The sequence below is a fragment of the Micromonospora sp. NPDC005206 genome, assembly GCF_040608175.1.
Taxonomy (GTDB): Bacteria; Actinomycetota; Actinomycetes; order Mycobacteriales; family Micromonosporaceae; genus Micromonospora.
Genome location: NZ_JBEXHU010000012.1, coordinates 1 through 57,671, shown reverse-complemented (window position 1 = coordinate 57,671; position 57,671 = coordinate 1). Strand labels below are relative to the sequence as shown.

45 protein-coding genes are annotated in these 57,671 nt (G+C 70.8%); 30 read left to right on the top strand and 15 right to left on the bottom strand.

Features of this window, described 5'->3' with window-relative positions; all coding sequences use genetic code 11:
• Positions 1–25 precede the first annotated feature (25 nt).
• The 4 genes from ABZU69_RS19315 to ABZU69_RS19300 are packed head-to-tail and all read left to right on the top strand — an operon-like array spanning position 26 to position 6,136.
• On the top strand, positions 26–1,498 hold the full coding sequence (locus ABZU69_RS19315) for an FAD-linked oxidase C-terminal domain-containing protein (RefSeq protein WP_354965705.1): 1,473 nt from the start codon (positions 26–28) through the stop codon (positions 1,496–1,498).
• Positions 1,498–2,784, top strand: a complete 1,287-nt coding sequence (locus ABZU69_RS19310) for an FAD-binding protein (RefSeq protein ID WP_354965704.1) — start codon at positions 1,498–1,500, stop codon at positions 2,782–2,784. Before ABZU69_RS19315 ends, ABZU69_RS19310 begins: the two co-directional genes overlap by 1 nt.
• Entirely contained in the window at positions 2,784–4,223 is a 1,440-nt protein-coding gene (locus tag ABZU69_RS19305; protein WP_354965703.1) for a heterodisulfide reductase-related iron-sulfur binding cluster, read from the top strand. Before ABZU69_RS19310 ends, ABZU69_RS19305 begins: the two co-directional genes overlap by 1 nt.
• 44 nt (positions 4,224–4,267) lie before the next feature.
• Positions 4,268–6,136: an L-lactate permease gene (locus tag ABZU69_RS19300; protein ID WP_354965702.1), complete on the top strand. Its 1,869-nt coding sequence runs from the start codon at positions 4,268–4,270 to the stop codon at positions 6,134–6,136.
• A 56-nt stretch (positions 6,137–6,192) separates the two neighbouring features.
• On the opposite strand, the gene ABZU69_RS19295 is transcribed toward ABZU69_RS19300, so the two are convergent.
• Entirely contained in the window at positions 6,193–11,652 is a 5,460-nt protein-coding gene (locus ABZU69_RS19295) for a carboxyl transferase domain-containing protein (RefSeq protein ID WP_354965701.1), read from the bottom strand.
• Positions 11,653–12,021: 369 nt separating this feature from the next.
• Between ABZU69_RS19295 and ABZU69_RS19290 the strand changes: the two genes are divergently transcribed.
• The 3 genes from ABZU69_RS19290 (at position 12,022) to ABZU69_RS19280 (ending at position 13,568) form a co-directional block, all read left to right on the top strand.
• Positions 12,022–12,762 carry a class I SAM-dependent methyltransferase gene (locus ABZU69_RS19290; protein WP_354965700.1) on the top strand — a complete coding sequence of 247 codons (741 nt, stop codon included), beginning with the start codon at positions 12,022–12,024 and terminating at the stop codon, positions 12,760–12,762.
• A gap of 230 nt (positions 12,763–12,992) precedes the next feature.
• Positions 12,993–13,115 carry a ribosomal protein bL36 gene (locus tag ABZU69_RS19285; protein ID WP_089020301.1) on the top strand — a complete coding sequence of 41 codons (123 nt, stop codon included), beginning with the start codon at positions 12,993–12,995 and terminating at the stop codon, positions 13,113–13,115.
• Between the two features lie 15 nt (positions 13,116–13,130).
• Positions 13,131–13,568 (top strand): nitroreductase/quinone reductase family protein, encoded by a 438-nt coding sequence (locus ABZU69_RS19280; RefSeq protein ID WP_354965699.1) that lies wholly within the window; start codon positions 13,131–13,133, stop codon positions 13,566–13,568.
• 62 nt (positions 13,569–13,630) lie between these two features.
• Here ABZU69_RS19280 and ABZU69_RS19275 read toward each other — a convergent pair whose 3' ends face one another.
• From ABZU69_RS19275 to ABZU69_RS19265, 3 genes are all read right to left on the bottom strand, one after another.
• Positions 13,631–15,460 (bottom strand): long-chain fatty acid--CoA ligase, encoded by a 1,830-nt coding sequence (locus ABZU69_RS19275; protein WP_354965698.1) that lies wholly within the window; start codon positions 15,458–15,460, stop codon positions 13,631–13,633.
• A 180-nt stretch (positions 15,461–15,640) separates the two neighbouring features.
• The gene (locus ABZU69_RS19270; protein ID WP_354965697.1) at positions 15,641–15,943 is read right to left on the bottom strand and encodes a GNAT family N-acetyltransferase; all 303 of its coding nucleotides are present in this window, start codon (positions 15,941–15,943) and stop codon (positions 15,641–15,643) included.
• Positions 15,944–15,995: 52 nt separating this feature from the next.
• Positions 15,996–16,790, bottom strand: coding sequence for a Stf0 family sulfotransferase (locus tag ABZU69_RS19265; protein ID WP_354965696.1), 795 nt, complete (start codon positions 16,788–16,790; stop codon positions 15,996–15,998).
• A 198-nt stretch (positions 16,791–16,988) separates the two neighbouring features.
• Here ABZU69_RS19265 and ABZU69_RS19260 point away from each other — a divergent pair, with 198 nt between their 5' ends.
• From ABZU69_RS19260 to ABZU69_RS19245, 4 genes are all read left to right on the top strand, one after another.
• Positions 16,989–17,126, top strand: coding sequence for a hypothetical protein (locus ABZU69_RS19260; RefSeq protein ID WP_354965695.1), 138 nt, complete (start codon positions 16,989–16,991; stop codon positions 17,124–17,126).
• Positions 17,127–17,163: 37 nt separating this feature from the next.
• Complete coding sequence (locus ABZU69_RS19255) at positions 17,164–18,207, top strand: acyl-CoA desaturase (RefSeq protein ID WP_354965694.1); 1,044 nt, start codon at positions 17,164–17,166, stop codon at positions 18,205–18,207.
• A 287-nt stretch (positions 18,208–18,494) separates the two neighbouring features.
• Positions 18,495–19,214 carry an RNA polymerase sigma factor SigF gene (locus tag ABZU69_RS19250; RefSeq protein WP_354965905.1) on the top strand — a complete coding sequence of 240 codons (720 nt, stop codon included), beginning with the start codon at positions 18,495–18,497 and terminating at the stop codon, positions 19,212–19,214.
• Positions 19,215–19,299: 85 nt separating this feature from the next.
• A complete protein-coding gene (locus ABZU69_RS19245) occupies positions 19,300–19,893 on the top strand; it encodes a TetR/AcrR family transcriptional regulator (RefSeq protein WP_354965693.1) in 594 nt (197 codons plus the stop codon).
• On the opposite strand, the gene ABZU69_RS19240 is transcribed toward ABZU69_RS19245, so the two are convergent.
• Positions 19,890–20,753: a YegS/Rv2252/BmrU family lipid kinase gene (locus ABZU69_RS19240; protein WP_354965692.1), complete on the bottom strand. Its 864-nt coding sequence runs from the start codon at positions 20,751–20,753 to the stop codon at positions 19,890–19,892. The genes ABZU69_RS19245 and ABZU69_RS19240 overlap by 4 nt on opposite strands.
• A gap of 1 nt (position 20,754) precedes the next feature.
• A complete protein-coding gene (locus tag ABZU69_RS19235; protein WP_354965691.1) occupies positions 20,755–22,320 on the bottom strand; it encodes an FAD-binding oxidoreductase in 1,566 nt (521 codons plus the stop codon).
• Between the two features lie 45 nt (positions 22,321–22,365).
• Here ABZU69_RS19235 and ABZU69_RS19230 point away from each other — a divergent pair, with 45 nt between their 5' ends.
• The 7 genes from ABZU69_RS19230 (at position 22,366) to ABZU69_RS19200 (ending at position 29,988) form a co-directional block, all read left to right on the top strand.
• The gene (locus ABZU69_RS19230; protein ID WP_354965690.1) at positions 22,366–23,892 is read left to right on the top strand and encodes a glycerol-3-phosphate dehydrogenase/oxidase; all 1,527 of its coding nucleotides are present in this window, start codon (positions 22,366–22,368) and stop codon (positions 23,890–23,892) included.
• 174 nt (positions 23,893–24,066) lie between these two features.
• The gene (locus ABZU69_RS19225; protein ID WP_354965689.1) at positions 24,067–24,942 is read left to right on the top strand and encodes an alpha/beta hydrolase; all 876 of its coding nucleotides are present in this window, start codon (positions 24,067–24,069) and stop codon (positions 24,940–24,942) included.
• A gap of 83 nt (positions 24,943–25,025) precedes the next feature.
• Positions 25,026–25,997, top strand: coding sequence for a pyridoxal-phosphate dependent enzyme (locus tag ABZU69_RS19220; RefSeq protein WP_354965688.1), 972 nt, complete (start codon positions 25,026–25,028; stop codon positions 25,995–25,997).
• Between the two features lie 127 nt (positions 25,998–26,124).
• Positions 26,125–27,060, top strand: a complete 936-nt coding sequence (locus ABZU69_RS19215) for a hypothetical protein (RefSeq protein ID WP_354965687.1) — start codon at positions 26,125–26,127, stop codon at positions 27,058–27,060.
• Positions 27,061–27,166: 106 nt separating this feature from the next.
• Positions 27,167–27,775 carry a hypothetical protein gene (locus tag ABZU69_RS19210; RefSeq protein ID WP_354965686.1) on the top strand — a complete coding sequence of 203 codons (609 nt, stop codon included), beginning with the start codon at positions 27,167–27,169 and terminating at the stop codon, positions 27,773–27,775.
• A 77-nt stretch (positions 27,776–27,852) separates the two neighbouring features.
• Complete coding sequence (gene pdxY / locus ABZU69_RS19205; protein ID WP_354965685.1) at positions 27,853–28,704, top strand: pyridoxal kinase PdxY; 852 nt, start codon at positions 27,853–27,855, stop codon at positions 28,702–28,704.
• A gap of 99 nt (positions 28,705–28,803) precedes the next feature.
• Positions 28,804–29,988, top strand: coding sequence for a low temperature requirement protein A (locus ABZU69_RS19200; protein ID WP_354965684.1), 1,185 nt, complete (start codon positions 28,804–28,806; stop codon positions 29,986–29,988).
• A gap of 28 nt (positions 29,989–30,016) precedes the next feature.
• On the opposite strand, the gene ABZU69_RS19195 is transcribed toward ABZU69_RS19200, so the two are convergent.
• Together ABZU69_RS19195 and ABZU69_RS19190 are read right to left on the bottom strand one after the other, a co-directional pair.
• The gene (locus ABZU69_RS19195) at positions 30,017–31,201 is read right to left on the bottom strand and encodes a low temperature requirement protein A (protein WP_354965683.1); all 1,185 of its coding nucleotides are present in this window, start codon (positions 31,199–31,201) and stop codon (positions 30,017–30,019) included.
• A 214-nt stretch (positions 31,202–31,415) separates the two neighbouring features.
• The gene (locus tag ABZU69_RS19190) at positions 31,416–32,036 is read right to left on the bottom strand and encodes a hypothetical protein (RefSeq protein ID WP_354965682.1); all 621 of its coding nucleotides are present in this window, start codon (positions 32,034–32,036) and stop codon (positions 31,416–31,418) included.
• 152 nt (positions 32,037–32,188) lie between these two features.
• Here ABZU69_RS19190 and ABZU69_RS19185 point away from each other — a divergent pair, with 152 nt between their 5' ends.
• The gene (locus ABZU69_RS19185; protein WP_354965681.1) at positions 32,189–32,908 is read left to right on the top strand and encodes an isocitrate lyase/phosphoenolpyruvate mutase family protein; all 720 of its coding nucleotides are present in this window, start codon (positions 32,189–32,191) and stop codon (positions 32,906–32,908) included.
• 33 nt (positions 32,909–32,941) lie between these two features.
• On the opposite strand, the gene ABZU69_RS19180 is transcribed toward ABZU69_RS19185, so the two are convergent.
• Positions 32,942–33,982, bottom strand: coding sequence for a LacI family DNA-binding transcriptional regulator (locus ABZU69_RS19180; protein WP_354965680.1), 1,041 nt, complete (start codon positions 33,980–33,982; stop codon positions 32,942–32,944).
• 406 nt (positions 33,983–34,388) lie between these two features.
• Here ABZU69_RS19180 and ABZU69_RS19175 point away from each other — a divergent pair, with 406 nt between their 5' ends.
• From ABZU69_RS19175 to ABZU69_RS19135, 9 genes are all read left to right on the top strand, one after another.
• Positions 34,389–35,252 (top strand): sugar ABC transporter permease, encoded by an 864-nt coding sequence (locus ABZU69_RS19175; RefSeq protein WP_354965679.1) that lies wholly within the window; start codon positions 34,389–34,391, stop codon positions 35,250–35,252.
• Positions 35,249–36,070: a carbohydrate ABC transporter permease gene (locus ABZU69_RS19170; protein WP_354965678.1), complete on the top strand. Its 822-nt coding sequence runs from the start codon at positions 35,249–35,251 to the stop codon at positions 36,068–36,070. The genes ABZU69_RS19175 and ABZU69_RS19170 overlap by 4 nt, the downstream gene beginning before the upstream one ends.
• Positions 36,067–38,808, top strand: coding sequence for a family 78 glycoside hydrolase catalytic domain (locus tag ABZU69_RS19165; RefSeq protein WP_354965677.1), 2,742 nt, complete (start codon positions 36,067–36,069; stop codon positions 38,806–38,808). The genes ABZU69_RS19170 and ABZU69_RS19165 overlap by 4 nt, the downstream gene beginning before the upstream one ends.
• Before the next feature lie 28 nt (positions 38,809–38,836).
• The gene (locus tag ABZU69_RS19160) at positions 38,837–40,093 is read left to right on the top strand and encodes an extracellular solute-binding protein (protein ID WP_354965676.1); all 1,257 of its coding nucleotides are present in this window, start codon (positions 38,837–38,839) and stop codon (positions 40,091–40,093) included.
• A 106-nt stretch (positions 40,094–40,199) separates the two neighbouring features.
• Positions 40,200–43,427, top strand: coding sequence for a family 78 glycoside hydrolase catalytic domain (locus tag ABZU69_RS19155; protein WP_354965675.1), 3,228 nt, complete (start codon positions 40,200–40,202; stop codon positions 43,425–43,427).
• 75 nt (positions 43,428–43,502) lie between these two features.
• Positions 43,503–44,777, top strand: a complete 1,275-nt coding sequence (locus tag ABZU69_RS19150) for a family 1 glycosylhydrolase (protein ID WP_354965674.1) — start codon at positions 43,503–43,505, stop codon at positions 44,775–44,777.
• Positions 44,778–44,848: 71 nt separating this feature from the next.
• Positions 44,849–45,373 carry a PadR family transcriptional regulator gene (locus ABZU69_RS19145; protein WP_354965673.1) on the top strand — a complete coding sequence of 175 codons (525 nt, stop codon included), beginning with the start codon at positions 44,849–44,851 and terminating at the stop codon, positions 45,371–45,373.
• Complete coding sequence (locus ABZU69_RS19140; RefSeq protein WP_354965672.1) at positions 45,370–46,050, top strand: ABC transporter ATP-binding protein; 681 nt, start codon at positions 45,370–45,372, stop codon at positions 46,048–46,050. Before ABZU69_RS19145 ends, ABZU69_RS19140 begins: the two co-directional genes overlap by 4 nt.
• Positions 46,047–48,200, top strand: coding sequence for an FtsX-like permease family protein (locus ABZU69_RS19135; protein WP_354965671.1), 2,154 nt, complete (start codon positions 46,047–46,049; stop codon positions 48,198–48,200). The genes ABZU69_RS19140 and ABZU69_RS19135 overlap by 4 nt, the downstream gene beginning before the upstream one ends.
• A gap of 90 nt (positions 48,201–48,290) precedes the next feature.
• On the opposite strand, the gene ABZU69_RS19130 is transcribed toward ABZU69_RS19135, so the two are convergent.
• Positions 48,291–48,830: a DinB family protein gene (locus tag ABZU69_RS19130; RefSeq protein WP_354965670.1), complete on the bottom strand. Its 540-nt coding sequence runs from the start codon at positions 48,828–48,830 to the stop codon at positions 48,291–48,293.
• A gap of 42 nt (positions 48,831–48,872) precedes the next feature.
• Positions 48,873–49,892 carry a WYL domain-containing protein gene (locus ABZU69_RS19125; RefSeq protein WP_354965669.1) on the bottom strand — a complete coding sequence of 340 codons (1,020 nt, stop codon included), beginning with the start codon at positions 49,890–49,892 and terminating at the stop codon, positions 48,873–48,875.
• 63 nt (positions 49,893–49,955) lie between these two features.
• Between ABZU69_RS19125 and ABZU69_RS19120 the strand changes: the two genes are divergently transcribed.
• Positions 49,956–51,056 carry a winged helix DNA-binding domain-containing protein gene (locus tag ABZU69_RS19120; protein ID WP_354965668.1) on the top strand — a complete coding sequence of 367 codons (1,101 nt, stop codon included), beginning with the start codon at positions 49,956–49,958 and terminating at the stop codon, positions 51,054–51,056.
• 56 nt (positions 51,057–51,112) lie between these two features.
• On the opposite strand, the gene ABZU69_RS19115 is transcribed toward ABZU69_RS19120, so the two are convergent.
• The 4 genes from ABZU69_RS19115 to ABZU69_RS19100 all read right to left on the bottom strand — a co-directional run bounded on the left by ABZU69_RS19115 (position 51,113) and on the right by ABZU69_RS19100 (position 57,141).
• A complete protein-coding gene (locus tag ABZU69_RS19115; RefSeq protein ID WP_354965667.1) occupies positions 51,113–53,983 on the bottom strand; it encodes a glycosyl hydrolase in 2,871 nt (956 codons plus the stop codon).
• Between the two features lie 165 nt (positions 53,984–54,148).
• Complete coding sequence (locus ABZU69_RS19110) at positions 54,149–54,649, bottom strand: hypothetical protein (protein ID WP_354965666.1); 501 nt, start codon at positions 54,647–54,649, stop codon at positions 54,149–54,151.
• Positions 54,650–54,736: 87 nt separating this feature from the next.
• The gene (locus ABZU69_RS19105; protein WP_354965665.1) at positions 54,737–55,501 is read right to left on the bottom strand and encodes a DUF1223 domain-containing protein; all 765 of its coding nucleotides are present in this window, start codon (positions 55,499–55,501) and stop codon (positions 54,737–54,739) included.
• Positions 55,498–57,141 carry an MFS transporter gene (locus ABZU69_RS19100; RefSeq protein WP_354965664.1) on the bottom strand — a complete coding sequence of 548 codons (1,644 nt, stop codon included), beginning with the start codon at positions 57,139–57,141 and terminating at the stop codon, positions 55,498–55,500. The genes ABZU69_RS19105 and ABZU69_RS19100 overlap by 4 nt, the downstream gene beginning before the upstream one ends.
• A gap of 105 nt (positions 57,142–57,246) precedes the next feature.
• Here ABZU69_RS19100 and ABZU69_RS19095 point away from each other — a divergent pair, with 105 nt between their 5' ends.
• Entirely contained in the window at positions 57,247–57,579 is a 333-nt protein-coding gene (locus ABZU69_RS19095; RefSeq protein WP_354965663.1) for a hypothetical protein, read from the top strand.
• Positions 57,580–57,671 lie beyond the last annotated feature (92 nt).

Here is a 57,671-nt window from a genome sequence, read left to right as displayed (position 1 = left end):
CCGACCCGACGAGCGGAGGTGGGCGATGAGCACAGCCGGAACGGACCTCGAAACTCTCACCGCCGCGCTGCGAGCCGCCATCGGCGCGGACCGGGTGATCAGCGACCGACAACAGCTGCGCACCTACGAGTGCGACGGGCTGGCCCAGTACAAGGTGGTCCCGGCCCTCGTCGCCCTCCCCGCCGACGCCGCACAGTGCGCCGCCGTGGTCCGCGCCTGCGTCGCCGCCGACACCCCGTTCGTGGCCCGTGGCTCGGGCACCGGGCTCTCCGGGGGCGCGCTGCCGCACGCCGACGGCGTCCTGATCGTCACCTCGCAGATGCGGGAGATCCTGGAGATCGCCCCGTCCGACGAGCGGGCGGTGGTGCAGCCCGGCGTGATCAACCTGGCGGTCACCCGGGCTGCCGCCCCGCACGGCTGGTACTACGCGCCCGACCCGTCCAGCCAGCAGATCTGCTCCATTGGCGGGAACGTGGCGGAGAACTCCGGCGGCGCCCACTGCCTCAAGTACGGCTTCACCACCAACCACGTCACCGGCGTCGAGCTGGTCACCCCCGACGGCGACCGGGTACGCCTCGGCGGCCGCGCGCCCGACGCCCCCGGCTACGACCTGCTCGGAGCGTTCGTCGGCTCCGAGGGCACCCTCGGCATCGCCACCGAGGTGACCGTGCGGCTGACCCGGTTGCCCGAGTCGGTGCGCACCCTGCTGGCCGCCTTCGAGAGCACCGACCAGGCGGGCGCGGCGACCTCGGCGATCATCGCGGCGGGGGTGGTGCCGGCGGCGGTGGAGATGATGGACGCGCTCGCCATCTCCGCTGCCGAGGCGGCCGTGCACTGTGGCTACCCGGCCGGCGCCGGCGCGGTGCTCATCGTCGAGCTGGACGGGCCCGACCCGGAGGTGGCCGCCCAGTTCGACCAGGTCGTACGGCTCTGCCGGGACAACCGGGCGTTCGAGATCCGGATCGCCGCCGACGACGCCGAGCGGGCGCTGTTCTGGAAGGGTCGCAAGTCCGCGTTTGCCGCCGTCGGACGGATCAGCCCCGACTACATCGTCCAGGACGGGGTCATTCCGCGCACCGCCCTGCCCGCGGTGCTGCGCCGCATCGGTGAACTCTCCGCCGAACGTGGCATCCGGGTCGCCAACGTCTTTCACGCCGGTGACGGCAACCTGCACCCGCTCGTCCTGTTCGACGCGGGCGTCGACGGGCAGACCGAACGCGCCGAGGAGGTCTCCGGCGCGATCCTCGACCTCTGCGTGAGCCACGGCGGTTCGATCACCGGAGAGCACGGCGTCGGCATGGACAAGGCGAAGTACATGCCGCGCATGTTCACCGACGACGACCTGGACACCATGCAGTTGCTGCGCTGCGCGTTCGACCCGGCCGGTCTGGCGAATCCGGGCAAGGTCTTTCCGACACCCCGGCTCTGCGGCGAGATCCCCGGTCGACGCCAGGGGGTCCACCCCGCGCAGGAGGCCGGTCTGGCGGAGGCGTTCTGATGCCCGCCGACGTGATCCTCGACCGGCTCCGCGCCGCCGCCCGGGAGGCCGCGACCGACGGCCCGCGGCCCGACGGCTCCGAGTCGGTCCGGCCGGCCGGCGACCACGACGTGATCGCCGGGATGCCCGCGCGCTACGTCGCCACACCCCGCGACACCGCCGGGGCGGCGACCCTGCTGCGGGCGGCCGCCGCCCTCGACCTCGCGGTGACGGTCCGCGGCGCGGCCACGAAGCAGGCGTGGGGAAGCCCGCCCCGGCGACTCGACCTGATCCTCGACACCACGGCGCTGGCCGGGGTGGTCGAGCACGCCGCCGGTGACCTGATCACCGTGGTCCGGGCCGGCACCCGCCTCGACGAGCTGGCCGCCACCCTGGCCGGCGACCGCCAGCAACTCGCCCTCGACGCGCCGCTGCCCGGCGGCACCGTCGGCGGCGCGGTCGCCACCAACACCAGCGGACCTCGCCGGATGCTCTACGGCACCGTGCGCGACCTGATCATCGGGGTCACCCTGGTCCGCGCCGACGGTGTGGTCGCGCACGCCGGAGGCAAGGTGGTCAAGAACGTCGCCGGCTACGACCTGGCCAAGCTGGTCACCGGCGCGTACGGCACGCTCGGGCTGATCACCGAGTGCGCGTTCCGACTGCACCCGCTGCCGTCCGCGGTCGCGTACGTCACCCGCCGGACCGACGACCCGGCCGAGGCGGGACGGCTCGCCGGCACCGTACGCGCCGCGCAGCTCGTGCCCACCGCGCTGGAGGTGGACGCGCCGGCCGGTGGGGGAGCGGCGGTGACGGTGCTGCTGGAGGGCACCGCTGCCGGGGTGGCCGCCCGCGTGGAGGCGACCCGACGGCTCCTCGGCGGCGACGCCACCGCTTCCGACGAGCCTCCGGACGGTTGGGGCCGGTACCCGTGGCGGGACGGCGACATCGGGCTGAAGCTGACCGCCGCGCTCTCCGGCGTACCGCGGCTGCTGGCCGACGCCCGGGCGGCGGCCGACAGGTGTGGTCTGCCGCTCGCGCTGCGTGGCTCGGCCGGCGTCGGGGTGCTCTACGCCGGGCTGCCCGGCACGGCCGACCCGGAGCGGGTCGCCGGCCTGATCGACGCGCTGCGGACGGCGAGCGCCGCCGTCGCCGGACACGTCGTGGTGCTCACCGCGCCCCCGCCCGTTCGGGACCGCGTGGACCTGTGGGGGCCCGTCGACGGTCTGGCACTGATGCGCCGGGTCAAGGAGCGCTTCGACCCCGATGCCCGGCTCGCGCCCGGCCGATTCGTGGGAGGCATCTGATGTCCATTCCCCGGCAGCCCGACCGTCGGGATCCGGCGGGCGCGGCCCGGTCCGCGGAGACCGCGCCGCTCAGCTCGCCGGGCGGAACCCGCCCGGCAAGTGGGCCCCGCGACGTGCTCGGCCTGGCCGCCCAACCGCTCGGCGAAGGCGCGTTCGACGCGCACCATCCGCCCGCCGCCGAGCTGGTCTCAGACTGTGTGCACTGTGGCTTCTGCCTGCCCACCTGCCCCACCTACGTGCTGTGGGGCGAGGAGATGGACTCGCCGCGCGGGCGGATCTACCTGATGAAGGAGGGCCTGGAGGGCGAGCCGCTGTCCGACTCGATGGTCACCCACTTCGACCAGTGTCTCGGCTGCATGTCCTGCGTGACCGCCTGCCCGTCCGGCGTCCGCTACGACCGCCTCATCGAAGACACCCGGCAGCAGGTCGAACGCCGGCACCACCGCGGTCCCCGGGAGCGGGCGCTGCGGGCGGCGATCTTCGCGCTCTTCCCGTACCCGCGGCGGCTGCGGCTGTTACGCGGCCCGCTGCGCGCGTACCAGGCCAGCGGAGTGCGCCGTCTGGTCCAGCGGACCGGACTGCTGCCCCGGCTGGCGCCCACCCTGGCGGCGCTGGAGTCCCTCGCCCCCCGGCTCCGCCGGCCGCAACGCCCACCGAAGCGGGTTCCCGCGGTCGGCCCCCGGCGGGCCGTGGTCGGCATGCTCACCGGCTGCGTACAGGGTGCGTTCTTCCCCGAGGTCAATGCCGCCACCGCCCGGGTGCTCGCCGCCGAGGGCTGTGACGTGGTCATCCTGCCCGACCGGCAGGGTTGCTGCGGTGCGCTGAGCGTGCACAACGGGCGCGAGGCGGAGGCGCAGCGCTTCGCCCGCCGGATGCTCGACACGTTCGCCGCCGCCGGCATCGACTTCTTCGTGGTCAACGCGGCGGGCTGCGGCTCCACCCTCAAGGAGTACGGCGACCTGCTCCGGGACGATCCCGGCTACGCGGCGCTCGCCGCCGACTTCGCCGGCAAGGTGCGTGACCTGTCCGAGCTTCTCGACGAGCTGGGTCCGGTCGCCACCCGGCACCCGCTGCCGGTGACCGTCGCCTACCACGACGCCTGCCACCTGGCCCACGCCCAGGGCGTCCGCGCCCAGCCCCGCCGGCTGCTGCGCGACATTCCCGGGTTGGAGCTGCGGGAGATCGCCGACCCGGAGATCTGCTGCGGGTCGGCGGGGATCTGGAACGTGCTCCACCCCGGGCCGGCCGCCGAACTCGGCGACCGCAAGGCCCGCACCGTACTGGCCACCGGGGCGCGGCTGCTCGTCACCGCCAACCCCGGCTGCCTCATGCAGGTCGCCGCCGCGGTGACCCGCGCCGGCGGCGACATCGCGCTGGCCCATACCGCCCAGGTCCTCGACGCCTCCCTCCGCGCCCGCCCGGTGGAGGAGCTGCTGTAGGGCCCCAACTCACCCGCCACCGTCTCCGAGCGTCGAGGTGACCCATGTTCGACCAGTTCACAGTCGTCACCGATCCCGTCAGCGACTCCGTCGCGCTCTCGGCAATCTTCGCCGTCCTGCCTCTGCTCACCCTCTTCGTGCTGCTCGGCGTGCTGAAGGTGCGGGCCTGGCTGGCCGGGCTGATCTCGCTCGCGGTCGCGCTGGTGGTGGCGGTCGCCATCTACGCCATGCCCGTCGGGCAGGCCGTGCTCTCGGCCACCGAGGGCGCCGCCTTCGGCTTCTTCCCGATCCTGTGGATCGTCCTCAACGCGATCTGGGTCTACAACCTCACCGTCGAGAGCGGACACTTCGACGTGTTGCGCCGCTCGTTCGAACGGGTCAGTCCGGACATGCGGATCCAGGCGATCATCATCGCGTTCTGCTTCGGCGCGCTGCTGGAGGCGTTGGCCGGCTTCGGCACGCCGGTCGCCATCACCGTGGTGATGCTGATGGCGCTCGGCTTCCGCCCGATCCACGCGGCCTCGGTGGCGCTGCTGGCCAACACCGCGCCGGTGGCGTTCGGCGCGCTCGCCACCCCGGTCGTCACCCTGGCCACCGTCACCAGTGGCGTCAACGACGACTCGCGGCTCACCGTGGACACCCTCGGCGCGATGGTCGGCCGGCAGACGCCGATCCTCGCGGTGGTCGTACCGCTGCTGCTGGTGGTCCTGGTGGACGGACGGCGCGGTATCCGGCAGACCTGGCCCGCCGCGTTGGTCGCCGGCGTGACCTTCGGCCTGGCGCAGTTCGTCGCCGCGAACTACATCTCCGTGCCGCTGACCGACATCGTCGCGGCGTTGGTCTCGGCCGCCGCCGTCGTGCTGCTGATCCGCGTCTGGCGCCCGGTAACCCCGGCCGACCTGGGCCGCGAGCCGGAGGTGGCGAGCGTGCCGGCCGCCCGCGAGCCCGCCGAGGCCGAGCTTGCCGACCCGGGCGCCGTCCGCGCCACCGCCGGCCGCCGCTCCGGTACGACCACCGCAGCCGTGCCGTCGCTCGACGGCCCGGGCGGCGAGTCCCCGCCGGGGGACCCGTTCGTCTCGGACGACGCGCCGGGGGAGGATCGGGATCGGACGGCGGCCGATGCCGGGGCGGGCCACACCCGAGCGGCCGCTCCCCGGCCCGCCGACACCCCCGCCGAGGTGGCCCGCGCGTACGCGCCCTACCTGATCATCATCGCGATCTTCTCCATCGCCAACCTCGGGGCGGTGAAGGACGCCCTGGCGAAGGAGCCGTGGACGGTGAAGTTCGCCTGGCCGGGCCTGGACATCCTCGGCGGGAACGGCAATCCGCTGTCGTCGGTTACGTACACCCTCAACTGGCTGCCCGCCGCCGGCACACTGATGATCCTCGCCGGGGTGCTCACCGCGTTGGTGCTGCGGGTCTCCGCCGGCCAGGCGCTGCGAGCCTACGGGCGCACCTACGTCGAGCTGCGGTACGCGATCGTCACCGTCATGGCGGTGCTCGCCCTGGCGTACGTGATGAACCAGTCCGGGCAGACCAACACGCTCGGCGCGTTCCTGGCCGCCGCCGGTGGGGCGTTCGTCTTCCTCTCGGCGATCCTCGGCTGGATCGGCGTGGCGGTCACCGGCTCGGACACCTCGGCCAACGCGTTGTTCGGGGCGTTGCAGGTGGAGACGGCAGCGCGGGCCGGGCTGGACCCGGTGCTGCTGGCGGCCGCCAACTCCTCCGGCGGGGTGCTGGGCAAGATGATCAGCCCTCAGAACCTGGCCATTGCCGCCGCCGCGGTCGGCATGGCGGGCCGGGAGGGGGAGATCTTCCGCAAGGTGTTCGGCTGGAGTCTGCTCCTGCTGTTGTTCATGTGTGTGCTGGTCGCGCTCCAGGGCTCGCCGGTCCTCGGCTGGATGGTGCCCTGACCCCCGCCCGGCAGGTGGGGCCGTCCCCCCGCGAGGGGACGGCCCGCACCGGCCGGCTAGCGCAGACGGGACTCGATCGCGTCGATGATGCGCGGACGCAGTTCGGCGGCGCGGACCACCGCGTCCACCGAGCCCACCTCGACGGCGCGCTGGATGTTGTGCACGCGGTCGAACTCGGTGGCCACCTCGCCGAGCTTCTCCGCGCGCACCGAGGAGCGCAGCTCGTCGAGCTCCGCGGTCAACGCGGCGCGCTCGGTGCCGGCCGCGGCCGCGACCCGGGCCTCCAGGGCCCGTACGCGAGGGTCGGCCGCCGTGCGGGCGTTGACGTCCCCGGCGAACACCACGGCGGCGGCGGGAGCGCCACCGAGCACCGAGGCGAACGAGCCTTCCAGCGCGAGCACCGTCATGTTCGGGTTCAGCGCCTTCGAGAACACCACGAACGCGCCGCCGTGGTACCGCGAGATCACGCAGAAGACGATGGGCCCCCGGAAGTTGACGATCGCCCGGCCGATCTCGGCCCCGTACTCCAGTTGCAGCTTGCGCATCGACTCCGGTGAGCCGTCGAAGCCCGACAGGTTCGCCAGCACCACCAGCGGCCGATTGCCGCTGGCCGCGTTGATCGCCCGCGCGGCCTTCTTCGACGACCGCGGGAACAGCGTGCCCGCGGTGTAGGTGTCCGGGCCGTCGGTGGGCGGGAAGCCGCGCCGCGGCACCGATCGTGACTCGATGCCGAGCAGGCACACCGGGATGCCCCCGAGGTGCACGTCCTGCACCACCGCGGTCTCCGCGTCGGCCATGCCCGCCCAGCGTTCCAGCACCGGGTGGTCCTGGTCGGAGAGCGCCCGCATCACCGTTCGGATGTCGAACGGCTTCTTACGGTCCGGGTTGGACTCGGCGGAGAAGATCTCGCCGACAGTGCTGAACGCGCTGCCCGCCACGTCGTGCGGGAAGGCGGAGATGTCGCGGTCCACCGGGTCGATGGTGGTCGCCCGCCGGGGCGCGTCCTCGCCGGGCGCGACGTACGTGTGGTCGTAGTGCGACATCAACACGTCCCGCGCGGCGGTCAGGTTCGGCGCCCAGTACTGCGCCTGCCCGTTCGGCCCCATCACCCGGTCGTAGCCACCGATGCCGAAGTTGTCCTCGGCGGACACGCCACCGGAGAAGTCGAGCGACTGCTTGCCGGTGAGCACCATCGCCGACTCCGGTGTCATCACCAGGACGCCCTTGGTGTGCATGAGCATCGTCGCCTCGGCGTTCCAGTACGGCTGCGCGCCGACGTTGATGCCCGCGACGACAATGTTGATCTCACCGCCGGCCTGGGTGAACTCGACGATCCGCTTGAGCGCCGCGGCCACCCAGTCCATGTTCTCCGTACCCGAGGTCATGGAGATCCGGGCCCCGGCGGACAGCGCCCACCACTCCAGCGGCACCCCCATCCGCTCCGCCAGGTCCAGCGCGGCGATCACCCGCCGGCACTCCGGCTCCGACAGGGCGCCCAGCGACTTCGTCGGGTCGCCGAGCAGCACGACCCGGGTGACACCCTGCGGATGCCGCACGGTCGGCGTGGTGACCACCCCGGCGACGATCGCGGCGCCGTTGCGCCCCTTCGGCCGGTCCACCGGCACCAGCGCGTGGTCGTCGTCGAGGTCGTGCTCGACGAAGTCACCGAGCCGGCCGGTCAGCTCGTACGGGTACACCGTGTTGCGGCTGCTCGCGCGCAGCACCTTCAACCGGTACTCGTCGAGCGGCTCGACCGGCTCCACCGGCGGCGCGCCGATGGCCAGCTCCGCGCCGCCCGCCGTGTCGAAGGAGATCCGCACGGCGATCTTGGTCAGCTCGCCGGTACGCCGGTCGCGCTGCCGCGCGATGAACAAGATCTCCTCCAGCCCGGCGCCCGCAGTCGTCGGGCGCACGCGCCCGGCGATCATCTCCATCTCCTCGCGGGTCAGCTCGCTCGGCGGCCAGACGTAGATCACGATCCGGTTGGTGTTGAAGCGTGTCTTCGACGGTCGCCGCGACTGGGCGCGGCGGATCGAGTCGAGGCACGCCGCGACCGCGTCCTCGGTCGTCGGCAACGCGACCAGCCGGCCGTCGTGCTCGCGCAGCTCGGTCAGGTCACGCACCTGCGCGAACGCGACGAGGCGCTCGTCCGCCCGGTTCTCCCGCGCCACGGCCTGGAAGAGGTAGACCTCCTCGTCCGACGACGGCAGCCGGGTCAGGTCGAACTGGTGCAGCCGCTCCAGCTGCATCCGCTGCGCGATGTACGGGTGCAGGCCGCGGATCAGCCGGTCCTCGGTCATCCCTGGGCCGGACGGGCGGAAGGTGAAGTGGTGGTGCATCACCGCTCCGCCGCGACCCGCGACGGTGGCGGTGAGCCGACGGACCTGGGGCGGCAGCGGGTGCGCGGTGATGACCTCGAGCAGCGCCTCCGCCATCGCGTCGAAGTCCTCCGGCTGGTTCTCCCAGCCGAGGTAGATGTCGGCGTCGACGCCGTCCTCGCCACGTGCCAGCTCGGCGAGCCCGCGCAGCGCGCTGCCGAGCGCGTCGAAGCTGACCGCGGCGGAGACCACGCTCGAGTCCGCGCGCTCGGCGACCACGAACGCGCAGCCCGCGACGTCGCTGCTGCGCACGCTGGTGAGCGCCTTGTTGCCGTAGTACCGGCGGGTCAGCACCTCCAGCATCACCGCGTTGTCGAGGTGATCACGGACGAGCCGCTGGCCGAGCAGCCGTACCAGGGGTTCGGTGCTGCGTACCATCTCCGCGATGCGCTCGGTGCGGTCGGCCGCGTCCGGGTGCGCGTCCAGGTGCCTCAGGTGCCCACGGACCTCGGCGTAGACGCGGGCGCGGTTTCGGCGCAGCAGCGGCTGGGCGAACCAGGCGAACACCACGCCACGGGCGAGGTCGGCGACCGCGGGGAAGCGGACCTGAGTCGCCGCCACCAGCCGCTCCAGCGCGAGACCGGCGGGCTCGCGCAGCGTCTCGTCCGGCGGGGTCTCCCGCAGCCAGGAGCGCAGCAGCGCCGCGACGACCGCGGCGTCGGCGGTCGCGCGTTGCTGGGCGAGGAAGATCCGGAACACGGCGGCTTCGAGCTGGGGCGAGCGCTCCAGGTCGGTGACGCCGTAGTGCCCGAGCGCCTTCGCGAGCTTGCCCTGGAAGGAATCGGGCAGAGCGGCCCGCTCGACGTCGAGGCTCTGCAGGTAGGTGTGCAAGTACTCGCGGGCGCTGCGGACGTGGGCGCCGCCGTCCTCACCCGTCGGCCGGTTGCGGCTCAGCTCGGTGAGGTCGGCGAACACGTCGACAAGGTCGAGTTCCTCGGCCAGTGGCCGGTGGCCCGCCTCGGTGGCCTCCCGCCGCGCGGTGAGGTAGTCGTCGAGCACGCGACGGTCGTCGTGCGGGTCGACGTCGAAGCCGAGCAGCAGGCCCCGCAGGTCCTCCTGGCCGCGCCGGCTACGCAGGTACGCCGGAACATCCTCGGCGGTGGCGGGAAGGTCCAGCTCGACGGAGCCGGCGGCCGGGTCGTCCGTGGTCTCGTCGGCGTCGTCGGCGAGGGGCTCCAGCCGCAGCAGGGGCGCGCCGGCCTCCACCTGGCTGCCCACGGAGACCGCGCACTCCTTCAGGCGCGCCTTGAACGGCGCCCGCAGCACCGTCTCCATCTTCATGGCTTCCAGCACCAGCACCGGCGCGCCCGCCTCGACCTCGGCGCCCACCTCCAGCGGCGTGGCGACGACCAGCGCGGGCATGGGGGACCGGACGACGCCGCCCTCGTCGCGGCTGACCCGGTGCGTCACGCCGTCCACCTCGACCAGGTGGGTCGGCCCGTGCGTGCCGGTCAGCAGGCGGTACCGGGCGCCGTTGACGACGATCTGGCCGGTGTGCCGGTCGAACCGGTCGAGTTCGACGTCGGCGGTGCGCACCGCGGCGCCCACCTCGATGCCGACGCGGAACCGGTGCGCGCCGACCCGCGCCACGCGCATGCGGTAGGTGACCCCGCGCAGCTTGAGGTCCAGCGGCCGGCCGCTCTGGTGCTGCACCTGGGGGCGCCCACCGGACGCCGTCGACAGCAGGCGCTGCCGCTCGACGCTCTCCTCCTCCTCGTACGCCTCGATGGCGGCGGCCGCCAACGCGACTCCGGAGTGCCGGTGCGCGACGAGTCGGCCCTCGCCGCGGACACGGTCGATCCAGCCGGTGTCCGCGCTGGCGTCGATCACCTCGGGCTGGTCGAGCAGGTCGAGCACGAAGCTCTTGTTCGTCGCGCCGCCCTCGATGATCACCGTGGTGTTCGCCATCGCCCGGCGCAGCTTGCCGAGCGCCTCGGCACGGTCGCGGCCGTACGCGATGATCTTCGCGATCATCGAGTCGAAGTCGGCCGGGATGGTGTCACCCTCGCTGACGCCGGTGTCCACCCGGATGCCCGGGCCGCTGGGCAGGTCCAGCCGGGCGATGCGGCCCGGCGACGGCGCGAAGTCGCGGTCCGGGTCCTCGGCGTTGAGCCGGGCCTCGATGGCGTGCCCGCGCTCCACCGGTGGCTCGCCGTCGAGCCGGCCGCCGGAGGCGACGTGCAGCTGCGCCTTGACCAGGTCGAACCCGGTGGTCAGCTCGGTGATCGGGTGCTCGACCTGAAGCCGGGTGTTGACCTCGAGGAACGCGAACAGTTGATCGCCGGGGTGGTACAGGAACTCGACGGTGGCCGCGCCGCAATAGCCGACCGCCAGGGCCAGCCGCTCGGCCGACGCCTTGAGCTCGGCGGCCTGCGCCGGGCTGAGCACCGGCGACGCCGACTCCTCGATGACCTTCTGGTTGCGTCGCTGGACCGAGCAGTCGCGGACCCCGAGCGCCCAGGCGGTGCCCTGCCCGTCGGCGATCACCTGGACCTCGACGTGCCGGGCCCCGGTGACCAGGCGCTCCAGGAACACGATGCCGCTGCCGAACGCCCGCGCCGCTTCCTGGCTGGTGCGCTCGTACGCGTCGTCGAGCTCCGCCTCGCTGGTGATCACCCGGATTCCGCGCCCGCCGCCTCCCGCGGTCGCCTTCAGCATCAACGGGTAACCGATCTCGGCCGCCGCCGCCCGGGCGGCGGCCAGCGTCTCGACGGCGCCGCGGCTCCACGGCGCGACCGGCACGCCGACCTCCTCGGCGATCAGCTTCGAGCCGATCTTGTCACCGAGCTGGCGCATGGCTTCCGCGCTCGGCCCGACGAACGTGACGCCGATCTTCTCGCACAGCTCGGCGAACGCCGGGTCCTCGGCGACGAAGCCCCAGCCGACCCACGCCGCGTCGGCGCCGGTCTCGGTCAGGGCGCGCTCCAGCACCGCGAGATTGAGGTACGGGCGGGTGAACGCCGGACCGAGGTCGTAGGCGATGTCCGCCTCGCGCACGAAGGTGGCGGTACGGTCGACGTCGGTGTACAGGGCGACCGTCTCGATCCGGACGCCGGTCTCCGCGGCCAGCTCTCGGACCGCGTGGATGAGGCGCATGGCTGCCTCACCACGGTTGACGATGGCGACACGGTTGAACACCCGACTGACCCCTTTGGTAGACCATGATCTGCTCGCGGAGAGACGACGGCCCCCGCAGTGATCACCCTTCCGTCTGACGGCTGGCAGCGCCATGACGCAATCACCGAACCACTCGCCCCTCATTTGTAGGAAACCACCAAAAGTTTTTGGCTGCCACGCGGCATCAGGGCGGAGACCCTCGGCGGTGATGACATTCACGCCGCATCGTGTCCACGCGGTGACTGAGAGTAGGGAGAATGCTCCGGGCCGGGATGCGTGCGTCAGGTCGGCCTGGTCGACGGAGCTGCGGTTTGATCGGCCGGAACACGGGCACGTGCTGCGGGCGCCCGCCCGCTACCGGGCTCGCCACCGCGATTGAGGAGGCACGGTTTGCCGTTCGACGCGAGCGAGTACGGCCGGCACGTGCCGGCCGACGTCTACGACGACGCCTTCGCGCACCTGGATCCGACGGCGGCGGTCGAGCGGCTCGTGGAACTCGCGGACGGTGGTCCGGTCTGCGAGTTCGGGGTGGGCACCGGCCGGCTGGCACTGCCACTGCAGGAACGCGGTCTGACCGTCGCCGGTGTGGAAGGGTCCCCGGCGATGGCCGCTCGACTGCGGGAGAAGCCGGGTGGGGAACGGATCGAGGTGGCCATCGGCGACTTCGCCGCGACCCGGGCGCCGGGTGAGTTCGCTCTGGTGCTCCTGGCGTTCAACACGATCTTCGCGCTGCCGGACCAGGCCGCGCAGGTCGCGTGCTTCCGCAACGCCGCCGCGCACTTGCGTCCCGGCGGTCGCTTCGTCGTCGAGGCATGGGTGCCGGACCTGGCCGCGTTCCGGGCCGGCGCGGCACTGCGGCCGGTCCGGGTCGCGCAGGACACCGTCATGCTGGAGGCCGCTCTGCTGCACCCGGCGGAGCAGCGGATGACCACCACCAAGATCCGGCTCACCGGGACCGGGGTCGACCTGCTTCCCGCGAACCACCGTTACGCCTGGCCCGCCGAACTCGACCTGATGGCCGAACTGTCGGGCATGGCCCGGGAACACCGGTGGGAGGACTGGGCGGGCTGGCCCTTCACCGACGGCAGTCGCGACCACGTGTCGGTCTACCGACGGCCGGTGACGCCATGAGCCGTACCCGCCTCCACCACCGGTGCTGGCGGCCGCCGACGTGCCGGAGGCGAACCGGCACCGACGCGACGAATGAGCGACGACCCGTCGGGTACGCGAGCGGAGCGATGGCAGAACGACCGTGGCGGACCGAAGCCGTGAAGGGGCGAGTGTCGCATCTCGGGTGAATCGCCCCGCTGGTACCGGATCGTCGGCCGGAACCCGGATACGACCAGAGGAGGGTGACTGCGATGAAGGTCAGGAACTCACTGCGCGGGTTGAAGAACAAGATGAACTCGATCGTGGTACGCCGTCGAGGCAGGACTTTCGTGATCAACAAGGCGGACCGGCGTCAGAAGGCCCGGCAGGGCTGAGGGCGGGTCCCTGACGTGTCCTGGCTGGCCGGGATGCCTCGCGCGCTCCAGCAGCGCCTGATCAACCCGATCGTCCGGCGCGCGTGGAACTGGAAACTCCCGATCCCCGGCGATGCCCTGCTGGAGACGACCGGACGGCGTACGGGCCGGCCGCGGTACACCCCGGTGTGTGATGGCCTGGACGGTGACATCTTCTGGCTGGTCTCGCAGCGGGGACGCCGTGCTGACTGGGTGCGAAACGTCGAGGCCGATCCCCGCGTCCGGGTGAAGGTCGGCGGCGGACCACGCGCACGCTGGCGGGCCGGGACGGCGCGGATGCTCGAGGACGATGACCCTCGTGAGCGCCAGCGGATGTTCGGGAGGAGCAGCTTCGTGCGCCGGCTCTGCGTGCGCACCTCGAAGGCGATGAACGCGAGCCCGCTGACGGTACGCATTGATCTGGACTCACCCTGATCCTCGCCGGCGCGGCGGGCCGGAGAGCCCGCCGCCCCGGCGCTTCGGGGCGGGTCGCGGGGTCAGTGGCCGTGGTAGAGGGCGTCGACATCGGCGGCGAAGTGTGACTCGACCACCGCGCGCTTGATCTTGAGGGTGGGGGTGAGTTCGCCGTCGTCTTCGGTGAGGTCGCGGGGCAGGATGCGGAACGTTTTGATCCTCTCGGCCCGGGACACCGTCCCGTTGGCCTCATCGACGGCCACCTGGATCTCCCTGCACAGCTCGGGGCTGTCTCGTAGCTCCGCTACCGACGCGCCGGAATGGCCGTGGCCGGCTGCCCACCGCCTCCACTCATGTTGGTCGATGGTGATCAGCGCCGTGACGTACGGCCGGTCATCACCGATCAGGACGCACTGACTGACCAGGGGATGGGCGCGGATGCGTTCCTCGACCGGGGCGGGGGCGAGATTCGTTCCCGCCGCCGTCACGATGATCTCTTTCGTACGGCCGGTGATGCGCAGGTAGCCGTCGTCGTCGAGGCTGCCCTGGTCCCCGGTTCGCAGCCACCCGTCCGCGGTGAAGGTGGCCCGGGTCGCGTCGGGATTGTTCCAGTAGCCGGGGAACACCATCTCGCCGCGCGTGATGACCTCCGCGTCGTCGGCGATGCGGATCTCCACGCCGGGTATCGGGCGACCGACCGTGCCGATCCGCACCGAGGACGGCAGGTTCAGCGTCAACGCCGGTGACGTCTCGGTCAGCCCGTACCCTTCGAGCGCTGTCAGGCCGGCGCCGCGGAAGAAGTGCCCGAGTCGCTCCCCGAGCGGGGCGCCGCCGACGATCGCGGTGCGGCAGCGGCCGCCCAGCGCGGCACGCAGTTTCCGATAAACGATCACGTCGAACACCGTGCGCGCCAGCCGTAGCAGTCCTCCGGGGCCCCCTGGCGTGTCCATGGCGTGGCTGTAGCGCACCGCGACGGCGTCCGCGATGCTGAACAGCCATTCCTGGCGTGCGTCAGCGGCTTTCTGCCGCGTCTGGGTGTGCATCTTCTCGAACACCCTCGGCACGGCGAGGATGAAGGTGGGGCGGTGCTGCTGTAGTTGCGCGAGTACGCCGGTCATCTCGGAGCTGTGCACCAGGGTGGCGCGGGTCAGCACCATGCCGACCTGGATCAGGCGGGCGAACGCGTGCGCCAACGGCAGGAACAGCACCGTCGACGCTCCCGGATGCAGCAGCTCCGGCAGCACCGCGGTGGCGTTGCCGATGTCGCAGTAGATGTTGCGGTGCGTCAGCACGCAGCCCTTCGGCCGACCGGTCGTGCCGCTGGTGTAGACGATCGTCGCCATGTCGCTGCCCGTGACCGCCGTACGGCGGACGTCGACCTGGGCGTCGTCGACGGTTCCACCCTGACCGGCCAGCGCGATCAGGTCACCGGCGTCGATCCGCCACACCTGACGCACGGCGGGCAGGTTGTCGCGCAGGCCGGCGAGAATGGCGGCGTGCCTGTTGGCCTCGACCACACACCCCACCGCGCCGGAGTCGGACAGAATCCATTCCATCTGCTCCGGGCTGGACGTGTCGTAGATCGGGACGGTGACGGCCCCGATGGACCACAGCGCGTAATCGACGAGCGTCCACTCGTAGCGGGTGCGACTCATCAACCCCACCCGGTCACCGTGCCCGATCCCGGCGTCGATGAACCCGCGGGCGAGAGCAAGCACGTCACCGCGGAACTGCGCGCACGTCACGGGCACGTCGCCGTGTGCCGATGGCTCCGCCGGCCAGGCCGGGGAGACCGGGGCCGGGCGCAGGAACTGCACCGCGTGGGGATCCTGACGCGCGTTGTCCCACACCATGTCCGCCAGGCCCGGCGAGGCGGCCCCCGTGACCATCGGCGCTACCGACATCTCCCGCACGTTCGCCGCACCCCCTCCACCACCGGCGCCCGCCTGGCAACCGAAGCGGCTACGCGGTCATGATGACGGCACCGGCGGTCACCCCGACGGTGAACGGCGAAACAGTCCCGCCCGTGACGTGACGACGCCCCGGGCACGACCTACCGCCCGGACTGGTCGACCGGTCAGGCTGGTGAACCGCTATTTGACCTTCCGAGTCGATCGGGCCACGATGCCCTCGTACTCGGGGTGCTTGACCAGCCATTCGCTGAGGAACGGGCAGAGCGGAACGACGGTCCGGCCCTTGGCCCGCGCGTCGTCCATCACCGCACGCGCCAGGGTCGACCCGACGCCCCTGCCCTCGAACTCCGGATCGACCTCGGTGTGGGTGTAGACGATGATGGTGCCGGTCAGCTGGTAGGTGACCACGCCGGCGACCACGCCCGCCTCGTCGCGCGCCTCGAATCGCTCCCGCGTCGGCGCGTCTGTCACGGTGAACTGCACCGGCCCATCCAACCACGCTGGTCAGCTGACCTGCCGGCGCGGAGTGCTACTCCTAACCATGATCGGGGAGGTCCTGGTGTCCGCCAACACCCGACTCGGCCCGGTACCGGTGGATCCACTCACGGTTGAGGTCGTCGGCCTGACGCTGGTGTCGCGGCACGACAGCGCGACCGGCCGGCATGTCCAGGCCGAGGAAATGCAGGATCCCGCGCGTGACGGCGACCATGTCCTCATCGAGGTCCTCGTAGCGGACGACGTGGGGCCGCACGCCGGTCGCGGAGAACCACGCCTGCCATTCGGCGTTGTGATCGTCGATCGTCTGAATGAGGCCGTCGATTCCTTCCCTATCGAAAGTCGGCTCCTTTCCGGTGCGGTCGCCACCACTGCTCTCGCTGTTGCCGTCGATATACCAGGCCTGGGTCTGCTCGGCCCGCAGCCAGGACACCGCCTGCGCCAGCACGTCGTCACGCCGCAGATACACGAACCGGGTACGCCCGAATGCCCGCTCCAGCAACGCGACATCCTGGCCGGCGAGGTCGGGGTGGACCATGCCGAGCTTGTCGACCACCTCGTCGAGCGTGCCCCACATCAGCTTCGCGCCGAACACACCGTTGTCGGTACGTCCGGCGTCACGTGCCGCACGTACGTAGGCGGCGTAGTCGAAGCCGCCGTCAGCGGTGCGGGGAAGCAGCCAGCGCTCAGCCCACAACGCCTCGTCCGGAGCGCGAAAGTATGCCTGCGGGTGGCCGGCGACGCCCGTGGACTCCAGTAACCCCAGGAGCAGCGAACTGCCGGTGCGCGGGGTACCGCAGATGAAGTAGGAATCAACTCGATCGGCAGCGGTCATCGACACAGCGTGAGGTAACCGCGTCGTCGGCTGGCGCACAAGGGATTTTCCGACCTGTTGCTTCCACCTCGTCACGGCCCTCTCCGGCGCAATCCGCCCAATCCCTTCCGACCGGCAGGCTCGTCAGGCGAAACTGGCAGTACGGGAAGCCAGCCGGCGGGGCCGGCCCGAGGGGAGCGCGCCGTGACATCAGGATCGATGAGCCAACGAATCAAGGGCCTGCTCAACAGCCCACGCGGGCGTGACCTGATGCAGAGGGGTCGCCGCCAGGCGGCCAAGCCCAGCACGCAACAGAAGCTTCAACAGCTCATGGCCCGCCTGACCGGCCGCCGCTGAGAAACCTGGCGGACCAGGGGCCAGCGGAGCTGTGATCATGAGCGACACCAGTCTCGGCGTCGACCGCCAACGAGGCAGTGACTACGCCGACCTGTCCCGGCAGGTCCGCGCAGCGGGTCTGCTCGAGCGGCGGCGAGGCCACTACGCCGTACGTATCAGTCTTGTCGTCGGTTCCTTCGTGGGGCTGTGGACGCTGTTCGGGCGACTCGGTCAGTCGTGGTGGCAGCTTGGGGTGGCGGTGGCCCTCGCGGTGGTGATCGCCCAGGCCGGGTTCATCGGCCACGATGCCGGGCACCGGCAGATAGGCCGCTCGCGCCGGGCGAACGACCTGATCGGCATCGTGCACGGCAACCTCCTGACCGGGATCAGCTACGGCTGGTGGGTGGACAAACACAACCGGCACCACGCCCACCCGAACACCGAAGGCATGGACCCCGACATCAGCGTGGCGCCCCTGTCATTCACCACCGACCAGGTCCGGCGACGGCGCGGCCTTGGCGCACTGTTCGTCCGTCATCAGGCGTACCTCTTCTTTCCACTACTTCTGCTGGAGGGCCTGCACCTGCACGCCATCAGCCTGCGGGCTGTCCTCGGCCCGCGCCGCCTGGCGCGTCGACCCGCAGAGGCGGGGCTGCTGGTCCTGCATCTGGGCGGCTACCTCGCCGCCGTGTTCCTGGTCCTGAGTCCCGCGCAGGCGGTCGCGTTCATCCTCGTCAACCAGGGCGTGCTGGGCCTCTACCTCGGCTGCTCCTTCGCCCCCAACCACAAGGGCATGCCGATCCTCGGCGCCGAGGACAACCTCGACTACCTGCGGCGGCAGGTCGTCACCTCGCGCAACGTCCGCGGCGGAAGGTTCCTGGACACCGTGTTCGGCGGCCTGAACTACCAGATCGAACATCACCTGTTCCCGAACATGCCGTGCCCCAACCTGCGTCGCGCCGGGCCATTGGTCCAGCGGTTCTGCGCCAAGCACGACATCGACTACCACGAAACCAGTCTGGGCCGCTCCTGGGCGGAGGGGCTGCGCCATCTGCGGGAGGTCGGCAACCCCGACCCGCGAACCGACGTCGCGGTGCGCTGAGGAGCCACAGCGCCCTCGCGGGAGCTGGGTGGCCATCGACGCCGCCGCCTGCGGTGACGGCACGTGAAGCGTGGCGACTGGCAGCGCCACATCATCCTTTCGGTTAGGTTTCACCTGACCTTTGGTCTAGTCTCTGCTCATACGGTTGGCGCCGACAGGCGGAAATGCGGCCGGTGTGATGCGGAGGAGCCAGCATGATCACGACCACCGACCGGCCCGCGACGACGAGCACCCGCACCGACCACGACGCCTCCGCCGACTCACCCGCCACCGAGCTTCTTCTCGCGATGGCGGCGTTGCCCGCCGACCACCCGTCGCGCGCCGCGCTGCGGGACCGGGCGATCGAGGCATGGCTGCCGCTGGCCAACCACCTCGCTCGGCGCTACAGCGGGCGGGGCGAGCCGACCGGCGACCTGACGCAGACCGCGGCACTGGGGCTGATCAAGGCGGTGGACAAGTTCGACCCCTCCCGTGGTGTCGACTTCGCCGGTTACGCGATCCCCACGATCGTCGGGGAACTCAAGCGCCACTTCCGGGACCGCACGTGGGACATCCGGGTGCCCCGCCGGCTGCAGGAGATGCGGCTGGCGATCTCGGACGCCAACAGCACCCTTCTGCAGACGTTGGGTCGGTCGCCGACGGTCGCCGACATCGCCGCCCACCTCGGGCTCACCGAGGAGCAGGTGCTGGAAGGGCTGGAGGGCGCACGGGCGTACAACGCTGTGTCGCTGTCCACCCCGGTCGGTGACGGTGAGCGCGGCACCGAACTCGGCGAGATGCTGGGCGGCGAGGACGGCGAGTTCGCCCTGGCCGAGCTGCGGGTGGCTCTCGGCCCGGCGCTGGCCACGCTCGACGAGCGGGAGCAGAAGATCCTCACCCTGCGCTTCTACGGCAACCAGACGCAGAGCGAGATCGCCGACCAGGTTGGTGTCTCGCAGATGCACGTGTCCCGCCTGCTCGCCCGCGCGCTCGCCAAGCTGCGCACGCAGCTGGTCGACGCCTACTGACCACCGCCAGTTCCCGGTGCCCGCGTCATCCGTGGCGCGCGCGTCCGCGTCCGGGGCCACCTCGCCCCTGTGATAGACAGTCGGCGTGGTGGAGGTGAGCCAGTCCGGCGAGCGCAGCGTCGACGACACGGTTCTCGACGCTGCCCGGGACTGCGTGCTGGCGTACGGCGTCCGTCGCACGACGATGACGGACGTGGCGCGACGCGCCAGCGTCTCGCGGATGACCGTCTATCGGCGCTGGCCGGACGTGCAGTCCCTGATCGGCGACCTGATGAGCCGGGAGTGGCATCAGGTGCTGATGGCGGCCGCGGACGTCGAGACCGGCGGTTCGGCGCGGTCCCGTCTGGTGTCGCGGGTGGTCGCGGTGGCGGGGCAGCTACGGGACCATCCGCTGCTGTGCAAGATCCGTGACGTCGACCCGGAGGTGCTGCTCCCGTACCTGCTCGACCGGCGGGGCAGCGGCCAGGACGAGATGCTCCAGTTCCTCGCGGCGGCGCTGGCCGACGGTCACGAGGACGGCTCGATCCGGCCCGGGAGACCCGACGTCATGGCCCGCGCGGTCTTTCTGACCACGCAGTCCTTCGTGTTGTCTGTCCGCACGGTCGCCGACGACGTGCCGGTCGCCGAGTTCGACCGGGAGCTGGCGCTGCTGGTCGACGGCTACCTGCGACCAGGCTAGCCGGCGATGACGCGCAGTGCCCGCGGGCGGACCTCGACGTGCAGCTCGTCGGTCCGGCCGACGGGATCACCGTCGCCGTACACGGTCATTGGACGGTCGGCGCACACGGTGACCGACGTGCCTCGGTAGGAGAAGACGTGCCCGCGCCGCACGTGCCGGCCGGTGCGCATCTGTCGCAGCGCGATCGGGAACAGCACCTTCGGTGCCTGTCCGATCACCACGACGTCCATCGTCCCGTCGTCGGGCTGCGCCGCCGGGGCGACGTGCAGGCCACCGCCGTAGTAACCGCAGTTGGCGACCACCACCGTGTAGGCGTACGTCTGCTCGGTCCGGCCGTCCACCGTGATCGTGTACCGGGTGCGCGGCCAGCGCATCAGCGCCCGCAGGCCGGCGGTGGGATACACCAGCGGCGCGGGCAGACGCGACCGGTTCGCCAGCTCGTTGGCCGCCGCGTCGACGCCGACGTAGACGCTGCCGACGATGGTTCGTCCAGCGACGCGGAGGACGCCGAGGTGCCGCGGCCGTCCGTGCAGCAACAGGTCCGCGATCGCGTCCGGGGAGTGCGGCAACCCGAGCTGGCGGGCGAAGTCGTTGCCCCGACCGGCGGGTATGACGCCGAGCAGACCGTCGGTGTCGGCGACCACGCCGGCGAGCAGCCGGATCGTGCCGTCGCCCCCGGCGGCGACGACGACCTCACCGCCCTGCAGCGCCGCCGTGGCGCACCGGCCGGCCTGCTCCGCAGTCTGCGTGTATTCGACCCGTATCCGGGCGCCGGCGGCGCGCAGCAGATGGGCCACCGGCATCAGGCGGGACAATCCTCGGCGTGCGGTGGGCCCGAGGATCACTGCGAAGGACCGCACCTCACGGCACCAGGATGCCGGGATTGAGGATGCCGGCCGGGTCCAGCTGCTGTTTGACCGCCCGCAGCAGGTCCACGGCGACGTCTCCGATCTCCGCGGCGTACCAGGCCCGATGATCCGCGCCGACACCGTGATGGTGGCTGATGGTGGCACCCGCGGCAGCGATCGCGTCGCTGGCCGCCGCTTTCGCCTTCCGCCAGCGGTCGACCGGATTCGCGCCGGGAGAGCAGATCACCGTGAAGTACAGCGACGCACCGGTCTCGTAGACATGGGACACGTGCGCCAGCACCAGGGCGCCGTCCGGCAACGCCTCGAGGATCGCCTGCCGGACCCGGTGGTGCACGTCCGGCAGCGCCGACCAGTACGCCGCGGTCTCCAGGGTCTCCGCGAACGCCCCGGCGTCCAGCAGCGCGTCCCGCAGATACGGGGCGTCGAAGCGGTGTCGCGCCCACTGCTGACCCGGCTCGTCGCCCAGCGGCACGCCGCCGTGCGGAGCCAGCACATCGGCGGCCGCGTCGACGGTGGCAAGGACGTCCGCGCCCTCGTACCCGGCGATGAGCTGGCAGCCGCCGTCGGCGCGTCCGGATCCGGTCGCCCCGATCATGGTCTCGACCTCGTCGGACAGCCGCAGCACCGTGGGTCGCGGCCCGTCCTGCGCCAGCCGCCGTACGGCGTGCAGGCCGTCGGCGAACGACTCGAACCGCCAGCCCTCGTAGTGTGACTGCGCCGGCAGGGGCCGGATCCGGACGGTCACGTCGGTGATGACGCCAAGTGCCCCCTCGCTGCCGAGGAAGATCTGTCGCAGATCGGGACCGGCGGCCGAGGCGGGAGCGCGGCCCGTCCGGACGGTGCCCTGCGGGGTGGCGACCGTCAGCGCCATGACCATGTCGTCGAAGCGGCCGTAGCCGGCCGACGCCTGGCCGGACGACCGGGTGGCGGCGAATCCACCGATGGTGGCGTACTCGTAGGACTGCGGGACGTGGCCGAGGGTGAACCCGTGCTCGGCGAGCAGCTCGGCGGCCCGTGGGGCGCGCATTCCGGCCTGCAGCGTGGCGGTCCGCGACAACGGATCGATGGCGACGACGTCGTTCAGCCGGCTCAGATCGACGGCGACGTGCCGCGCCGCGGACGGCGTGAGCCCGCCCACGACGGATGTGCCACCGCCGAACGGGACCACGGCCACCCGGTACCGGGAGCAGAGATCGAGGATGGACACCACCTCGGCGTGGTCGGCCGGACGCAGAACGGCCTGCGGGGCCACCCGCACCTGGCCCCGCCGATGGCGTAGCAGGTCGGGTGTCGACATGCCCGACGCGTGTCGTGCCCGGGCGTCGTGGGCGGTGACCACGTGCTCGGCGCCCAACGCCCGTCGCAGCGCGTCGAGGACCCGGGCGTCCAGTTCGCAGTCCGGCACCGCCACCTCGGCCAGCGGGACGGCCGGCGGCGGGGGTGTCAGCTCGAGCACCTGCGCCAGCAGCGTCGAAGCGGAGTCCGGTAGCGCCTTCGCGTTCCTCGTGGTGCCCCAACGGGCCCACCCGACGGCCGACGCTTCCCCTTCCATATTCATGTGTGACAGAGTGACATCCAACGTCACTGCATCGCAAGGAGGCGTGTGAAAACCTCGCTGACCGTCTCCCGCCGGGAACGTGACCTCGCCGAGCTGGTCGCCGGCACGTCAGTCGACGTCCTGGTCGTCGGGCTGGGCGTCACCGGCGCCGGAGTGGCGCTCGACGCCGCGAGCCGCGGACTGTCCGTGGTCGCCGTCGACGCCGACGACCTGGCCCACGGCACCTCCCGCTGGAGCTCGAAACTGATCCACGGCGGCCTTCGATATCTCGCGCACGGCCAGATCGGCATCGCCTACGAGAGTGCCGCCGAGCGCCACCTGCTGCTGACTCGCACCGCGCCGCACCTGACGCGCCCGTTGCCGATGCTGCTCCCGGCGACCGCGTACACCAGCCGATGGCAGGCGGGCGCCGCGGCGGCCGGCCTGCACGCCGGAGACCTGCTGCGTGCCTGCGCCGGGACCTCCCGACGGACCCTTCCCGGAACGCGCAGGCTCGGCTCGGCCGAAGCGGGCGCGATGGCACCCGCCCTGCGTCCGGCCGGTCTCCGCGGAGCACACCTGTCCTGGGACGGCCAGCTCTGCGACGACGCTCGACTCGTCGTCGGCCTCGCGCGCGCCGCCGCGGAGCACTCCGCCCGCATCCTGACCCGCTGCCGGGCGATCAGCCTGCACCGGGAGGGCGCCACCATCGAGGACACCCGCACCGGCACGCGCATGCACGTCGCCGCCCGCGCGGTCATCAACGCCACGGGCGTGTGGGCCAGCAGCCTGACCCCACACGTACGCCTGCGCCCGTCACGGGGAACCCACATCGTCCTGTCCGCCGCCCGTCTGGGCGGACTCTGGGCCGGCCTGACCATCCCCGTCCCCGGCGAGTTCACCCGCTACGTCTTCGCCCTGCCCCAGACCGACGGCCTGGTGTACGCCGGACTCACCGACGAGCCGGTGAACGGACCGGTCCCCGACGTGCCGCGACCCACCGACGCCGACATCGCGTTCCTGCTCGACGTCCTCAACAGCGTCCTCGACCAGCCGCTGCGACCCACCGACGTCCTGGGCGCCTACGCCGGGCTGCGACCTCTGTTGGACGCCGGTGACAGCCGAACCGCCGACCTCTCCCGCCGGCACGCCGTCATCGACGACCCCGACGGGATCATCAGCGTGATCGGCGGCAAGCTCACCACGTACCGCCGGATGGCTCAGGACGCCGTCGACACCGCCATCCGTCAGCGCCGCCTCGCGGCCGGGCCCTGCCGCACCCGCCGCCTCCCGCTGCCCGGCGCGGCGAGCAGAACACAGCTGGCCCGGGTCCCCGCGCCACGCCGGCTCGTCCACCGGTACGGCACCGAGGCCGTCGACGTCCTGGCCGAGGCGCCCACCGAACTCCGGCAGCCGATCGGTCCCGACATCCCGGTCACCGGCGCGGAACTGCTCTGGGCCACCCGGCACGAACTCGCCCTCACCGTCGACGACCTGCTCGACCGGCGCACCCGCCTCGGTCTCGTTCCGGCGCACCGCGAGGCCGCACTGCCCACGGCGCGAGACGTCCTCGCACTGGCCGCCGAGGGGTGACGGGGGAATTTCGCCGGTGGTCCGACCATCGCCTCTTCTCCTGCTAGCGTCGTTTTTGCCCGGGGAGCTTCCGTCAGCGGTCCACGCCGCCTGAGCCATCAGCCGACCGTCGCGGGTGCCGCCTGAGCAGACCGTGCGACGACGGTCCGCACGAGTCGCGGGGGGTCCGGGGCCATGTTCGAGGGCTTCGAGGAGTTCGACATCCCCACGTCGGGGGCGACGATCCACGGACGCCGTGGCGGAAGCGGGCCTCCGGTCCTGCTCCTGCACGGCATCCCCGAGACGCACCTCATGTGGCATCGCGTGGCGCCGCGGCTCGCCGAGCACCACACCGTGGTCGTCACCGACCTGCGCGGCTGGGGCGACAGCGGCACACCGCCGAGCAGCGCCGATCATGAGCCGTACAGCATGCGAGCGATCGCCCGCGACCAGGTCGAGGTCATGCGCAGTCTGGGCCATGAGCGGTTCGGGCTCGTCGGGCATGATCGCGGCGCACGGTGCGCGTACCGTCTCGCGCTCGACGAACCGGACGTCGTCACCCGGCTCGCCGTCCTGGACGTCGTCCCGGTCGGCGACGTGTACGACCGGGCCGACATGGCGTTCAGCCTCTCGTACTGGGTCTGGTCCTTTCTGGCGGCGCCGGCGCCGGTGCCCGAGCGGTTCATCGCCGCGGCGCCCGCCGTCCTCGTGGATTTCATGCTGGACACGTGGCCCGAGGTGAAGGACGCGTTCCCGGCTAAGGTGCGAGCCGCCTACGTCAGGCAGTTCAGCGATCCCGCCACCGTCCACGCGATCTGCGAGGAGTTCCGCGCCGCCGCGACGGTGGACTACCAGCAGGACGAGGCGGACCGAGGCAACCGAAAGATCGCCTGCCCGGTTCTGTTTCTCTGGAGTCAACGGGGTCAGGTCGCGAGGCTCTATGACGACCCGCTCGGCATCTGGAGACAATGGTCCGACGACGTTCGTGGCGGCCCGGTCCCGGTTGGGCACTTCATTCCAGAAGAGGCTCCCGAGGAGACCACACGGCAACTGCTGGATTTCCTGACGTAGGGCGGTGACGAGCGGCGGGTGCCGGATGGGCGTCGCAGGCCTATATCGTCACGCTGCCCACCCGACGGCAAGGAGTCACCAGCATGCCCGGACCGATCGTTCCGCTCACGCTCGGCACGTGGCCCACACCGGTGGAGCCGATGCCCCGCCTGGCGAGCGCTCTCGGGCTCGGCCGCGACGACCTTCTCGTCAAGAGGGACGACCTCACCGGCCTCGGCGGCGGTGGCAACAAGGTTCGCAAGTTGGAATGGACGGTCGCCGAAGCACTCGCGAACGACGCCGACACGCTGGTCACCACGGGAGCGCCACAGAGCAACCACGCGCGGCTCACCGCCGCGGCCGCCGCGCGCCTCGGTCTGCGCGCCGTGCTGGTGTTCCCGGGCGAACCGGTGGCGGCTCGAACCGGCAACCTCGTTCTGGACGCGTTCCTCGGCGCCGACGTCGTCTTCACCGGTGTGACGGGTCAGCAGGCGCTCGCAGACGCCGCCACGCAGGTATGCGACCGGCTGCGTTCCGAAGGCGCACGCCCCGCCCTCATCCCGTTCGGCGGGTCCACCGTGTTGGCGGCCCGCGGTTACGCACAGTGCGGTGACGAGTTGCTGTCCCAGGTGCCCGACCTGCGTACCGCTGTGGTCGCGCTCGGCTCCGGCGCCACGATGGCCGGGCTCGTCGCGAGCCTGGGCCCGGACCGCACGCTCGGTGTCGATGTGGGGGCGCTGGACGACCCCCGGCAGCGCGTCGCGTCGTTCGTCACCCCGCTCTCGCCGGACGTGCACGCCGACGACCTGCGCGTCGACCGTGATCACGTCGGCAGCGGCTACGCGAGCCTGACCCCGACGGTCAGGGAGGCGCTGACACTCGTCGCCCGGCACGAGGGGATCATCCTCGACCCGACGTACACCGGGCGCGCGATGGCGGGTCTCATCGCGGCGATTCGGCGAGGCGAGATCGGACCGGGCCAGACAACAGTCTTCATCCACACGGGCGGGCTTCCCGGAATGTTCGGGCACCCCGAGATTCCCGCGTTCGCCGAAAGCCTGTCGCCTGAACGATAAGGATCACCGGTCTGCGTCGTGTGGTGGTGGGCGTCGGGGGCGACGAGGCGACCGGACCCGTGGTTGGATGTGCGCCGTGCGGTTGTCCCCTGAACCAGTGTGTTGGTCCGTTGTAGCGGGCGCGGCGGTGGTGCATGTGGTTGGCGCGCTGTCGGACGCGTCGGTCCTCGCGGGGCAGGCGACCGGGGTGACACTGACCGGCCTCGCGGTGATCGTGTTGCTCGGTGCCGGGCGGGGCCGCGTCGCCGTGGCTGTTGGTGTCGGCGTGCTCGCCATCGACGCCGTGGTGGCGGCGAAGGGCTCGGACGGGCCGAAGTACCTGTCGCCGTTCTATGCGCCGCTGAACGCTCCACCACCGTCCGTCAGCGAGGATCTCGCGTGGCTGGGTGAGGCGTTGGCGGCGCAGGTCACCCAGCACTGGCCCGCACTGCTGGGCCTTGCGCTGATCTGCGGCGGATCGGTGGTGACGTTGACCGATCGGGCGCGGACCGACACACGGTGGATCCGTTGGGTCGCGTGGGCCGCCGTCGCCGGGCTGGCCGTCGTCGTGCTCACCCCCCTCGGCGGAGGGGACCCGATTCGCCTGCTGGTCACGCTCGCCGTCCGGTTGCCGACCCTGGTGGCGGTTGCCGCCGGGCTGACAGTGCTCGTGGTGGCCGCCGGGCGGCAGCGGCGGTTCGGCGTCCCGGCCATGCTGGGGGCCCTGCTGCTGACCGCTGCCGTCATCGACGCCAACCTGGCGGCTGTGGCGCCGCTTCGGCCAGTTGCCGTGGCTGAGACGCACTCGTTCAATGATCAGGCTGCGTTTCTTGAACCGGGGATCCGGATTCAGGTAGCGGGTGCGGTGGCGCTGGGCCACGAATCCTCGCCCGGCTTGGTAACGGCACCGCTGCTGGCGCTCGTGCCGATACTTGCGATCGCACTGCTCGTGCTTGCGGCACCGACCTGGGGCCATCGCCTCAGCCGCCGCGATGACAGCGGTGACGGGGCGCACGGCGGGGATCCCGGCGACGGGGATGACCGGCGCGGTCACCACGACGGTCGCGGCCTGGACGGGACCTGACCGCAGGTCGGGAGCGAGCCCGTTCGCGACCGTCGGTTTTCCGGACCCGCGCCCTCGGACCTCGTATCGTGACGATGACCCCTGGTCGGCGCGGACGGTGAGGTGGATGGACGACGGTGAACGCGAGCAGGCGTTGCTCACCGCCCTGACCACCGAGCATTTCGTGCTCCAGACCTCCCGCAGCGCCACCGTCACCGAGTCGGTGGGCCGGGCGACGATCTTCCTCTCCATGCTCTCCGCCGCTCTGATCGGGCTCGGTTTCGTCGCCAGCAACGCCGCGTTCGTCGGGCCGTACCTCGGGGCGGTGCTGCCCACGCTGATGATCACCGGGCTGCTCACGTTCCTGCGGCTGGTGCAGAACATGGTGGAGAACGAGCTGGATCTCGCGCGGATTCAGCGCATCAGGGCGTACTACCAGCACCGGCTGGCCGGCGACCACGACTTCTTCGCCGATGCGGTGCAGGGCGAGGGCATCATGCGGGCGAGCTGGGCGGCGGTCGGCAACGCCCCCGGGCGGGCGCAACTGCTGCTGACCACGGCGGCGATGGTGGGTGCGGTGAACGCGCTGCTGGCGGGGCTCTCGGTCACGCTGCTGACCGGACTGGCGGGGCTGTCGTCCGGGTTCGCGATCGGCGTCGGCGCCGTGTTGGCCCTGCTGGCCTTCGCCGCCCAGGTCGCCTACATCAACCGCGCGTCGATTTCCCAGCCCGGGTAGGGCTCGCCCGGAGTGGGCCACCCGACAGAAACGGCGGGTGCTCGTGTGCCACCGGCGGGAGCCGCCATGATGGTGCGGTGAAGATCCTGTCCATCCAGTCCTCGGTCGCCTACGGCTACGTCGGCAACTCGGCCGCCGCCTTCCCCCTCCAGCGGCTCGGGCACGAGGTCTGGCCGGTACTGACGGTCCACTTCTCCAACCACACCGGGTACGGCGCGTGGCGCGGACCGCTGCTGGAGCCGGCCCAGGTGGCCGAGGTGATCAACGGCATCGCGGACCGTGGGGTCCTCGGCAGCGCCGACGCGGTGCTGTCGGGCTACCAGGGCGACCCGGCGATGGGCGCGGTGATCCTCGACGCGGTGGACAAGGTCAAGGAGGCCAACCCGGCCGCGGTGTACTGCTGCGACCCGGTGATGGGCGACACCGGCCGCGGGATGTTCGTCCGGCCGGGCATCCCGGAGTACATGCGGGACACCGTCGTTCCGCGCGCCGACATCGTCACCCCGAACCATTTCGAGCTGGACTTCCTCGCCGGTCGTACGACGAACTCCCTGACGGAGGTGCTGGCGGCGGTCGACGTGGTACGCGAGACGGGACCGCGGCACGTCCTGGTCACCAGCGTCCTGCACGGCGATGCGCCGGCGGGGTCACTGGAGGTGGTGGCCGTCTCCGACGAAGGCGCCTGGGCGGTCACCACGCCGCTGCTGCCGATCAACCCGAACGGCGGCGGCGACATCACCGCGGCGCTGTACCTCGCGCATCTGTGCACGACGGGCTCGCCGGCGACCGCGCTGGAACGCACCATCGCCTCCGTCTTCGCCGTCCTGGAGGCAACCCTCGCGGCGGGCACCCGGGAGCTCCAACTGATCTCGGCCCAGGACGCGATCGCCGAGCCGCCAACCAGGTTCACCGCTCGGCGGCTGCGCTGATCTATCGGTCCGTCGGCCTGCGCAACTGCCCTCTGTCGTCGACTCGTAACCCGTAGTGTCGTCATGCGGTGGCTGTGGACGGGTGCGACGGGGTGATCGATGACTGCGGAGAGCGACGCGTGGTCGACGGACCCCGACCGGAAGAGTCCAGCGCATCCGGCACTCCTGGAGTTGTTCTTCGACCTTGTCTACGTCTTCGCGCTGATCTCCCTGGCGGAGAAGCTCGCCACCGAGCTCACCTGGTCGGGCGCCGCCGAGACCCTGGTGCTGCTGCTCGCGTTCACGTTCATCTGGGCGTTGACCGCGTGGGCGGGTGACACGCTCGACCGGGCCCGGTCAGCGCTCCGGGTGAAGTTCATCGGGACGATGGCGGCAAGCCTGCTGCTGGCCGCCACTGTTCCCGACGCGTACGGCAGCCGTGGGTTGCTGTTCGCGATCACGTACCTGGCGATCCACCTCGGCTCCAGCTTCTACTTCCTGCTGGTCCTGCGGGACCCGTCCCAGCGTGGCAGGAGCAGCCGGATCCTGTTCTGGGAGGCCATCGCCGGATTCGGGTGGATCGGTGGGGCACTGCTCGGCGACACGGCTCGCCTGGTGCTCTGGGCGGTGACCGTCGGGATCGAGTACGCCGCGGCCGCGCTCGGCTGGCCCGTGCCAGGGCTGGGGCGTTCGCACTCCGAGGAGTGGCGGCTGACCGGTGAGAGACTCTCCGAGCGGTACCGCCAGTTCGTCATCATCGCGCTCGGCGTGTCGCTGTTCACGACAGCGGAGACCTTCAGCCAGAGCGACTACACGGCCGCGCGGGTCTGGGCGCTCGTGGTCGTCTTCCTGATCGTGGTGCTCATGTGGCGGATCTACATCTACCGCGCCGGGGAACTGCTCACCGACGCGATCGCCAAGTCGACGAGACCCTCCCTGCTCGGCCAGTCGGCCGCGGTCACTCACCTGATCATGGTGGCCGGTATCGGCGGTGCGGCGGTCACCAGCAGGCTCGTCGTTGATCGGCCGTTCGGCGAGACCCCACCGTCCTGGGCGGCGGTCATACTCGGTGGGCCGGCTCTCTTCCTGCTGGGCCGTGGGTTGCTCGACTACACCGTGTTCGGTCGGGTGTCCAGGTCGCGGCTGGCTGGTCTGGTCCTGCTGGGTGGGGTGGCGCCGGCGACGTACCTGCTGCCGCCGCTCGTGGTGGCACTCCTCGCCATGATCGTTCTGGCCCTGGTCGCCGTGGTGAACCTGCTGAGCACCCGGAGGCACCCCCGAACGGCGGCACCTGCGCTGCGCTGACAGGTCGGGTCGGGACCGGTGCTTCGGCTCACCCCGTGGGTAGCGGAGCGCTGGTCAGTCGCGAGCGGGGGGCCACCGTCTCGACGATCAGCGTGAGCAGCAGGACCAGGTTCGCCACGACCATGATGCCGAGCGGTGGCAGCAGCGGCATCGCGGGTCCGACAGCGCCCAGCACGATGATCCCCAGCACCCGTGGCCAGAGGATCCGACCGGTGACCACGAAGTCGAACAGACAGCCGCCGAGCAGGAACAGGGCGGGCCCACCCAGGATGGCGACGATCCAGCCTGACGGCGTCTCCCCGAACGGACGGTCGATGACGAGCGTGTCGCTGGCCGAGATGACCACCACCCCCGCCACCATGACCAGGTGGGTGTACGAGGTGGCGGTGCCGGAGCGGACCCGCTCCACCGTCGAGACGGCGGTCGGCGCCAGTAGCTGTCGGATCCGGTGGAAGTACATCTGGAACAGCATCAGCGCGTTGACGAACGCGACCGCGCACGCCGCCACCCGGCCGGCCTCGAAGTCGCTGGCGGCCAATCCCATCCCGACGGTCAGGATCAGCTCGCCGAGGGAGATGATGAAGATCTGCCGGTGCCGTTCGGACAGGTGGGCGCCGGTGAAGATCTGACTGGCGAGTTCGGTCCGACCGAGCCTCGGTGTCGGCCAGCCGATCCGGGCCGACCCGAGGTCGACCGCCACCGCGATGGACCAGAGCACCAGCCTGGCCGTGCCGTCCACGAGGGCCCCGGCCACCCATGGTCCGGCGGTGACGCCGAGCCAGAAGAAGACGCGGATGCTTCTCGCCTGGATCGGCCGGTTCACACGGGTGGCGGGAATGAGAACCGAGTCCCGGACCAGGTGGATGCCGAAGTACGCCGCCACGAAGATCCACCCGTGCGCGCCGAATGCCCTCGGGATCGCGATGGCCATCAACAGGGTGCCGAACATGACCACGAGAACGGTGGCCTGGATCAGCGGCAACCGCGGGTTGAACAGGTCGGTGAGCCACGCGGTCAGCACCCAGACCCACCACGCGGCGAGCAGCAGGACCGCGGTCTGCGCCGCGTTACGGACGCTGAGGTCGTTTACCAGCCCTGCGGAGAGCCGGGAGAACATGAAAATGTAGATCAGGTCGAAGAAGAGTTCCAGGAACGTCGGAAACTCGGGCTCGCCGCGTCGGCGAAGAATCCGGGGTAGCGGACTCGACGTCACGGCGTCTGCCTCCTAGGGACGCCAGACCGGACGCGGCGGCGCCGGCGACCTGGACATCTTCTGCCAGCCTCGAACCTACAAAACAGGACATGCTCGGACACCCGAAAGGGCTCATCTCCAGGCATGACCCGGTTCCGGGTCAGAACACGGGCGGGTGCTCGCCCGTGACTCGCGAGCGCCCGCCCGTGCCTTGCCGTGCTGTACGCCGTCCGCCTCAGCAGCGGCCGAGATCCTCCCACTGCTGGGTCCAGCCCGGCTCGGACCCCTGTGTCCAGTACCGTGCCCGCCACAGGTGCTTGCCGTCACCCGACGCTGGACCACTCGGGTCGCCGTACCTGCTCTTCTCGTGCTTCACTGTCTGGCCCCCGGTGTAAGCCGTGCCGAAGGCCCACTCCGGTGCGGTGGAACAGTTCGCGGCCGGCGGCGGTGTGGTGGGAGGCGTCGTGGGGGGTGTCGTCGGCGGGTTCGTCGGGGTCGAGCAGCCGCCCGTCGAGTCCACCGTGTCGGCGAACGTGCTGCCGGCCGAGCGGTACGCCGCCGTCTTCGCCGTCACCTGCGCCGGGGTGAGTGCCTGGTTCTTCGCGAACAGCACCCAGTCGACCTGCTGGATGTAGGTGCTCAGCCCGCCCGAGTGGGCCGCCGTGTCGATGAACCAGAGGTTCCAGTTGATCGTCATCGTCTGCCGGGGGTAGAACTTCCCCGAGTGGTCGCCCACCTGCACGCCGTCGATGTAGTAGATGACATGGCCGTTCGTCACCGTCGCCACCCGGCTGTCGGGGCCGCCTGGCTCGCACTGCGCCAGGTCGCCGACCCGGAGGAGGCGGTACGCCTGCACCGCCGCATGCTCCAGCTCGATCCTGAACTCCGGTCTGCTGGCGAACTGGCTCGGGAATCCGTCGTGGAAAGCGACGATAAGCCAGTGCCACCGGGCGCGTAGCGTTGTCGCTCGTCTGTGCTGAACACCTTTGCACCCTGGGGAGACGTCAAATGACTGCCGCCACCTTCCGCGCCCTGCACCACGGCCGCACCGCCGGCGACCCGCTCGTCCTGCCGGGGCCGTGGGACGCGGCCAGCGCCCGGGCCCTCGCCGACGCCGGCTTCCCCGCGCTCGCCACACCGAGCGCCGGGGTCGCCGCATCGCTCGGCTACGAGGACGGCGCCACCCCGCCCGACGAGATGTTCGCCGCGGTGGCGAGGATCGTCCGGGCCGTCTCCGTGCCCGTGTCCGCCGACATCGAGGGCGGTTACGGCCTCGCCCCCCGGGAGCTGGTCGGGCGGCTCCTGGAGACGGGCGCCGTCGGCTGCAATCTGGAGGATTCCGAGGGCCACGGCACGCTCAAGGATCCTCAGCGGCACGCGGACTGGCTGGCCGAGGTTCGCGCGGAGGCGGGTGACGCGCTCTTCATCAACGCGCGCGTCGACACCTTCCTGGTAGGGACGGGTGAGCCGGCCGACGCGGTGGCCCGCGCCCGGCTGTACGTGGCCGCCGGCGCCGACTGCGTATACCCGCTCATGGCACCGCCCGAGGTGCTCCCGCTGCTGCGGGAGGGCATCGAGGGCCCGATCAACATGGCCGCCGAGCCGGACGACAAGGCGTCCGTGGCCGAGCTCGGACGGCTGGGCGCCAGCCGGATCACCTTCGGTCCGGGGATGCAGCGGTACGCGGCGCGGGCGGTCGGCGAGCTGGCGGCGGGGCTGCGCGTCTGACGTCCGGCGACCCGGGCGGATCCAGGGCCGAGGTCACCTGGGCGGGGTTGCCGTGCTGCGGCGGGTTACGAGCGTCGGCGAGAGCCGGATGTGGGCGGCCGGCTTGTCCAGGTGGGCGATCCGGTCCAGCAGGAGTCGGGCGGCACTGCGTCCGATCTCGCGGCCCGCTTGGTCGACGCTCGTGAGCGAGATCGGTTCGAAGTCGGCGAACGTGGTGTTGTCGTATCCCGCGACGGACATGTCGCCGGGGACGGTGAGACCGGCCTGAGCGATCGCCTCGAGCACGCCCATGGCGACGATGTCCGCGCCAGCGAAGATGGCTGTGGGCCGACGGGGTCGGGCGAGCAGCTGCTGTGCGCCGAGGTATCCACCCTGCTGGGTGTACGTGGTGGAGACGATGTCGATGCCGTCCGCGAGCCCACGGGCCTGCATGGCCTGGCGGTAGCCCTCTGCGCGTATCGCGTTGGGCATCTCCGCGATACGGGCAGGGTCGGTTTCGAGGTGCTCGATGTGGGCGATCCGGCGGTGTCCGAGGTCGGCGAGGTGGTCGACGACGAGTGCGGCGCCCGCGATGTCGTCGTCCGCCACCGAGTCGTACGCGGTGGAGTGGGAGTGTCGGCCGACGACCACCGTCGGCACGGTGCTGGCGACATGCTGGAGGCGTGACCTCGACGAGATCGGGGCGATCAGTATGACGCCGTCCATGCTGTGGTCGATCATCGTCTCGGTGACCCGGGCTTCCGCCGCCTCGCCGTTGCAGCCGGGGCCGAGCAGGACCTGGTACTCCGTATCGGACAGCCACTCGGTGACCCCGTCGAGGATCTCGGCGAAGAACGGATTGCGGATGTCGGGCAGCATCACGCCGATGGTGTACGTCTGGCCGCGCATGCCCCTCGCTGCGGCGGACGGCCGGTAGCCGAGTTCGGCGACCGCCTTGCGCACCTTCGCCCGCATCGCTGGGCTGGTCCCGTACGCGTTGCGCAGCACCTTGGACACGGCTGTCGTTGACACCTCGGCGTGCTGCGCGACGTCAACGATGGTGACTCGTCGGGGCGGCGCCGACCGCGACCTCATGTTGCCTCCGGCAAGTGGGGAACGTTCCCCACGAGTGTAGGCGGGCTCTTCGCCTTCGGCGCCACCGCCCGCGGTGGTGGCGGCAGAGGAGAAATGCCCGGCGAGGCGTGGTCACCTATTGACGTCGATCGGGTCAACTCCTAGGGTCGGGCGAAACATTTGGGCAACGTTACCCACACTGATCGCTGGACCGTCGTTCGGCGCGCAGGTGCGACTCCGGATCACTCCGGATCACTCCGGGTCGCAGGGCGCGGGCCTGGGTCGGGTTGAAGAGGCCGACCCAGGCGGCAGGTTGAAACGTTTCAGGAAAGTGACATCGCCAGTGACGAGAGCAGTCGAGCCACCGCCCCTTGCCCCTCCCCGTCAGTCTCCCGAGCGGACCACTGTCCGCCCTGGACGTACCCGGATGACCCCGCCCTGGTGGTTCACGCTGCCGGCGATCGTGCTCTTCGCCTTCATCGTCCTGGTGCCGAGTGCCCGCGGCCTGTACTACGCCTTCACCGACTGGGACGGCCTCGACCCGAACCTCTCCTTCATCGGCCTGGGCAACTTCGCGGACATGACCCGCGATCCCGACGCGGTACAGGCGCTCTGGCACACCCTGCTGATCGCCGTGTCGATCACGATCATCCAGAACGGGATCGGGCTGCTGTTGGCACTCGGGGTCAACACCATGATCAAGTCACGGCATGTGCTGCGGGTGTTCCTGTTCGCCCCGGCCGTGATCACCCCGATCGTGACCGCTTACCTCTGGCGCAACCTGCTCGGCCCGGATGGCGCGGTCAACAGTCTCCTGCGTCTGGTCGGGCTGGACTCCTGGCGGCAGGACTGGCTGGGCGACCCCCAGTTGGCCCTCTGGTCGATCGTGGCCGTGATCGTGTGGCAGTTCGCCGGCTACTCCATGGTCATTTTCCTGGCGGGACTGCAGTCCGTACCGAAGGAGATCAATGAGGCGGCGGACATGGACGGCGCCGGGCCGGTGCGGCGCTTCTGGTCGGTCACCCGGCCGCTGCTCGCTCCCGCGATCACCATCAACCTGATGTTGTCGATCATCGGCGGGATCAAGCTCTTCGACCAGGTGTACGCGTTGACCGGCGGCGGGCCGGGACACGCCACCGACACGCTGTCGACGCTGATCTACAAGGACGCCTTCACGTTGGGGGAGTTCGGATACAGCATCGCGCTCGCGGTCGTGCTCACGGTCATCGTGGCGGTGGTCTCGACCGGGCAGTACCTCGTGCTGTCCCGCAATGAGAGGGCCGCCTCGTGAACCGCTATCGCGGGCGCACGTTCATGGTGGAACTGGCGATGATCGCCGCCGCCGTCGTGGTCGGCTTCCCGGTGTACGTCCTGATCAACCTTGCCCTGCGGGCGCCATCGGACACCTCCTCACCGATCCGCCCGACCACCTCGCCGACGCTGGACAACTTCACCCAGGCATGGCAGCAGGGCGGACTCGGCGGTGCGCTGGTCAACAGCGTGCTCGTGACCGCGACGAGCGTCGCCATCGTCCTGGCCGTCTCGTCGCTGGCCGCGTACCCCCTGGCGCGCGCCACCGCACGCTGGTCGCGGGGGGTGTTCCTGCTGATCATGTTGGGTCTGATGCTGCCCTTCCAGCTGGCCGCGTTGCCGCTGTATCAGACGATGCGCGATCTTGGCCTGCTCGGTACGCCGTGGGCGCTGATCCTCTTCTACTCGGGCCTTCAGGTGCCGTTCACGACGTTCCTCTACATCGGCTTCCTGCGGGCCCTGCCGCGTGAGTTCGAGGATGCCGCCTTCATTGACGGCTGCTCACCCCTGCAGACGTTCCGGTACGTCGTGTTCCCGATGCTCAAGCCGGTCACGGTGACGGCTCTGGTGCTCAACGCGGTGTCCGTGTGGAACGACTTCTTCACGCCGCTGCTGTATCTGAGCGGCAGTACCCAGCAGACCATGCCCGTCGCCATAGCCGGTTTCGTCGGCCAGTACGCCGCCGACTGGAACCTCATCTTCGCCGCGCTGGTGATGAGCATCGTGCCGATCCTGGCCGTGTACTTCGCGCTGCAGCGCAGCATCATCAATGGCTTCGCCGGAGGGCTCAAGGGATGACGCACGTCTCGGATCGTTGGCTGCTGCGTCCCTACGGGTTGCAGACCGAGCAGCGCCATGAGCCGCTCGGGTTGGGGGAGTCGTGTCCCCGGCTGTCGTGGAAATTGGACAGTGAGCGGCGAGGTGCCGCGCAGAGCGCGTACCGGATCACCGCCGCCGAACGGCCCGCGGACCTCGACGATCCCGGTCGCCTGCTGTGGGACAGCGGCCGGCGGGAGTCCGACGACACGCTGCTCGTGCCCTGGGACGGCCCAACCCTGCGCTCGGCCACGCGCTACCACTGGCGGGTCGAGGTCTGGGACCAGACGGGCGCCGCGGGCGCACCGGCGCAGACCTGGTTCGAAACGGGCCTTCTGCACCGCTGCGACTGGACCGCGGTGTGGGTGGGGCGCGACCCGCTTCGCGTTCCCCATGTGGATCCGCCGCAGGACCGCGACCCTGGCTCAGCTAGCGAGCTCCAGCCGCCGCCGTTGTACCTCCGCCGGCCGTTCGAGGTGCGGCGTCGACCGAGGCGGGCCCGGCTTTACGCCACCGCGCGCGGCGTCTACGAAGTCCGACTCAACGGCTCACGGGTGGGCGACACCGAGCTGGCACCGGGTTGGACGGAATACCACCGCCGGCTCCAGTATCAGACCTACGACGTCACCGAGCTGGTGCGCGAGGGCGGCAACATGCTCGGCGCCGTCGTCGCCGACGGCTGGTGGTGCGGGCACGTCGGGTTCGACGCCCGCCGCGCCGCGCAGCACTACGGTGACTGCCCGGCCTTCTTCGCGCAGCTCGTGATCGATTTCACCGACGGCTCCCGGCAGGTGGTCGCCACCGATCCGAGCTGGGCCGAACGGCCCGGCGCGATCCGGGCCGCCGACCTGCTGATGGGGCAACACGTCGACGCCCGCCAGCACGTGCCCGGCTGGGACTCGCCCAGCCCGTCCGATGACGGATTCCAGCCGGTCGCGGTCCTCCACACCGAGCCGGGTCCGATCGTCGCCGAACCCGACCACCCGGTCCGGATCACCCGCGACCTGCCCGCGGTCGTCGTGCACCAGCGGGCTCCTGGTCGCTTCCTCGTCGACTTCGGGCAGAACCTCGTCGGCCGCGTGCGACTGACCGTCCGCGGCGCCGCCGCGGGTCGGCGGATCGTACTGCGGCACGCGGAGATCCTCGCCGACGGCGAGCTGTACGTAGACAACCTGCGCCGCGCCCAGGCCACCGACAGCTACACCACCGGCGGCGACGACACCGAGGTCTTCGAGCCACAGTTCACCCTGCACGGCTTCCGGTACCTCGAGGTCGACAACCACCCCGGCCAGTTGGCCCCCACCGACGTGGTCGCCCGGGTGGTGCACAGCGACACACCCTGGACCGGGCATTTCGAGTGCTCGGACCCGATGGTGAACCAGCTGCAGTCGAACATCACCTGGGGGCAGCGGGGGAATTTCGTCGCGATCCCCACCGACTGCCCGCAGCGGGACGAGCGCCTCGGCTGGTTGGCCGACGCGCAGATCTTCGCCCCGACCGCGAGCCGCAACGCGGACGTCGCGGCGTTCTTCGCCCGCTGGATGCGCGACGTGGTGGACGGACAGGACGCCGAGGGCGCCTTCCGCGACGTCGCCCCGGTCATGACCATGCACCGCGCGGCGGCGCCGGCGTGGGGCGATGCCGGGGTGCTCATCCCGTGGCACCTGTGGCGCACGTACGGCGACCGCGAGGTGCTGCGGCGGTCGTTCGACGCGATGGTCGCCTGGGTCCGCTACGTACGGCGACACAATCCCGACCTGCGCTGGCGGCACCGTACCGGCAACTCCTACGGCGACTGGCTGCAGGTCGAGGCCACCACCCCACGCGACGTGTTGTCGACCGCGTACTTCGCGCGTAGCGCCCAGATCGTGGCGGATGCCGCCGAGGTGCTGGGGCGACACCGGGAGGCGAACGAGCACCGGGAACTGCACGCCGCGATCCGAGGGGCGTTCATCGACTCGTACGTCGGCGCCGACGGCACCGTCGAGGGCGGCACCCAGACCGCCTACCTGCTGGCCCTCGGCTTCGGCCTTGTCCCCGAGGCTCTGGTGCCGGCGGCGGTTGAACACCTCGCCGCCGACATCGAGAAGCGGAACAATCGACTCACGACCGGGTTCGTGGGCGTCGCGTTGCTCTGCCCGGTCCTGGCAGACCATGGCTGGGCCGACCTGGCGTACGCGTTGCTGCACCAGGAGGAGTTCCCGTCCTGGGGGTACTCCATCCGGCACGGCGCCACCACCATCTGGGAGCGCTGGGACGGCTGGACCGACCACGGCGGGTTCCAGTCCGCCGCGATGAACTCGTTCAACCACTACAGCCTCGGCAGCGTCGGCGACTGGCTGTTCGGCCGGGTCGCCGGCATCGACCAGACGCCCACGTCGGTGGCCTACCGCGAGCTGCTGCTACGGCCGCTACCGGGCGGTCGGCTCACCTGGGCGAAGGCTGAGCAGGAGACCGCCCGGGGACGGGTGGCCTGCGGCTGGTCCCGCATCGACGGCCGGATCACCGTGACCGTCACGGTGCCACCCGGCAGCACCGCCGTACTGGAGGTCCCCACGCCCGACCCGGGCAGCGTGCGCGAGAGCGGCGCACCCGCTGCGGGCCAGCCGGGGGTACTCGGGGTCCAACCGTCAACCGCCGGGGCAACCCTGCGGCTGGCGTCTGGCCGCTACACCGTCAGCGCCCTCGCACCCGGTGCTGGGCCCACCGATCAGTCATGACCACCGCACCGTCCTAGCGGGAGACATCATGAACACGCGCAGACTGCCGATCCTGCTGGCTTCAATGACAGCCCTCGCCGTGCTGGCCGCTTGCAGCGGTGGCACCAACGCCGAAACCAGCTCCACCACCCTCACCCTCGCCTCGGTCGACCAGGGCTCCGTGGAGGACGTCGTCAAGGCGTTCGAAGCCGCCAACCCGGGCGTCAAGGTCAACTTCACCACCAGCGGCGCCGACCAGTACCAGCAGCAGATCCGGACCCAGCTCTCGTCAGGCACCGCACCCGACGTGATGTCCGTCTGGCCGGGTAACGGCAACCCTGGAGCCACCTACGTGCTGGCCAAACCGGGGTACCTGCTCGATTTGTCCGACCAGCCGTGGGCCGCCAAGCTGCCGGACGCCGTCAAGAGCGTGGCCCAGTACGAGGGGAAGACCTACAACGCGATCTTCGGGCTCAACGGGATCGGTGCGGTCTACAACCAGCAAGCCATGGACAAGGCCGCACTGACCCCACCGGGCACATGGACCGACCTGCTGGCCTTCTGCCGGGCCGCCGCGACGAAGGGAACGCCGGCCTTCGCACTGGGCATCCAGGACAACTGGGTGACCCAGCTGGTGCTGTACGGGCTGGTCGCACCGACCGTCTACGCCAAGGACCCGGACTTCGACACGAAGATGCAGGCCGGCCAGGCGACCTTCGCCGGCTCACTCTGGAAGACGGCCCTGGCCAAGTACCTGGAGATGAACCAGGCCGGATGTTTCCAGAAGAACCCGCTCGGCACCAGCTACGAGGCCAGCCAGGAGCTCGCCGCCACCGGGAAGACGCTCGGCATCGTGCAGGGCAACTGGGTCATCGCCCTGCTCAAGGGGAAGAACCCGAACGGCACGTTCACGCTCAAGGCGCTACCGGCCACCGATGAGCCGGCCACGGCCCTGATGCCCGCCGCGGCCGGTGCCGGGTACGGGATCAACGCCAAGGCCAAGAACAAGGAACTCGCACTGAAGTTCGTCAACTTCGTGATGTCCCCCGAGGGCATGAACCTCTACGTCAAGAAGCAGGGCGGCCTGCCAGCCCTCGCCGACACGGGCTACGCCGTCGACCCCTCGCTGACCGAGCTGTCGACGTTCATCAACGACAACCGAACCGTGCCGTTCATGGATCAGCTCTGGCCGAACGCCAAGGTGCAGCAGACCATGCTCAGCGGCCTCCAGGAGGTTTTCAGCGGGCAGTCCACCCCCGACAAGGTCCTCGCGGCGATGGACGCCGACTACAAAGCCGGCGCCTGACCGATCTTCCCTGCGGTCGCGGACCAGGCTCCGCACGGCACCAGCAGCACCTACGTCAACACCAGGACCTGCCGGCTCAGCAGGCCGGCCAGGAAAGGAGTGACCTGTGCAGAAATCCAGGAGACGGACACGCCTGCTCGTGGTGATGGGAGTGGCGGTCACACTCGTCGCGTCGCAGACGCTCAACGCCACGCCGTCCATCGCCAGCCGCCAGGCGGCCGCCGTCAGCGTCGTCGACCTTCGGGTGAACGACCGACACGATGAACCGCTCGGCATCGACGACACCCACCCATCCCTGGGCTGGCGGATCACCGAAACGAAACGGGCCGCCGCCCATCCCTGCCGCCGACCCGGCGCACGGTTGGCCTGCCCGGGCGACAGGCAGACCGCCTACCAGATCCGCACCGCGACGAGCGCGCGGAACCTCACCGGCGGAAGGCTGACCTGGGACTCCGGCAGGGTGCCCTCCGACCACCAGTCTGGCATCCGGTACGCCGGTCGGACCCTCACCTCCCGCGAGAGGGTCTTCTGGCAGGTCCGGGTCTGGGACGCCGACCGGAAGCCATCGGACTGGAGCGAGCCATCCACGTGGGAGATGGGCCTGCTCCAGCAGAGCGACTGGGGATCGGCCCGGTGGATCGAGTACCCCGGTCGCACGGAATCCCAGCCGATGCCGCTCTTCGCTCGCCAGTTCGACATCGATCGCAACAAGCGCGTGGCCAGCGCCCGCCTCTACCTCTCCGGCGTCGGGCTGCACCTGCCGTCCCTCAACGGCCGATCCCTCAGCGACGAGGTTCTGGCACCCGGTAACTCCAACTACCAGCTCTCCAGTGAGTACCGCACGTACGACGTCAGCGGCGACCTGCGCACCGGAGCCAACACGCTCGGTGTTCGGCTCGGCAACGGCCCCGCCTACGTACGGCGAAGCGTCACCAACCCCGCCGTCGGCCGGACGGCGCCGTACTCGTGGTGGCAGAGTCAGCTCAAGGGCAACGGCATTCTGGCCGCCGACGCCGCACCCGATGCCACGACCGTGCAGCTGGACAGCGTCGCCAACTACCATGTTGGCGGCACGATCAACATCGACACCGGCAACGGTGGCGACAGCCTCGAATCCCGCACGATCACCGCGATCGGCACCGCTGGCGCGGACGGAACCGGGATCTCGTTCACCCCTGGCCTGTCCAAGCCGCACACCGCCGGCGTGGCGGTGACCGGATCGGGCAACAACGTCGCCGCCAGCGATGCGAGCGCCGGCGCCGCGGTGACCCCCCGCATGATCGCGCGGCTGGAAATCTCCTACACCAACGGCTCGACCGACGTCGTCGTCTCCGACCGCAGATGGCGGACCGCACTCGGCCCCCTGGTCACCGACGCGTGGTACTCCGGGGCGGACCACGACGCGCGCCGCGAGCAGGTGGGCTGGGACTCGGCTGGGGCCAACCTGACGGCCGCCGCCAGGCGACGTGACGGCTCCGCCATGGCCTGGGTCGACGCCGGCATCGCGCCACCCCCGAACCTCGCCACCAGGCTCGTCGCCCGCACCGCCGAACCGGTGAAGGTCGTCGAAACGTTCACACCGGTCTCGATGACCAACCCGGCACCGGGAACCTGGGTGTTCGACTTCGGCCAGAACATCGTCGGCTGGCCCCAGCTACGCCTCAAGGGGACCGTGCCGAGCGGCGTCACCATCCGGATGTCACCCGCCGAGTCGCTGGCCGCGGACGGCACCGTGGACCAGGCCTCGCTCATGGGCGGCGGCGGCAGCCGGGGACGCGACCTGTTCAACACGTACACCACCGCCGGACTTCGCGGCGGGGAGACCTGGCATCCCGACTTCAACTACCTCGGCATGCAGTGGGTCCAGGTCAGCGGCCTGCCCGAGGGGTACGTCCCGACGAAGGACCTCATCAAGGGGCTCCGGTTGCAGGCCGCCACCCCGTCGGCCAGCGACTTCACCACCTCGAACGCACGCGTCAACCGCGTCCACAAGATGGCCAGGTACTCCTTCGCGGCGAACATCATGTCGGTGTTCACCGACTGCCCCGGCCGCGAGAAGCTGTCGTACCCGGCCGACTACACGATGCCGATGGGTGCCATCCACCGCAACTACGAACTCGGCGCCTACCTACGGACCACCATGCGGCACCTCGTCGAGGGGCAGTCTCTGGCTGACACACCGATGGCCGGGAACGTCGCGCTGAAGACCCCGGTCTACGACTGGGGCTACAGCGGACGCTTCGGCGACGAGATCAACTGGGGCAACGCGATCATCCTCGTCCCGTCGATGCTGTACGAGCTGTACGGCGACACCGCGACGATGGCGCGGTACTACAACCAGATGGTCGCCTTCGCCGACTACATCCAGCGTCAGAAGGTGGGGACCGGAGCCGACGCGCACATCGTCGACGCCGCCCTCGCCGACTGGGTCGCCGCCGACCAGACATCCGGCCGGATCACCGGTACCTGGGGCTACTACACGATGATCAGCAAGTTGGCCACGATGGCGCAGCTGACCGGCCACGTCGACGACGCCGCTCGGTACCGGACGCTCGCGGACGAGATCAAGCAGGCGTTCAACGCGCACTTCTACAACCAGCAACTACGCCGGTACACCGCGGACGGCAACGCCGGGACCACGGGCGCGACGCAGACAGCGCAGGCACTCGCCCTCGACGCCGGGCTCGTCCCGGACACCGAACGTCACGCCGTCCTCGACGCGCTCGTCGAGCTCGTGTATGCGTTCCACCCGGTCGGCGACGGTCCACACTTCAGCGGCGGCACCATCGGGATGGCACCGACCGTCCGGGCACTCGCCGACGGCGGCAGGGACGACGTCCTGTGGGACCTGCTCCAGGAGAACGACCAACCGAGCTACGGGTTCTTCATGGAACCCACGGTCGCGAACCCGAACGGCATGACCACCATCGGCGAACGGTGGAACCGTGGTGACTCCAAGAACCACATGATCCTCGCCCAGATCGAGGAGTGGTTCCAGGGGAGTCTGGTCGGCATCCGCGAGGCCGACGACTCGACCGCCTACCGGCGCCTTGTCATCCAGCCCAAGGTGGTCGGGGACCTGACCTCGGTGAAGGGCAGCTACCAGACACCACACGGCGTTGCGCGGTCCGAGTGGAGCACGTCGGATCGACGGTTCAAGCTGACGGTCGACGTCCCCACCAACACCAGCGCACAGGTGTGGGTGCCGGCGGGAGGACGACGGCTCGACGCGCCTCCGGCCCGGGCCACGTTCCTGCGTGTCGACGGAGACTATGCCGTCTACAGCGTTCCCTCCGGCTCGTTCACGTTCCTGGCACCGGGGACGGGTAACTGATCCGACGGGCCCGGTCGCCGCTCAGTCCACGAGTGGCGACCGGGCCCGTACCCCGCGCACCGATGAGGAGCAGCCGTGACCAGCACCCGAGACGTCGCCGACGGTCGCAGTGCGCCGGCTCCGTTGGGATCCGACTTTCCGGCGAACTTCCTCTGGGGTGCCGCGACAGCCGCGCACCAGGTTGAGGGCGGCAACGTCAACAACGACTGGTGGGACTTCGAACACGCCCCCGGTACCGCCGCGCAACAGTCGTCCCACGACGGCATCGACCACCTGCACCGGTATGCCGACGACTTCGCGCTGCTGAAGTCTTTGGGCCACAACGCCCACCGCCTGTCGCTGGAGTGGTCCCGTATCGAACCCGCACCGGGGGAGTTCAGCCGCAGCGCCCTCACCCACTACCGCCGGGTCCTGACCGCGCTCGCCAGCGCCGGCATGACCGGATTCGTCACCCTGCACCACTTCACGTTGCCGCGCTGGTTCGCCGCGAGGGGTGGTTGGCTCGCTCCTGATGCGGTCGAGCTGTTCAGCCGATACTGCGACCGGGTCGTCGCGGAGCTGGGCGACCTGATGCCCTTCGTCTGCACTATCAACGAACCACAGATGATCGCCCTGCACGGCTATCTGGAGGGCTACCACCCGCCGGGGATGACCAACCCGATCCTGTGGAAACGGGTGGGCAGGGTGCTCCTGGAGGCGCACCACGCCGCGGTACGGGCCATCCGCGATGGAGGAGCCCGGTCCAGGGCGGGCCTCGCCGTGCAGCTGCCGCTGCTGACCCCGGCTCGTGACGACGACAGCTGCGTCGCGTTCTGCCGCGCTCTGCGGACCGAGATCGTCGACCTGTACCTCGACGGGCTCACCGGACCCGACCCTGGAGACTTCCTCGGCGTCCAGTACTACCGCCGGCAATGGGTCGATCCCGCCGTGCCGACACTGTTCGCCGAACCGCCGGCCGGCGCCCAACTGACCCAGATGGGCTGGGAGGTCCATCCGGATGGACTGCGCCAACAGCTGCACCGTGCTGCCGCCGCCGGGCTCCCGCTGTACGTCACCGAGAACGGCATCGCCACCGAAGACGATCACGAGCGGGTCGACTACCTCGAAACGCATCTCGCCGCACTGGCGCAGGCCCGATCGGAAGGAGTCGAAGTTCGCGGTTACCTGCACTGGTCCGCCTTCGACAACTTCGAATGGGCCGAGGGATACCGCCCCAAGTTCGGACTGATCGCGGTCGACCACGACCACGACCTGCGCAGAACCCCGAAACCGAGCGCCCATGCCTTCGCTCGGGTCGCCAGGACAGGAAGGCTCGACGCGCTACGCCACGGGACCGTCGTACATGCATGAGGCCACGGCGGCCCCGGATGTAGAACCCGGGCGTATATACGCGGTGTATACCCCCGGTGTATGGTGCTGGCATGAGCGTTCCACTCACCCTCCTCGGCCTGCTCGATCGGGAACCCAGCCACGGGTACGACCTGAAGCGCGAGTACGACACCTACTTCGGCCGCGGTAAGCCGCTGCCGTTCGGGCAGGTCTACTCGACGCTCAGCCGCCTGGCGCGCGACGGCAAGGTGGTGATCAGCGAGGTCGGCCCCGGCGAAGGGCCCGACCGCAAGCGCTACATCATCACCGACCTGGGCGCGACCGAGGTCGAGCAGTGGCTGACCCAGCCGGTCGAACCGGAACCGCACCTGCAGACCGTCCTCTTCGCCAAGGTCGTGCTCGCGCTGATGCTGGACCGTCCCGCCGGCGAATACCTCGACACCCAGCGCAGCGCGCACCTGCAGCGGATGCGTGAGCTCACCGAGATCAAGCGCACCGGCAGTCTCGTCGACGCGCTGCTCGCCGATCACGGTCTGTACCACCTGGAGGCGGACCTGAGGTGGATCGAGATGACCGGCGCCCGGTTGGACGCCCTGACGAAGGCGGTACGGTCATGACCATCGCGATCGAAGCGAGGAACGTCGAATTCTCCTTCGGCCAGACACCTGCGCTCCGCGGCGCCAGCATCGCCGTCGACTCGGGGGAGATCGTCGCGATCATGGGGGCCAGCGGGTCGGGTAAGTCGACGTTGCTGCACTGCCTGGCCGGCATCCTGGTTCCGGATTCCGGCGAGGTCCTGTTCGACGGGGCTCGGGTCGACTCCATGACCGAGGCCCGCCGCAGCAGCCTGCGCCGGGACCGCTTCGGGTTCGTGTTCCAGTTCGGGCAGCTCGTCCCCGAGTTGACCACCGCGGAGAACGTGGCCCTGCCGCTGCTGTTGAACGGCACACGCAGGGCCGAGGCGCTGCGCAAGGCGTACGGCTGGTTCGAGCGGCTCGGCCTGGAAGGGCTGGAGCAGCGCCGGTCGGGTGAGCTTTCCGGAGGGCAGGCCCAGCGGGTCGCCCTCGCCCGGGGTCTGGTCGCCGGGCCGGAGGTGCTCTTCGCCGACGAGCCGACCGGTGCGCTCGACTCGCTCACCGGCGAGCAGGTCATGGACCTGCTGGTCACCGCGGCTCGTGAGCAGGGCACCACGGTCATCCTGGTCACCCACGAACCACGGGTCGCCGCGTACGCCGATCGCGAGGTCATCGTGCGTGACGGCCGCGTGAACGCGCCGGACCGGATCGCGTCATGATCCGCTTCGGGCTCCGCCTCGCCGTGGCCGGCGGGCGGGAGGCACTCACCCGCCTCATCATCATCGCCACCGCCGTGGCGGTCGGCGCCGGTCTGCTGCTGGTCACCCTCGCGGGCCTCAACGCCGTGAACGCGCAGCTCACACGGTACGCGTCGCTGTATCCCAGCCCGTCGGCGGACGGTGGCGGCGATCCACTGTGGTGGTCCACGCGGGAGGACTACTTCCGCGGCGAGCAGATCGTACGGATCGACGTCGCCGCCTCGGGCCCGGGCTCGCCGACGCCGGTCGGCATTCCGGAGACCCCGGGGCCGGGGGAGTACTACGTCTCACCGGAGTTCAGCACGCTGCTGGCAGCGACCCCTGCCGCCGAACTCGCCGATCGCTACCCCGGGCGAAACCTCGGCACGATCGGTTCGGCCGCGCTGCCGTCACCGGACGCCCTCCTCGTCATCGTCGGCCACACCGTGAACGAGGCCACGACGCTGCCAAATGTCCGCCAGGTCACCAGCATCGGCGACGACACCCACGCGCTGCCGGAGACGGTCGTGGACCTCATCGTCGGTGTCATAGCCGGTGGGCTGCTGTTTCCGGTGCTGATCTTCATCGGCACGGCCACCCGGCTCAGCGCCGCCCGCCGGGAGCAGCGGTTCGCGGCGATGCGGCTGGTCGGCGCGACGCCCCGGCAGATCTCGGTGATCGCGGCGACCGAGGCGGCCGTGGCGGCGCTCGCGGGCACGGCTCTCGGCTTCGCGCTGTTCTTCGCGTTCCGCGGCCAGCTCGCCGCGATCCCGTTCACCGGCATGCGGTTCTTCCCCGACGACATGGTCCTGAGACCGCTGGACGCCCTGGTGGTCGCGCTCGGCGTGCCGGCCGGAGCGGCGCTGGCGGCCTGGGTGTCGCTACGACGCGTCCGGATCTCCCCGCTCGGCGTCACGCGGCAGGTCACCCCCCGTCCACCCCGCGCCTACCGGCTGATCCCACTCGCGCTCGGGGTGGCCGAGCTGGCCTACTTCATCGGCCGCAGGCCCGAGACGTCGGATGGCCAGACCGCCGCGTTCCTGCCTGGTCTCCTGCTCATCATGACCGGTCTGGTCCTCGCCGGACCCTGGCTCACCATGGTCGGCGCCCGTGTCATGGCCAGCCGCGCCCGGCGGCCCGCGGCACTCATCGCGGCGCGGCGCCTCGCCGACAACCCGAAGGCCGGCTTCCGGGCCATCAGCGGCATCATGCTCGCGCTCTTCGTCACGAGTGTGGCCATCGGTGTGATCACCACGATCGTCGCCAACCGTGGCCCCGCCCGGATCGAGTCGACGGATGCCGCCACCCTCTCCACCGGCTTCTCCGACGACGAGCTCTCGGTGCCCGACTCACTGCTGGTCGAGCTGCGCTCGATCCCGGGCGTGCGGAGCGCGACGGTGGTCCACCGGAACCCGGACCGGATGGCCGATCCCGGCGTGCTCGCGTGCACCGACATCCCCGAGGCGTACGGCCGATGCGCCGACGGCGCCACCGTGGCGGCGGTGGCCCACAACTTCATCCCGTTCGACGAGTCGGCGTCCGCCTCCAGGGTGTGGCCGGCCGCATCGGTTTCCCTCGACGACCTCGAGCGGTTGCCGGTGGCGTCCATCGTCGTCGGCACGGACGGTTCGACAGCCCCGCTGGAACGGGCGCGCACGGCCCTCTCGTTGGCCTTCCCGAATTTCTGGGTGGCACCGACCGTTCCCGGTGAGTTCGAGTCGTCCTTCACCGATCAGCTGCGTGGTTGGAAGCAGTTGGCCAACGTCATCATCGTCGCAAGCCTCGGCCTCGCCGGCTGCAGCCTGGCGGTCAGCGTGGTCGGCGGTCTGAGTGAACGCAGGCGCCCGTTCAGCCTGCTCCGCCTCAGTGGGGCGCCGGTGCGGGTCCTGCGCCGTGTGGTCGCTCTGGAAAGCGCCGTACCGATGCTGGCCGTCGCCGTGGTCGCGATCGGCATGGGTTTCGTGGCCGCCCAACTGTTCCTCAAGGCACAGCTGGACTACACCCTCACCGCGCCGGGCCTCGGGTTCTACGCGATCGTGATCGTCGGCCTGGCTGCATGCCTCGGCATCATCGCGTCCACCCTGCCGTTGCTGGAAAGGATCACCGGCCCGGAGACGGCACGCAGCGAGTGATCGTGTGAGCGGCGGGGGAGGCACACCCCCGCCGCTCACCCGCTCACGCGGATGCCGGCCGACTCGAGCGGCCCTGGTCGTTCCCCCGACTCACTGGCCGGTGCGGCCGTCGACGCACTCGCGCAGCAGGTCGGCGTGGCCGACGTGCCGGGCGTACTCCTCGATCATGTGAACGAGGACGTCGCGGACGCTGACCGTGTCGTCGCCGATTGGCACCTCCCGCCCGAGGTCGTCCTCGTCGAGCGCGTCGAGCCACTCATCGGCCGCCGCGATCTCCGCCTTCCACGTGGCGAACGCCTCCTCGACGACCGCGGGGTCGGCGACCGCGTCGGTGAAGTCCGCGTCCCTGTCGTCGTCCCGGCTGAACAGGCGCGGCTGGTCGGTCCTGCCGCGCAGCACCCGCTGGAACCACTGGTTCTCCACCTTGGCAAGGTGCCGGATCAGGCCGAGCAGGCTCATGGTGCTCGGTGGCACCGAGCGGCGGGCGAGCTGCTCGGCGTCGAGACCGGCGCACTTCATGTCCAGGGTCAACCGGTAGTTCCGCAGGTACTCCTGCAGTGTCGCCTTCTCGCCCTTCGGGTTGCCGTAGGTCCGTGGATCGTCGGTGGGGTCCACCCACATGTCGCTCATGGCTCCCGACCCTGTCGACAAGCCGCGACGGGCGCAAGCGGGTTATCGGCCCGTCCGGACCGGTCGAGGTGGTGTGGGGGGCGCGCCGGCCGCGGCGTCGGCATAGCGGTCGGCCAGCCGCGCGAAGGCCTCTCTGAGCTCGGTCGGCCCGACGACCTCGATGTCGGCGTCGAACCGACCGATGGCGGCGGCCAGGCCCGGCCATGACCACGAGCCGACGACGAGCCGGCAGCGGTCCGGGCCGAGGGCCTCGACGAGTCCGTCGCTGGTGTAACGGGCCGCGACCTCGGCGGGGAGGTCCAGGATCACCTCGCCCCGGCACGGCCAGCCTTCGGGGCCGTGGAACCTGCTGACCACGAAGGCCGCCACGTCCGCACCGGGTAGTTGCCGTGGGGTGAAGCGAGGCCCCGTGGGGGTGCGGGGCGTGATCCGGTCAGCGCGGAAGGTGCGCCAGTCCTCCCGGTCGAGATCCCAGGCGACGAGGTACCAGCGCCCTCCCCAGGTGACGACGTGGTGGGGCTGGACCTGGCGCGGCGCACTGTCGGCCTGATCGTCGTCGGCCGCTGGCGGGAATGCGGGGCCGTAGTCGAAACGCAGCACCTCGCGGGCGTGGACGGCGGCACTGAGCGCCATGAGCACGCCGCTGTCGGCCTGTGGGCTCGATCGGGTCGCCGGCCGCTCGACGGCGGTGACCTGGATGGTGTCGATGCGACGGCGCAGCCGTGCGGGCATGACCTGCCGGACGGTCTGCAGCGCGCGCGCCGCGGCTTCCTCGATGCCGGCGCCGGAGGTGGTGGCGATCTGGAGTGCCACGGCGAGGGCGACGGCCTGCTCGTCATCGAACAGCAGAGGCGGCAGTTCCGCGCCCGCGTCGAGCCGGTAGCCCCCGTCGGGACCCTTGGTGGCCAGGATGGGATAGCCGAGCTCACGCAGGCGGTCGACGTCGCGGCGCACGGTGCGCGGGCTGATGTCCAGCCGTTCGGCCAGCAGCGCCCCCGGCCAGTCCCGGCGTGCCTGGAGCAGCGAGAGCAACGACAGCAGCCGCGCCGAGGTCTTCAGCATGGGTCCCGATACTGCCATGAGAAGCGGCCAGACCCTGGCCGCTTCACCTGCGACTGTTGCCCGATGACGGTGCTCGACAACCGCACGCTCAACCGCGCGACGCTCGCCCGGCAGTTGCTGCTCGACCGCGCGGACGTACCGGTCCTCGACGCCGTCGCCCACCTCGGCGGTCTGCAGGCGCAGGAACCGCAGGAACCGTTCGTCGGGCTCTGGTCGAGGCTGCGCGCGTTCGACCCGGCGGTGCTCTCGGACCTGCTGATCCAGCGAAGCCTGGTGCGGACACACCTCATGCGCCGCACCGTCCACCTCCTCACCGCTGACGACGCACTGACCTGGCGCGCCCGACACGATGCGATGCTGCGCCAACGGGTGCTCGGGACCTACCGCCGCGAGCTGGACGGGGTGGACCTCGACGAACTCGCCGCGGCCGGCCGGGTCGTGATGGCCGACGACGAGCCGCGCTCGATGACCGAGCTGGCGCGGGCGCTCGCCGAGCGCTGGCCGACGCCGGGGACGCGGGCACTGGGCGAGATGGTGATCGCTGCCCTCGTCCCGATGGTGCAACTGCCGCCGCGCGGACTGTGGCGCACGAGGGCCGGAGTGCGCAACGTCCTGCTCTCCTCCTGGCTCGGTCGGGAGATCGACCCGCCGGTCCTGGAGGACACCGATCCGGTCGGCCAGGCGCTGGTACGCCGCTACCTGGCCGCGTACGGCCCTGCGGCCACGGCCGACCTGCGCGCCTGGTGCGGCCTCGCCGGGCTGCCGGCCGCGGTGGCCGCGATGCGCGGCGAGTTGATTGCGTTCCGCGACGATCGTGGCCGTGAGCTGCTGGACCTTCCCGACGCGCCGCGCCCCGACCCCGACACACCCGCCCCGGTGCGGTTCCTGCCGGCCTTTGACAACGCGATACTCGGTTACCAGGACCGGAGGCGGATCATCGACGATGCGCACCGTGGTCTGTCGGTCGCCGGCGAGCGCGTGGTGCTGGTCGACGGTCGGGTCGCCGCGACCTGGAACGTCGAGGCCGGCGCCGTGACGGTCATTCCGCTGCGTCGCCTCTCCCGAGCCGACCGCACCGCCGTCGTCGAGCAGGGGCGGGAGCTGGCGTCGTTCCTCTCCGACAACGAGAGCCACCGGGTGGAGGTCGGCCCGACTCCCCGATGACCGTGCGCCGCGCCGCCGCCGGCCGTACCGAACCGGCGGCGGCGCGGACGGGTGGATCAGGAGTACGGAAGCCGGAGCACCGACTGGTTGCCGATGCCCACCGTGCTCGGGTTGTTGCCGATCGCCGACCACACCTCGACCCGGACCGTGCCGTTGCTGAGGGTGCCCAACGTGCCGGTGGCCGAGGCCAGGCCGGCGTTCTGGGTGTAGTGCTCGTAGCCGGGGACAGGGTCGGTGGCGAAGTAACGCGACGTCTCCACCCGCTCCCAGCTGCCGTTGCCCGTCAGGTCGTACGAGATCCGCACCTGCACGCCGTTGCCGACGGCCGTGCCGGCGTCCAGGAACAGGTCGAAGGTGGTCTGCCCGCCGGAGTAGGCGAGGTTGAGGCCGGTCGCCGTGAAGACCTGCGGGTTGGTCGGCGTACCGTCGTGGTTTCCGTTGGCCGCCGCGACCGTGGTCGTGGCCGCGCCGCCGGCCGCGCCGAGCCCGCCACCGGGCAGCAGGTACCGGGTCGGAGAGCCCGGGTTCGGGGGCGGATCCGTCGGAGGGGGTGTGGTGGGCGTCGGGGTCCCCGGGGGTACGCCGCCGGCCGCGTTGCCGCCGCTCCAGGTGTACGCCCCGGTGGTGGCCGTCCGTCCGGCCGGCACGGCGAGCGTCGTGCCGTTGGAGAACGTCACCGTGATCGCCGTCGCGGTCGGGTTCGACGCCACGTAGGTGCGCGCCCCGTTGCGCGAGAACACCGCCGACAGTGGATGGTTGGCGGTCACCGTCGTGTCGACGGTGCCCAGCGCCGCGAGGTTGCGGATCCAGTGGAAGGTGTGTGCCCGACTCTCGCCCTCCTCGACCGTGTAGTTGGGGTTCGCGCGTAGGTTCGCCAGCGCTGCGTCGCCGTCACCGAGGGCCTGGAACTGCCAGAGGATGTCCTGCCAGACCGTCGGCTGCCCACCGTTGTTGCGCACCAGTTCGGCGTAGTTGGTCCGTACGTACGCCTGGTTGTTGCCGAGGTAGAGGTGTCCGCCGGTGACCGGCAGCAGGTTGATGCCCTGGATCATCTCCGGCTCGGCGCTGAACCAGGTGGCGTACGCGCCGCCGTCGCCCCAGACCATGCCGACCGTCGAGTGCCCGAAGGCGGCGGGGAAGTTCTGGTCGCTGACGTCGAACCAGTATTCCTGGATGGCCGCGGCCTGGGTGGTGTAGAGGAAGATGCCGGCGTCGCGGACGGCGGTGTCGCCGGTCACCTGCCCCCACTGGATCAGGGCGTTGGCGAAGTTCATCCCCTCCGACGACGATTCCTGGTTGTTGCCGGAGCCGAACGAGCCGTGCCCGGACGCCCAGTCGTGGCCGGCGTAGATGTCGAAGTCGCGCAGGTACGGGAAGCGGGTGTCGTCGCGGCGGTAGTTGTTGGCGTCCCGGATCAGCAGGTCCACCATGCCGCCGTAGCGGCTCGCGGCGGCCCACGCCGGGTCGAACTTCGCCAGCGTCGCCGCGGCGGCGATAAAGTAGCCGTAGTGGAAGTGGTGGTCGTTGAGTTCCTGGTCCGAGCCGTACGAGGCTGGGTAGCCGATCAACGTGCCCCAGTTGCCGTCGTAGTAGAAGACCCTTCCGGTCTTGCCGCTCGACGCGGCGAACCAGTCGGTGAGCGTGCTGCGGATCGCGTTCAGCGCGCTGTCCCGCGTCGCGGTGTCGTTGACCAGGTCGGCCACCTCGGCGAGCCGGGCGGCCCGGCCGAGCCCCTTGCCGGTCCAGTACGTGTCACCGCCGCGCTGGTCCATCGGGTTCGCGCGGGCGGCGGCCAGGTGGTTGGTGAGCGTCGTCAGGTCGGCGCCGCCGCCGTCGCCGACGGCCGGCAGTTCCGGCAGGACCCCCTGGAACTTCATGGCGGTACGGAACTGGTTGACGCCGGTGAGCACCTTCATCCGGCCACGCGCCGACGGGTAGGTCGGGGTGATCGGGGTGGAGCCGGTCAGCGACTTCCACTGGTGCGGGTAGAGGCTGACCACGGTCTGCGTGGCGGTCCCCTCCCGGGCGGTCGTGGTGAACGCGTACGTGGTGGTCAGCCCGTTGGTGGCCGGGTTGTAGGCGTACGAGACCTGGGTGCCGGTGACGTGGGCGTGCGCGTACCGGCCGTAGGTGGAGGCCAGGTCGGCGCGCTCGGCCGCCGACGTCGACGGCGGCAGGAGGGCGACGGAGAAGTAGCCCCGGCCGGCCAGGGTGGAGGAGATCCGGCCGCCGCTGACGGTCCAGGTGGCGCTGCCGGGGGCGTACCCGACGTAGTCGTGGCCGTTGACCCGGAAGCCGACCGTGGCGCCGCTGTTGGACCAGACGTCCGCGGTGCCCGTCGCGCTGATCACCGCGTCCCCACCGGTGGTCTGGAAGTACGCGAAGGGCAGACCGTGGCCGATGGTGGCGCGCATGGTCCGGGCTCCGTCGCTCCAGTGTGGGCTGACCGTCCAGTCGGTCCAGCCGTCGACCTTGACCACGGGCGCTCCGAGCCCGGCGACGCCGACCCGGATGTCCTGGACGTACGGGTAGTGGTACTCGCCGACCCCGGTCGAGGTGCCGCTGATGGCGGGCGTGGAGTTGGCGGAAAAGCCGAGACCGTCGGTGAACGTGTCGTACGAGAGCGGGTGGGCGTGCAGGGGCTCGCTGAAGGCGCAGTCGGTGCGCTTCCAGAGCAGTGAGGACCACCAGTCGTTGGTCGGTACCGCACCGGCTGGCGCGTTCGCGGTGGCGAACTGTCGGGGGTTGCTCGACATCGGGCCGCAGCCGGTGGGGAGCGGGCCGACCGGGGTGGTGGTGTAGCTGCCGGCGCCGACGGGGGCGGCCTCGGCGGGACGGGTGAGGGAAATCGTGAGGCCGCCGACGACCAGGGCCAGAGCGGTGGTGGCGGCCAGGACCCAACGGCGGTGGGGGACGGGAGGTTTCACGGTGCCTCCATCGCGTGTCGGGATGCCGACCTGCCGGCTCCGACACGTTGTCTGAATTGAGGAGAAGATGCAGTGAGAGAGCGCTCTCCCAGTCGGCACGGTAATCGAGGGCTATGACTCCCGTCAATGTGTCCCACGGGTTGCGTGCTGATGTCGCGATTTGAACTACCACCGCTCGCCGGCGTGCCAGTCGGCGACCCGCCAGTGGTCGTCGGCCTGCCGGATCAGCAGCAGCTTCAGCGGCGCGACCTCGCCATCGACGAAGCGGGCCTGCGTCAGTACCTCGGCACGAGGTTGTCCAGGGCCGACTATCGTTGTCCCCTCGACCGAATAGCCGGTGAGCCGCTGGCCACCGGAGTGCAGCTCGGAAAAGGTCGGCAGGTCGCTGGCCTGCCGACGCTGCTCGGCGAGCAACTCGTACGCGACCGTGAACTCGGCCGCGACGAGCGCGTCCAGGTACGCCGCAGCGGTCGCCTGGGCGGGACCGCGGTCCCGAACCGCCTTCGTCACAGTCAGCGCCGTCCACACCACCACGCCGAATGTTGCGATGGTGCCCAGGGCAACGATCTGCCAGACCGACAAACTCCGGGTGAAACAGCCGTAGCACCCGAGCAGGAACAGCCCGACCGCCAGAATTCCGAGTGCCCGCCTCCACCGTCCCGACATGCTCCCGGACCTTAGCTTGGCGAGGCCGCCTCGGCCAGAGCGCCATGGTGACGCGATGCCCGCTCACGCACCGCAATCAGCCCACTCTCATCCCGCGACGGCGGACAGGTCGACCGCGGCGGCGGCGACGATCGCCCGGTCACCCTTGTTCTGCACGTAACCCACCAGAGTCGCCTGCCGAGGATCGAGATCTGGCGGCGCCTCCAGCTCCACCTGCCCGCGCTCGGCGTCCAGACCCAGCGAGGTGAAGGCGCGCACCACGTTGTCCTGCCGCAGCGTCCGCCCGGCGTTCTCGCCCCGGGCGACCTCGCTCTCCAGGCCGCGTTCGACGATCGCCACGTTCAGCACCGCACGCTCCGAAGGCCGCTCGGTCTCGAAGCCCAGGACGACCCGCTGCCCGGCGCCCGCACCTCCGGCGTAGTCCTGGACCGACAGTGTGAACGGCGTGGTGGTTGCCGACGTCAGGGCGGACGCGATCGCGGTCGCCGCCCGTCGACGGTCGGAGCCGACGAACTCGACGGTGCCGTTGACGACCATCTGGGGGGTGTACAGGCGTCCGGAGCCGAAGGCCCGCGCGTACGCCTCCTGCCGCGCGGTGTACGCCGCGTCGGCGAACCGGTCGGGCCAGCCCAGATCATCCCAGTAGTCGACGTGGAACCCGAGCGCGAAGACCGGCTGCCCCTGGGCGCGCGCGTCACGCTCGATCTCGGTCAGCACCTCCTCGGCCGGAGGACAGCTCGAACAGCCCTGGGAGGTGAACATCTCCACGACGGCGAAGCCGCCGTCCGCGGACGCCACGTCCGGCAGCGGCGATCCCGGCAGGCGGGCACGATTCGACCCGGGGTCCGTCATTGCGCCTCCTCCGTGCGTGCTGCTGGCGGCCCTCCGATTCCCGTTACGGCCGCGACCATGCCTGCCCGCGCCTCGCCGCTCGGCCCGCCAGGTCCGCGTTCGGGGGCGCCGTCAGCGTCCCGCGCCTCCGCGACGGGCGGACGCGCGGTCGAGGCGGCGGTTCGCGGCCGGCCGGGTCGCATGAGGACGATGACGAGCAGGCTGGCGAGGACGCCGACGGCTCCGGCCACGGCGAAGGTCGCCTGGACACCCGCCACCCCGGCGGCATGCGCCGCGCTGTCCAGCAGGTGCCGCCCGGCTGCCGGCGTGGCGCGCAGCAGACCGGGTGTCTGCCCGCCGGCGATGGCGTGCGCGACGTGCGCCGGGTCCGCAATGCCACGTCCGGCCACGATGGTCTGCGCCTGGGCGGTGAAGACGCTGCCCAGCGCGGCGACGCCGAACGCGAAGCCCAGCTGGCGGGTGGTGTTGACGGCTCCGGCGGCCATGCCGCCGCGCTCGGCGGGCACCAGGGACATGGAGACCGAGCCGAGGATGGGCGTCGCGAGGCCGACGCCGACACCGATCAGGGCAACCCCCGGCAGCAGCGCCGGCCAACTGGCCGAACCGTGCACGAGCGCCGCGGTGAGCAGGCTGCCGAGGCCGACGAACAGCAGACCGGCGCCGATCACCAGGTCTGGTCTGCGGCCGTGCAGCACCCGACCCAGCGCCGCCGAGACAGCGATCGCGGTGACGGACATCGGCAGGCCGGTGAGCCCCGCCGCGAGCGGACTCAGTCCCAGCACGGACTGCAGCCAGATCGAGGTGTAGGTGAGGGTGGTGAAGGCCGCGAACGTCAGCAGCAGCCCGGCGAGCAGGACCGCGACGAACGAGCGGTCGCGCAGGAGGGCGAGGTCGGACATGGCGTGTCGGGTGCGCGCCTCGATCGCCACGAACCCGGCCAGCAGGAGCGCGGCCACCACCAGCAGCCACCAGACGGCGGCTGCCGACCAGCCGTCCTCGTTCGCCCGGATGAGTGCATAGGTCGCGCACCCCGCGGCGGCGGTGAAGCTCACCATACCGGCGACGTCGATCCGGCCCCGGACGGTCGCGTGGGCGACGGTGAGCGTCGTGGCGCACAGCAGGATGGCCACGGCACTGACCGGCAGGTTGACGAGGAAGATCCAGCGCCACGACGCGCCCTCGGTGAGCAGCCCGCCGAGGATCGGGCCCACGGCGGCCGAGGCGCCCGACACCGCGCCCCAGATGCCGTACGCGCTTCCCCGGTCACGCCCGACGTAGGCGCTGTTGAGCAGGGCGAACGTGGTCGCGAACATAGCCGCCGCCCCGACGCCCTGTACGGCGCGCGCGGCGATCAGCACGCCCGGGTTCGGCGCGAGACCGCACAGCAGCGACGACACCGCGAAGACCGCCAGCCCGACGACGTACGCCCGGCGGTGCCCCACCCGGTCGGCGATCGAGCCGGCGCCGAGCACCAGTGCGCCCAGCGCGAGGGCGTAGGCATCGATGACCCACTGCAACGCCCGGAAGGACGCGCCGAGGTCGTCGACCATGTCGGGCAGGGCGACGATCACGATCGTGACGTCGACCAGGAGCATGAACGTACCCAGCCAGACCGTCAGCAGCGGCAGCCACTTGCGCATTCTGATACGAAGCGCGCTTGGTACGCGTTGACGCAGGGAGACTATCGAGGCGTCATCGCAGCTGCCGAGGCTGTTGAGGCGACCGCAGCGAACGATGGAGCGGCGGTGCGGCTCGCCGCCCAGCAGGCGAAGGCTTGGGCGCGACTCGGCGACCGTCGCCAGGTAGAGACTTCTCTCGACCGTGGACACCGATTGTTGGAATCCCTGCCTTACCCGGAGGACACCGATCACCGATTCGTGGTCGACCCCGCCAAGTTCGACTTCTACGCCATGGATTGCTACCGCATCGCGGGCGAGGACCGGCTTGCCGAGATGTACGCCCGAGAGGTCCTGAAGTCATCGACCGACCCGAACGGGCAGGAACGTAAGCCAATGCGGATAGCGGAAGCTCGGGTAATGCTCGGCGTGACCGCTGCTCGCACAGGCGACGTGGAGTGAGGTGATCTCAACAAGGGTCGGGGCGCCGATCGGGGTGACACGGGCATTGCGTCCATAGCGGACAGTGGTGGATATGGGCGTGGAGCCATCGG

What these genes read in the sequence shown, in the direction of transcription:
- ABZU69_RS19140 (WP_354965672.1), top strand. Translation starts at nt 45,370, where the DNA reads ATGACCATCGCGATCGAAGCGAGGAACGTCGAATTCTCCTTCGGCCAG.
- ABZU69_RS19265 (WP_354965696.1), bottom strand. Translation starts at nt 16,790, where the DNA reads ATGACCGCTGCCGATCGAGTTGATTCCTACTTCATCTGCGGTACCCCG.
- ABZU69_RS19300 (WP_354965702.1), top strand. Translation starts at nt 4,268, where the DNA reads ATGTTCGACCAGTTCACAGTCGTCACCGATCCCGTCAGCGACTCCGTC.
- ABZU69_RS19105 (WP_354965665.1), bottom strand. Translation starts at nt 55,501, where the DNA reads ATGACGGACCCCGGGTCGAATCGTGCCCGCCTGCCGGGATCGCCGCTG.
- ABZU69_RS19110 (WP_354965666.1), bottom strand. Translation starts at nt 54,649, where the DNA reads ATGTCGGGACGGTGGAGGCGGGCACTCGGAATTCTGGCGGTCGGGCTG.
- ABZU69_RS19145 (WP_354965673.1), top strand. Translation starts at nt 44,849, where the DNA reads ATGAGCGTTCCACTCACCCTCCTCGGCCTGCTCGATCGGGAACCCAGC.
- ABZU69_RS19260 (WP_354965695.1), top strand. Translation starts at nt 16,989, where the DNA reads ATGAGCCAACGAATCAAGGGCCTGCTCAACAGCCCACGCGGGCGTGAC.
- ABZU69_RS19160 (WP_354965676.1), top strand. Translation starts at nt 38,837, where the DNA reads ATGAACACGCGCAGACTGCCGATCCTGCTGGCTTCAATGACAGCCCTC.
- ABZU69_RS19225 (WP_354965689.1), top strand. Translation starts at nt 24,067, where the DNA reads ATGTTCGAGGGCTTCGAGGAGTTCGACATCCCCACGTCGGGGGCGACG.
- ABZU69_RS19310 (WP_354965704.1), top strand. Translation starts at nt 1,498, where the DNA reads ATGCCCGCCGACGTGATCCTCGACCGGCTCCGCGCCGCCGCCCGGGAG.
- ABZU69_RS19135 (WP_354965671.1), top strand. Translation starts at nt 46,047, where the DNA reads ATGATCCGCTTCGGGCTCCGCCTCGCCGTGGCCGGCGGGCGGGAGGCA.
- ABZU69_RS19210 (WP_354965686.1), top strand. Translation starts at nt 27,167, where the DNA reads ATGGACGACGGTGAACGCGAGCAGGCGTTGCTCACCGCCCTGACCACC.
- ABZU69_RS19180 (WP_354965680.1), bottom strand. Translation starts at nt 33,982, where the DNA reads ATGAGGTCGCGGTCGGCGCCGCCCCGACGAGTCACCATCGTTGACGTC.
- ABZU69_RS19250 (WP_354965905.1), top strand. Translation starts at nt 18,495, where the DNA reads ATGGCGGCGTTGCCCGCCGACCACCCGTCGCGCGCCGCGCTGCGGGAC.
- ABZU69_RS19305 (WP_354965703.1), top strand. Translation starts at nt 2,784, where the DNA reads ATGTCCATTCCCCGGCAGCCCGACCGTCGGGATCCGGCGGGCGCGGCC.
- ABZU69_RS19200 (WP_354965684.1), top strand. Translation starts at nt 28,804, where the DNA reads ATGACTGCGGAGAGCGACGCGTGGTCGACGGACCCCGACCGGAAGAGT.
- ABZU69_RS19255 (WP_354965694.1), top strand. Translation starts at nt 17,164, where the DNA reads ATGAGCGACACCAGTCTCGGCGTCGACCGCCAACGAGGCAGTGACTAC.
- ABZU69_RS19285 (WP_089020301.1), top strand. Translation starts at nt 12,993, where the DNA reads ATGAAGGTCAGGAACTCACTGCGCGGGTTGAAGAACAAGATGAACTCG.
- ABZU69_RS19120 (WP_354965668.1), top strand. Translation starts at nt 49,956, where the DNA reads ATGACGGTGCTCGACAACCGCACGCTCAACCGCGCGACGCTCGCCCGG.
- ABZU69_RS19130 (WP_354965670.1), bottom strand. Translation starts at nt 48,830, where the DNA reads ATGAGCGACATGTGGGTGGACCCCACCGACGATCCACGGACCTACGGC.
- ABZU69_RS19100 (WP_354965664.1), bottom strand. Translation starts at nt 57,141, where the DNA reads ATGCGCAAGTGGCTGCCGCTGCTGACGGTCTGGCTGGGTACGTTCATG.
- ABZU69_RS19220 (WP_354965688.1), top strand. Translation starts at nt 25,026, where the DNA reads ATGCCCGGACCGATCGTTCCGCTCACGCTCGGCACGTGGCCCACACCG.
- ABZU69_RS19125 (WP_354965669.1), bottom strand. Translation starts at nt 49,892, where the DNA reads ATGCTGAAGACCTCGGCGCGGCTGCTGTCGTTGCTCTCGCTGCTCCAG.
- ABZU69_RS19175 (WP_354965679.1), top strand. Translation starts at nt 34,389, where the DNA reads ATGACCCCGCCCTGGTGGTTCACGCTGCCGGCGATCGTGCTCTTCGCC.
- ABZU69_RS19185 (WP_354965681.1), top strand. Translation starts at nt 32,189, where the DNA reads ATGACTGCCGCCACCTTCCGCGCCCTGCACCACGGCCGCACCGCCGGC.
- ABZU69_RS19235 (WP_354965691.1), bottom strand. Translation starts at nt 22,320, where the DNA reads ATGAATATGGAAGGGGAAGCGTCGGCCGTCGGGTGGGCCCGTTGGGGC.
- ABZU69_RS19315 (WP_354965705.1), top strand. Translation starts at nt 26, where the DNA reads ATGAGCACAGCCGGAACGGACCTCGAAACTCTCACCGCCGCGCTGCGA.
- ABZU69_RS19165 (WP_354965677.1), top strand. Translation starts at nt 36,067, where the DNA reads ATGACGCACGTCTCGGATCGTTGGCTGCTGCGTCCCTACGGGTTGCAG.